Source organism: Stenotrophomonas sp. YJH_SMC_4, assembly GCF_059371575.1.
On the sequence record NZ_JCAFUR010000019.1, the window covers coordinates 1 to 55,868 of the forward strand.

Genomic DNA, 55,868 nt, shown 5'->3' on the forward strand with positions numbered 1-55,868 from the left:
AGTTGCTTGATCAAACGTCTGCAAGATGGACAATCATCCTTCCTGCAGGCGCCTTCACAAGATACCTGCGCATACTTTCAAAGATCGAGGGAAGTGGCCTCAGCGCCGTTCCCGTGTGCTGCGAAGTTTCCTTCGTAGCGAAGCCGCCCATTATAGCCGGCTTTTCCGCTTCGTCAACACCTTTTTTCAAGGCCGTCTCACCGGGGTGGACGTTGTTGCCGATGCTGCTTCGGCGTTGGACCCGAAGGCCTTTCGTCGTTGCGAGCCGCCTATTATGCCGGACTTTTCGAGTCCGTCAACACCTTCGTTCGATCATCTCGTTCGTCGGTGGTGGCGTTGCTGTTTGCGTGCCGTTTCCGAAGAAGCGGTGCGCTGCAGCAAGGGAGCGAATTCTAGAGATCCTGCAGATTTCGTCAAGCATTTTTTTGCAGGGTGATGACAGAACCAAGGCAACGTCACGCATGGCATACGCTCGAAGATCACTGTGGCGTTGACCGCGCGTTGCGCGGTCAACGCCACAAGGGCTATCAATGCACGGATGCACAGTGGAGAGACGGCAATGAACATGCAGGTGCGGCAAGCGTGGTGGCGCGACCTTTCAGTACCGGCCCTCGTTGCCGGCTTCATTACTGTGCTGGTCGGCTTCGCCAGTTCGGCCGTCATCGTGTTCCAGGCTGCACAAGCTGTCGGTGCCAACCAGGCGCAGATCGCCTCATGGATGTGGGCACTGGGACTGGGCATGGGTGTCACCTGCATCGGGCTGTCACTGCGCTATCGGGTACCGGTGGTGACCGCATGGTCGACACCGGGCGCGGCGATGCTGGTGGTCGGTGCCGGCGGCGCATCTCTTTCCGAGGCCACCGGTGCATTCCTGCTCGCTGCGGTTCTGGGCATGCTGGCTGGCTTCTCCGGCATCTTCGCCCGGTTGATGCAACGGGTACCGATGGCGCTGGCCGCCGGCATGCTGGCCGGGGTGCTGCTGCGCTTCGGTCTGGACGTGTTCGTGGCCATGAACACCCAGCTGGTACTGGCGCTGGCCATGTTCGCCACGTGGCTGGCCGGACGCCGCCTGTTCCCGCGCTATGCGGTCATCGCCACCCTGTTGGTCGGCATCGCGGTTGCGGCCAGCCGTGGCCTGCTGCACGCACAGCAGGTGCAGCTGCAACTGGCGGTACCGCAATGGGTGACCCCATCCCTGTCCTGGACCGCGGTGGCCGGCATCGCCCTGCCCCTGTTCGTGGTCACCATGGCCTCGCAGAACATTCCGGGCGTGGCGGTGATGCGGGCATCCGGATACGACGCCCCGGTGTCGCCGCTGATCGGCTGGATCGGTGTGGTCAATACACTACTGGCGCCGTTCGGTGCGTACGCGCTGAACCTGGCGGCAATCACCGCCGCGATCTGCATGGGCCGTGATGCCCATGAGGACCCGGCACGACGCTATACCGCCGCCATGGCGGCAGGTGCCTTCTACATCGTCATCGGACTGTTCGGTGCCACCGTGGCCGCACTGTTCGCTGCCTTCCCCAAGGAGCTGGTGGCCTGCGTGGCCGGTATCGCGCTGTTCGGCACCATCGCCAACAGCCTGGCCAGTGCGCTGGCGGTAGAGCGGGACCGCGAGGCGGCACTGGTCACCTTCCTGGTCACCGCCTCGGGCGTCTCACTGGCCGGCATCGGCTCGGCGTTCTGGGGCCTGGTGGCCGGTGCGCTGTGCCTGCTGGTGCTGCGGCCCCGTCAGGACCGCTGACCCACCCTACCCGGCCAATGCGGCGCCGACGATGCTCAGCGCCACCGCGATGACGATGGCGATCAGTGTGGCGACCACGCTGGTGCCGCCACGCGCGGTCAGCTCGCTGCGCAGCCGTGCATCATCGTCGCCGGTGACGGCACGGGCCTGGGCGATCAGGCGCTGGCAGTGCGCCAGGTACCAGCTGTTGCCAAAGATGCCGGTGGTGATGCTCAGCGCGAAGGTGATGACCAGCGACAGGCCATCCGGCACATCCAGCCAGGTCTCCACCACGCTGATCAGCAGCAGCAGGCCAGCCCACATCGCCGCCAGGCGGTACATCCTGCGGTACATCATCCAGATCAGCCCGAGCAGGAAGGCCGGCCAATGCCAGGTGCCACTGCCCGTCGCAACGCCCTGATCCAGCCGCCAGCGCTGGCGATAGATCGGGAAGTTGCCGCCGACCACGCTGGCGTACAAGGCCATCTCGCCCTCCAGCCCGGCAGCCGCAGCCCTGTCCGGTGCGGCGGCCGGCGCACGATAGGGATCGGACGGATCGCCGACATCCGGCGCGATGCCCTCAACCGCAGGGGCTGCGTCGATATCCAGGGCCGGAGCCACCTCGACGGGGGTGGAAGCCTGCTCCAGTTCCGCCAACGGCCGCCATGAGGGCATGCCTTCGCACCAGAGCAGGGTGCGCGCCGTAACCGTCCCTTCCTGCTGCAGCTGGCGAAGACCGGCCAGATCCACCGGCCCACTGCTCTGCCTGCCATTGGCGTACCACCATTGTGCTTCCTGCATGTTTTTCCGTCCTTGCTACCTGCATCGACAAACTGAAATCGCTGCCCGCGCCTACAGCGCGGTACTGCCCAGGGTCTGCACCAGTTGATGGCGCGCACCCGCCGCAAGCGTAATCTGCTCAGGGCCTGCGTTGGCCACTTCCAGGCATACGTAATCGCGCCAGCCCTCGCCGACATCGGCCATCCTGGCTGCCGCCTCGGCGCCCGGATTCCAGACCACCAGCGTCTGGCTGCCTTCGCTGCGGATCTCGATCCGCCGCTGCAGTACGGGATCATGCAGCACGTAATGGCCGCCGGCACCGGTGTAGATGCGATCGCTGCGACCGGGATCACGTGGATCGCGCAATGACCACGGTCCCTGTTGCAGGCGCAGCTGCGCATAGTCCTCGTACTTGTCCAGGTACTGCAGGCCGTCAAGGCCCTCGACCTCGACCCGCTTGGCATCGCCCACCCGGAAATAGCTGTGCAGGGCCTGGGTGAAGGTCACCGGCGAGGTTCCGGTGTTCTCGGTGACCAGCTGCTGGCGCAGCTGGCGGCCGATGCGCAGCTGCATCTGCAGGCGCAGGCCGTGATCGGCGCCGGGCGCAGGCGCCAACTGCAGCTCGACCTCGCCATCATCACGCTGGCTGGCCTGCAGAAGCTCCCAGCGCGCGGTACGTACCAGGCCATGCGCCGGTACATCGGCACTCTGGCCCTGGCGACCGAACCACGGCCAGCACACCGGGACGCCACCGCGGATGGGCGTGGGCAGCTCGGCGCGCGTGGGCGAAAGCCACAGCAGATCGGGCTGCCCATCAGGAATGAACGACAGCAGCTGGCCGCCGAACACGCTGACGACCGCCGTGGCGTTGGCGGTTCGCACCTGCCAGGCCTCCAGGCCGTGATACAGGCCGGTGCTGATGTCCGGATTCGACTGCATGCGATGACGCTCCTTGAAGACCGCGGCGATGATGTCGCGGTCAACGTGCCGCCGGCAAGGCTTTCTGCCCAGCGGGTGCGATGGCGGCCGCCTCTTCCTGCAGCGTGCGCAGGATGCGCTGGCCTGCGCGGCCATCCACCTCGCTCCAGCCCAGGCGCTGCTGTTCTACCTGGATCGCGCGGCGCGTGGCGGTACCGATCATGCCGTCGGCGGCACCGATATCGTGGCCGCGGGCCAGCAGCAGGGTCTGCAGCTGGCGGCGCTCATCGCGGCCCAGGCCCGGGTCATCGGTCGGCCAGGCGGTGGCCAACCCGTTGCCACCACGCAATTGGTCAGCCAGCGTCGCGATCGCCAGCGCATAGCTTTCGGCGGCGTTGTAGCTGTAGATCGCGTCGTAGTTGCGGAACACCAGCAATGCCGGGCCCTTGTTGCCGGCCGGCAGCAGCAGCGCGGCGCGCGCATCCGCCGGCAGGTTGGCTGGAGCCAACACGCTGCCATCCAGCGCAGTCACGCCCTGCGCACGCCAGTCGGCCAGGGCGCGACGCTGGGTGCGGCCGGCCTGGCTGGCGTTGAAGCCCGCAGGAACGCGGACTTCCATGCCCCACGGCTCGCCGCTGCGCCAGCCGGCGCGCTTGAGGTAGTTGGCGGTGGAGGCCAGTGCATCGGGAATGCTGCCGACCAGATCGCGGCGGCCATCGCCATCACCGTCCACGGCGATGCGTGCATAGGTGCTGGGCATGAACTGCGTATGCCCGAAGGCACCGGCCCAAGAGCCGGTGAGCCCCTGGGCCTGCAGGTCGCCGCGGTTGATCAGCTTGAGCAGCGCCAGCAGTTCACCGCGGAAGAAGGGTTGGCGACGGCCGGCGCAGGACAGCGTGGCCAATGACTGCAGCAGCGGGCGCTTGCCGAACACGCGGCCGTAGTCGCTCTCCACGCCCCAGACCGCGACGATAGTGGCCGGATCGACGCCGTACTGCGCCGACACGCGATCGAGCAGGTCGCGGTGCTGCTGCAGCAGGGCGCGGCCATCAGCCACGCGCTGGCGATCGACCAGCGCGGCCAGGTAGTCCCAGATCGGCGTGGTGAATTCCGGCTGCGCATCAAGCAGGCCGAGCACGCTGGGGTCCGGGGTGAGGCCGGCGGTGATCGCGTTGAAACGGTCGGGACTGATGCCTTGTGTCACAGCGGTGGCCTGCAGGCCCGACAGGCAGCGGCTGAACGCCGGATCGATGTCGCCGGCAGGAGCGGCGGGCGCTGTCGGCGCCGAGGCAAGAGCGGCCGCCAGGCCGAGCGTGGTCAGAATGGGCATGGCGTCCTCCGTGTTGCCGTTGCACGGCCATCTTAGGGGTAGCGGTGCTGCTGAACCTGAAGCGGTACCGGCTGGCCGTCCGCCCTAGATGGCACGCAACAGGCGCAGGCCATAGGCCGGGCCTTCAGCATCCCAGCGCTGCATGACCTGCAGGCCAGCCGGCTGCAGCAGCGCTTCGAAGCTCTCGTCGGTGTACTTATGGCTGTATTCGACGCGGATCGGTTCGTCGGCCTCGAAATGGAAGGTCCGGCCATCCAGATGGACGTCCTGTGCCCGCTGGCTGACCAGATCGGTCTCGATGCGCAGCCGCGCGGTGCTGTAACGGGCGCGGTGACGGAATCCGTCGAGATCGAAGTCGCTGCCGATCTCGCGATTGAGCCGGGCCAGCAGGTTGAGGGTGAATGCGGCGGTGACGCCCTGCGCATCGTTGTAGGCTGCTTCGATAAGCGCCGGATTCTTGTGCAGGTCGATGCCGACCAGAGCCAGGCCGTCGCGGCCCATCGTCTGGCGCATCGCGCGCAGCAGCGCGACCGCGTCTTCGCCTTCAAAGTTGCCCAGCGTGGAACCGGGGAAGAACAGCAGCCGTCGCGCGGGTTCGCGTTCGGGCATGGGTACGGCGACGGGACGGGTAAAGTCGGCACAGACCGGCAGCATCTCCACCTCGGGCAGCGCCGGGGCCAGGTGGTCGATGCTGGACAGCAGCGCGGCACGCGAGATTTCAATGGGCGTGTAGGCCACCGGGTCGTGCAGGGCGGCCAGCAGCAACGCGGTCTTGCGGCCACTGCCGCTGCCCAGTTCCACCACGTGCAGGTGCGGCCCGACGCTTCGGGCGATGTCCGGCAGTACCCGTGAAAGCAGGGCCAGCTCGGTGCGCGTGGGGTAGTACTCGGCGGTCTGCGTGATCTGCTCGAACAGGCGCGAGCCGCGCGCATCGTAGAAGTACTTGGACGGCAGCTGGCGCGGCGTGCGCGACAACCCGGCCACCACGTCGGTGAGGATCTGCTGGCGGCTGGGGGTGAGATCGGTCAGCGCCTGCAGTGCGTCGTGCACCGTACTCATGCGAGGTCCCTGGCCAGGCGCAGCCCGGAGAACTGCCAACGCGCCGGGGGCATGAAGAAGTTGCGGTAGCTGGCACGCACGTGGCCACGCGGCGTGGCGCAGCTGCCACCGCGCAGCACCCATTGCCCGCACATGAACTTGCCGTTGTATTCACCGAGGTTGCCGGCGAAAGGGCGGAAGCCCGGGTAGGCGCCATACGCGCTGTGGGTCCATTCCCATACATCGCCGAACAGCTGACGTAGTCCACTGCCCCCTGCAGCCTGCGGGTGCAGCCGATCGTCATCGGCAAAATGACCGCGAGGCGGCAGCGTTGCGGCGGCAGCCTCCCACTCGAACTCGCTGGGCAGGCGCGCACCGGCCCAGCGGGCGCAGGCATCGGCCTCGTAGTAGCTGAGGTGGCAGACCGGCGCATGCGGATCCAGTTCGCGCCAACCGCCCAGGGTGTACTCGCGCTGCAGGGCGTCATCCCAGTACAGCGGGTGCTGCCAGCCCTCGGCTTCGCGCAGCGCCCAGCCTTCGCTGAGCCACCAGCGCGGTTCGCGGTAGCCACCGGCGTCGATGAAGGCGCGGTACTCGGCATTGCTGACGGGGCGCTCGGCCAGTGCGTGCGCGGGGAGCAGCACGCGATGCGCCGGCGATTCGTTGTCGTAGGCGAAGGCGGTGTGCTGCGGCCAGGCTGCGGCGCCGATGGTGACGATGCGCTCGGGCGACTCGATCCAGCCCTGCGCACTGGCAGCGCTGGTTGCAGGCTGCAGGTCCTCGCGGTAGGCCGGCTGCAACGGATTGCACCAGAACGCGTGCTTGATGTCGGTGAGCAGCAGTTCCTGGTGCTGCTGTTCGTGCTGCAGGCCCAACTGCAGGTGCTGCAGTGCCTGCTCATCAAGGTCGCCTGCCGCCAGCCGCGATTGCACCTGTGCATCGACCTGCTGGCGGTAGTCGCGCACCTGCTGCAGCGATGGCCGCGACAGCAGCCCACGCTGCGGCCGGGCATGCGCCGGGCCGAGGCTCTTGTAGTAGCTGTTGAACAGGTAGTCCCAGGCAGGGTCATGCGCCGGTGCAGGTGGGAAGCCGGCCAGCACGAAGCGTTCGAAGAACCAGGTGGTGTGGGCCAGGTGCCATTTGCTCGGGCTGGCATCGGCCATGCTCTGCAGCATGGCATCTTCGGCGCTGAGGGGGGCTGCCAGGTGCATGCTGCGGTTCCGCACACATGCGTACTGGCGGGCGAGATCGCGCTGCGGGGCAGCGACGGCGGTGGCTACGCTGTCCATCCGGGCAGCATCTGCGCAAGAGGGTGAGTGCGATGTCATCGTTCGACGTCAACGCGTTCACATGCGTGACCATCCCGCATTCAAGAAGCCGGTGCGAACGCCGCTAACGGCAATGCTGCGGCCGCGTCGTCACCGCGCTGGAATTCCTGCTTGCCCCTGCATCCGCTCCGCCAGCCTGCGCATTACCTGTTCGTGCTGCCCGCCGTGCTGGTTGCCGTGGTGCTGTGGGCAGCACTGGGCAACGAAGACGTTGCCAGCCCGGCCCAACGCATCCTGCCCTGGCTGCTGGCCTGCCTCGGCGCCGGCCTTGCCCTGCTCTACCACCAGGTGCGTACGCTCTGCCTGCTGCTGGTGGTGGCGGTCGTGTTCGCGCTGCTGCACCAGGACGTGGGCGGCTACCTGCACAGCGGCCATGTCACGGCGCTGACACCGCTGCGCTTCCATGCCATTTCGGCCTGGTTGCCCTTGCTGTTCGCGGGCCTGGCATTGTGGCCCGAGCGCGGCCGCCGCCGCCGCGACCTGCTGCTGCGGGGTGTTGCCAGTGGCGCCGCGCTGATGATCTTCCTGCTGCTGGCCACGCAGCAACCCCGGGGCATGCACGATCTGCTGTCCAACCGCCACTGGAGCTGGATTCCGGCCGACTGGAACGCGCTGGCACAGCTGCCAGCGCTGCTGTTCCTGCTGGCAACCGCCGCGCTGGGCTGGCAGGCCTGGCGGCATCCGCGCCCGTTGCACACGGCGATGCTGCTGGCCCTGCTGTGCCTGTGGTGGATGCTGCCACGGGTGTTCCTGCAGCCGGTGCTGCTGCCGGCACTGGCCAGTGCGGCCCTGCTGCTGATGCTGGGCGCGATGCTGCAGGAGTCCTTCCATATGGCCTTCCGCGATGAGCTGACCGGCCTGCCGGGGCGCCGCGCCTTCAATGAGACCCTGCAGCGGGCGCGCGGCACCTACAGCATCGCGATGGTGGACGTGGACCACTTCAAGTCGTTCAACGACACCCACGGCCACGACACCGGCGACGATGTGCTGCGCCTGGTGGCCTCGCGCCTGGGCCGGGTGGGCGATGGTGGCCGGGCGTTCCGCTATGGCGGCGAGGAGTTCGCGGTGGTGTTCCTGGATCGTCCCGCAGCGGCCTGCGTGGATGCAGTCGAGGCGCTGCGGCAGACCATCGAGGACACCCGCATGCAGCTGCGCGACCGGAGCACACGCAGCCGCGACGATGAAACGGGGCGCCGGCAGCGCGGACGCGGCGGAAGCGGGCAGACAGTGCAGGTGACGGTGAGCATCGGGCTGGCAGACAGCCGCGTGGATGAGCGGCCAGCGGCAGTGATCAAGGCCGCCGACCAGGCGCTGTACGCAGCCAAGGACGGTGGCCGTAACCAGGTCCGCGCGCATGCCGGCCAGCGCGTGCTGGCGGCACGCGGCGGCTGAGGCTCACACCGCGTCGAGGTAGTACCAGCGGCCGTCGACGCGCAGGAAGCGGCTGTGCTCGGCCATCTTCACCGCGCTGCCGCCGCCCACGCGGTAGCGGGCGGTGAAGCGCACCTCGGCGCTGTCGGCGCCGGTGACGGTGTGCTCGTGCACGGTCAGGCCCAGCCAATGCGTACGCTGGCCGGGCGCATCATCCAGCGACAACTCGGCCGGACGGGTATCCGGATGCCAGCTCTGGCGCAGATAGTCCGCCAGCCCCCGCACATAGGCGCTGTAACGTGATCGCATCAGGCGCTCGGCATCGGGGGCGGCCTCACCGGCATGGAAACGGCCACAGCAGGCGGCGTACTCGGCGGGAAGGCCGCAGGGGCAGGGATCGGTGGGTTTTCGGCTCATGCGGACATTGTCGCCGGGTTGTGCGGATGGATCCACGCGGGGCACCGGTCAACCAGTGCAGGACAGGCGTATGCTGTCGCGCCCCCATATCGATTGATCGCCGTGCTGGAACTGGTTCCCCCTGAGTTGTGGTGGCTGGTGGTCATCGCCTTCATCGCCGGGCTGGTCGATGCCGCCGTCGGTGGCGGTGGGCTGGTGCAGCTGCCTGGCCTGTTCACGGTGCTGCCGCAGCAGACGCCGGCGATGCTGTTTGGTACCAACAAGTTCAGTTCGATGTTCGGTACCGGTGCGGCCGCCTGGCGCTATGCGCGCAACGTGCGCTTCCCGTGGAAGCCGGTGTTGTTCGCGGCCGGCACGGCCTTCATCTTCTCCTTCGCCGGCGCCACCGCGGTAAGCCTGCTGCCCAAGGACGCGGTGCGCCCACTGGTGCTGGTGCTGCTGGTCGCGATGCTGGCCTACACACTGTGGAAGAAGGACTTCGGCGCGCTGCACCGTCCGCAGGAGATCGGTCGCCGCGAACTGGTGATCGCGCTGGCGATCGGTGCGGCGATCGGCTTCTACGACGGCTTCTTCGGGCCGGGCACCGGCAGCTTCCTGATCTTCCTGTTCGTGCGCTTCTTCGGGCTGGATTTCCTGCGCGCCTCGGCGGCATCAAAGGTGGTGAACCTGGCGACGAATGTGGCGGCGATCTCGTTCTTCGTGCCGACCGGCAACATCCTGTGGCTGTTCGCGCTGCCGATGGCGGCGGCCAACATCATCGGTTCGGTGGTGGGCACGCGCCTGGCGCTGAAGGGCGGCACGCCGTTCATCCGCAAGCTGTTCGTGGGGCTGGTGGTGGTGCTGATCGCGCGGATGGCGTGGGATACGTTCCGCGCTGCGTGAACGCGGTTGCCGGCCAGCGGCCGGCACTACCGGGTCATGAACCCCGCCCATGGGTAGTGCCGGCCGCTGGCCGGCATCCCCATCCGATCAGGTCATGAACCCCGCCCATGAGCAGTGCCGGCCGCTGGCCGGCATTCCCCATCCGATCGGGTCATGAACCCCGCCCATGAGCAGTGCCGGCCGCTGGCCGGCATTCCCCATCCGATCGGGTCATGAACCCCGCCCATGTAGTGCCGGCCGCTGGCCGGCATCCCCCTTCAATCGGCCAGGTCAGACCTCGGCTTCTTCCGGTTCGTTGGCCTGCTGGCGGCTGCGCTCGGGCAGCTTCAGGCGCTTGCCTTCCTCGTCGTACTCGATCAACAGCACGCCGGAGTCGTGGCGACCGCTGATTTCGACGAAGCAGGCGCCGCCGATGAACGGTTCCAGCGTCATCACCGACTTCAGCGGGGTGGCAACCACCATCTGGAAGCCGAAGTTGTCGAAGATGTTCATTGCCAGCGCGGTGAACTCGTTGTCGGCCTTGTCGAAGGCTTCGTCGAGCACGACCGCGGCGTAGCTGGGCAGCTGGCTGTCAGCACCGCCGAGCTGGTAGCGCAGCGCCGCGGCCAGGCAGGTGGTAGCCAGTTTCTGGCGCTGGCCACCGGACTTGCCGGCGCCGCTGCGGTAGATCTCGACCTGCTGGCGCGTTTCCGCATCCAGCTCGACGCCGATGAACTCCACGTGCATGCGCACGTCCAGCACCAGCTCCCGCCAACGCTTGTCCTCGCCTTCCTGCGAGCCCAGGCGGTTGACCAGCTGGCGCAGCACGGTGAACTGCGATTCGGCCAGCTCGCGCTGCTCGGTCTGCTGCTGCGACAGCACTTCGCGCAGCTGCAGCTGGAACTCGCCCACTTCCGGCAGACGACGGTCGCTCAGTTCGATGGTCAGCAACGTACCGCGGTTGAACGGCACCTGTTCCAGGCTGGCGTTCACTTCGTCCAGGCGCTGGCCGATCGACTTGCGGGCCTCGGCGCTGTGGCGCTGCAGGGCCAGCAGGTTGTTCTTGCTCTGGTTCTGCAGCAGATCGAAGAAGCGCTCTTCGTGCTGCGGCAGGCCATCGCGCTCCAGTCGTTCGAGGCGTGCGAGGAAGTCCTCGGCCGAGGCCACCGACACGGTGAAGTCGCCCGATTCCTCCGGCCATTGCTGGATGAAGCGACGGAAGCAGCCGATCAGCTGGTTCTCGATGCGGTTGAGGTCCTGCTGCGAGGACGACAGCTGCTCGTTCAGCGCGTTGCTGACCTGGCGCATGTGCGCTTCCAGCGTTTCCAGGCTGAGCGGACCCTGCTCCTGCAGGCGCTCGGCAAGGCCGGCTTCCTGCTCCTGGGCCAGGCTCGGCAGCACCAGCGCACGGCTCTGCTGGCGCGCGCGGTCCAGGCGGTCGCGTTCCTTGACCAGCTGCCCGCGCTCGACGCGGACGTCTTCATAGGTGCGGCGGGCCTGCTCGATGTCGGCGCGCACGGCGTCAATCTGCTTGGCCAGCTTGGCGAGGTCGGCATTGCCTTCGCGCAGGTCGCGCAGCGTGGCCTCGATGTCGCTCAGGCGCTGCTGCGGGGCGGCGATGTCGATCTCGTTCCAGCTGATGCTGACCAGCTCGTGGCAGGCCAGGCGGCGTTCGTTGTCGCGGTCACGCTGTCCACGCAGGCGCGCGATGTCGGTCTCGCAGCTGGCGATGCGCTTGGCCAGTTCCTGAGCTTCGCGCTCGAAGGCGCCCACCTTGTCGTGGTTGTTGAAACCGAGGATCCAGCGACGGCGGTCGCCCACCGCACTGCGGTCATCCTTCTCGAAACGGTCGCCCGGATGCTTGACCTGGCCTTCGCGGGTGATGCCGCGGTCGACGTTGCGCAGCTGCTTGGCATCCACGCACTCGTAGTCGAATCGCTTGCCGAGCTCGCGGCGCAGCCAGCTTTCGAACACGTGTTCGCGCAGTTCCAGCTTGTGCAGCAGCGACTTCGCCGACGGCTCACGGGCGAACGCATCATCGTTGCGGCGCACGCGGTAGTAGGTGAAGCGCATGCCCAGGTGGGTACGGTTCACCCACTCGGCGACGTCGTTGTAATGCTTGTCGTCGACCAGCAGCGACAGCGCGAAGCCACCCAGCACGCGCTCGATGGCACCCTGCCAGCCCTGCTCTTCCGAGCGGACCTGGATCAGTTCACCGACGAACGGCAGCGCCGCTTCAGCGATGCCGGTTTCCTCGGCCAGGCGCGCGCGCAGCTTCTGCATCGGCGCCGGGATGTTGGAGGGCGTGCGCTGCATCGCTTCGAGTTCCGCACGGACTTCGCCGAAGCGGCGCTCGTCATCGCGCTTGCCACCCAGGCGATCGCTGATCGCATCGTCCAGCGCCGAAGAGGCGCGCTGGCGGTCCTGCAGCTCGTTCTGTGCGCGCTCGACCAGTTCGGCGAAGCCGTGTGCGTCGTCCGGCAGTTCGGCCCCCAGCTGCTGCGCGGCCAGGCTTGCCTGCTCGCGCTTGGCCTGGCGGCGGTCGCGCTCGGCTTCGGCGCGGCCCTGTTCGCGTTCCAGTTCTTCGATGCGCTCACCGCCCTGCTGGCGGCGCTGCAGTTCCAGTTCGGCCAGGCGCTCGGTGTGATTGTCCAGTGCGGCACGGCGCTGGGCTTCTTCGCCAAGCAGGCCGCGGTCACGCACGTCCATCTCGCGCAGGCGCGCTTCGATCAGCGCCTGGCGGCGGCTTTCACGGAAGCTGTCGACGCCGAGCTTGAGGGCTTCGTCGTCGCCGCGCCGGCGGTGCATTTCCTTCAGGTCGTTGTAGTAGGCGCGTGCCGGCAGCAGGGTCTCCACCTGGCGACGGGCGGTGACCACCGCCTGGTGCGCGCCATCGAGCTCGGCGAAGTCGCTGACCAGGCGCTCGGCGGCGTCGAAGGTCTTCGGCGTGTCGAGCATGAAGTCGCGCAGGAAGACGTTGAGATCGCCCAGGTTCTTCGCCGACTGCGTCTTGTGCAGCAGGCGCAGCGCCATCTCGTTGTCGATGCCGAGCAGGTCGCGGAAGCGCTCGGCGTAGCCGGAGAAGGTGTCGAAGTGGTGCAGGTCGGACAGCTTCTGCTTGAGCTTGCGCAGGTCCAGGTCGAACCCACCAAGATCCTTGGCGATGTCGAACGGGCGCTCGGCAATCATGTAGTGCTTGCGCACGTCACCGGCCGAGGTGCCGTTGCCGGAGATCCACAGCAGGCGCACCAGGCTGACCACGCGGCCGTCGCCGGCGCGGTATTCCAGCACCAGTGCGGTCCAGGTGGCGCCCTTGCGCAGGTACTGGGTGGCGATTTCGCCGGTGCCGCTGTCCTGCTGGTCAGCCCACGCGCCACGCACGTAGGACACCAGGTTGCGGTCGCGGCCGCTGCGCTCGGCTTCACGCGCGGCAGCGTTGAAGTCGACGATGGCCGGCGGCGTCAGCAGCGCGGACATGGCATCGAGCAGTGTCGACTTGCCCGAGCCGGAACGTCCGACGAACAGGAAGCCGCGCTCGGCGATCGGCACTTCGGTCAGGCCGTTGAAGGTGCCCCAGTTGTGTACCTGCAGGCGGCGCATGCGGAACTGCTGCAGGCGCGGGTCCGGCAGGCCTTCGTTGAACAGGGCGGGAGTGTGCTTGGAGATAGCCATGCGATGGTCGGGTCTCTCAGGCCTCGGCGGCCGGGGTTTCGCGCAGCTGGCGGTAGACCGCCGAGAGCTGGGACACGTCTTCGGCGGAGAACAGCAGCTTCAGCGCCGGCGAGACTTCGTGGCGGTCTTCCTGGCCGCTGAGGCGGGTCAGGATGTGGTTGTCCTTCATCTTCTGCACCGCCGAGGCGACGCGGCGGTTGAAGCCGGCGCGGTCGGTGGACAGGTTCTTTTCGTAGATGGCCAGTGCTTCGGCCATTTCGGCATCGGCGACCACCGCGCGGTTGCCGCGCGCATCGGCTTCGGCCAGCTGCTGGCGCAGGTACAGCAACAGCACCGAGTCGATGAAGGTCAGCGGCGAGGTGCGCAGCAGCACCGGCGCGTCGACGTCTTCGGTATCGGCCTGGCGGGTGAACGCCACGCCGCTGTCACGGTCGAGCACCAGTTCCAGGAACAGGTCCGCCAGCGACGAGCGGATGGCCGCTTCGCTGCGGATCAGTGCCGGCCACAGCTTGGCGTGGCGCAGCTGGTCGATGCTGGGGCCGATCAGCAGCTGGCACAGCGCGCGGCGCGCATCCAGCGGCAGGCGCCCGGTGTCGCCGAGGTAATAGACGTCGTTGCCACGGCGGGGCTGCGCCACGGCCGCCACCGGTTCGGCCTCGTAGGCGTCTTCCGCCACGTCGGCCTGCGCTGCGTCGATGGGATCTTCATGCCAGCTCATGGCGTCTCTCCTGGGTGAACCAAACCAGCGGGATGCGGGCGCGACGGACCTGGCCGTCGCCACCACGCCATTGCGCAAGCTCCTGCTCGCCGGCGACCACGTTGCCGAAGCGCGTGCCCAGCGACAGATAGCCGATGACGCTGCCAAGACCCTGCGGCGCCTCGCGCTGCGACAGGGCCTGGGCGATGCTGAGCCGCGGCTGTGCATCGAGCAGGTCGTGCAGGTCGCGGCGCAGGGTGCGGAAGTCGATTTCGGACGAAGCGACCAGGTCGCCGACGCTCTCCAGGCTGATCGCGGCCGCGTCGTTGTACTCGACATTGCCGTCGACCTGGGCGCTGCGCGGATCATGCAGCTTCCACTGCGACCACGAGCGCAGGCGGCTGGTGGTCAGCTGCAGGTCGCGGCCGATGCCGCGCTGTGCGGGGAATTCGTCGCGCAGGGCCAGCGCTTCGGACTGCGCCTGCTTCAACAACTGGTTGAGGCGGCGCTGTTCCAGGTAGCCACGGCTCTGCACGAAGCCGCGCAGGCTGCGCGCGAAGTTCTGCAGCACGTCGTGCACCTGGCCACCGCGCTCGAGCATGGTGCTGGTGAAGCTGCGCAGGAAGTTGCGTTCGTTGCGGTCCAGGCGGCGGGCGAAGCCGCGCGCCAGCACCGCTTCCAGCGCGGCATCGAGCTGGGCACTCTGTTCGGCGTCGTTGAGCAGGCGCCAGAAGGCCTGGAAACTGCGCCCGGCGTCACTTTCGCCAATGACATCCACACCTTCGAACAGCTGCGACAGCACATCGCCGCGCTCGCCCTCGTCGTCGATGATGCGTTCGCGGAAATCGCGGTTGAGCTGCTCGAAGTCATCGCGCACGCGGCGGAAGTCCTCGGTCAGCTCGTCGGCCAGGCCGATGATCTGGCGGGTGCGTTCCAGCGCGCGCTTGCCGTCCAGCGCAACCACGCGGCCGGTGCCGACCCGGGCGATTTCGGCATCGATGCGGTCGCGCTCGTCGTGCAGCGCGGACAGGCGCGCATCGGGATCGGCTTCGGTCTGCGCAGCCAGCGCCGAGAGCTGCTCAATGACCAGCGCCAGGCGGCTTTCGGTGGCGGCCACGCGGGCCTGCTCGAGGCCGTCGGCGAAGCGGATCGCCTGCAGTGCCGCGGTCGCCAGCTCGTACTGCTCCTGGTCGGCGCCTTCGGGCAGACGGCGTTCCAGCCAGCCCTGGGCCAGCCAGTGCGCGATGTAGGCCTGCGCGGTGCGCGGCAGCTCGCGCGAGAGTTCATCGCCGGCCAGCTGGTCCAGCGCGCGCTGCAGTCGCTCGTTCAGTACCGAGGACGGCAGCGTGCGCTCGCCGTCCATCAGCAGGCCCTGCAGCAGGCCGATGATTTCCGGAGCGTGGTCGGCGGCAAGCAGCTTCCACTGGGGCTGTTCGCGCAGGTGGCGGTAACGGGCAATGCGTTCGCGATGCTTCATGCAGCGAAAGAAGTCTGTAGGGCTGACAGGGACAAACCGCCATGCACAGCTGCCGCGTGGACAGCCGTGGGCATGCCGGCCTGCAGGAGCCGGCGTGGTGCGGGCAAGCGGCTCAGCGCTTGCCGCCCACTTCGATGAAGCGCAGGAACTCGGCGCGGGTACGCGCGTCGTCGCGGAAGCTGCCCAGCATCTTGGAGGTGACCATGCTGACGCCGCGCTTGTGGATGCCGCGGGTGGTCATGCACTCGTGGGCGCCTTCGACGACCACGCCGACGCCGATCGGCTGCAGCACATCCTGGATGCACTGGGCGATCTGCGCGGTCATCTTCTCCTGCACCTGGAAACGGCGGGCGTAGGCTTCGACGACACGGGCCAGCTTGCTGATGCCCACCACCTTGCCGGCCGGCAGGTAGCCGACGTGCACGCGGCCGATGATCGGGGCCATGTGGTGCTCGCAGTGGCTTTCGTACTCGATGTCGCGCAGGACGATCAGCTCGTCGTAGCCGGCCACTTCCTCGAAGGTCCGCTCCATGTAGGCGCGCGGGTCGTCGCGGTAACCGCTGAACCAGTCGCCATAGGCTTCGGCGACACGGCGGGGGGTATCCAGCAGGCCTTCACGGGACGGGTCCTCACCGGCCCAGCGCAGCAGGGTGCGCACGGCATCCTCGGCCTGGTCCTGGGTCACGTCGCCCTGCGGGGCGGCCTTTTCGTTGTTCTTGCTCATTGCGTACAGCGTCCCGAACGGGGGGCGAGCATCGTACCCGACCGGGGGGTGGGTCGTCCTGTTGGGACGGTTCATCGGGGGTCGTTGTTGGCGCGTCGTTGCTATCGGTTTGGAGTGGGAGAGGGGGCAGCGCAGGACACGCCGTAAACCCGTCCATGGGGGCTCGATGGCGCCATCCATGGCGCCAACGGTCCTGCGCAGCCCCCTCTCCCACTCCCTGGCGGTGTCCCGCGGGCGCGGCCTGCCCCCCGAAAGCGGGGGCAAAAGCGGGGGTTCATGGCTTCGGAATCGGCGCGCCGCTGCTGTGGTGTTTTGTGCTTTGGTGGGTGCGGACCGTTGGTCCGCACTGCTTCTGCTCTTGCTTCCAAGAGCCAACCCACCGCGCTCGCGGGGGATGGGAAGGCAGCGGGGCCGGGCGGGGCAGGACCGTCCGCGGCATGGATGCCGCGGCCGAGCCCCCAAGGGTGAGGGCGCTTGCTTGCGAGGCATGCCTCGCAAGCGCCCGAACGCACAGCCGCCAGCGGCTGGGCCGGACCCCGGAGGGGGGTTCACGGCGTGTCCTGCACCGTCCGGCGCCCGCTGCCCCACCCGACACCAGGCAGGCGCAACGCTTTCCTCACTACACCCACCCATTCAGAAAAACCTATTGATAGGAATGAAATTAGTAGTATCCTATCTATCTCTTATGGACCGACCCCTCGACGAGCGCACCGTGCTGCAGATGCAGCTCAGCTCCGGCCTGCTGTACGCAGGGCGGCAGTGGCAGCGCCTGGCCGACAGCCGGCTCGGCAGCTACGGCATCTCCACCGCCTGCACCATGCCGCTGCTGATGATCGGCCGCTCCGGCGGTGGCATCCGTCAGGTGGCGCTGGCGCAGCAGCTGGGCATGGAAGGACCCTCCCTGGTGCGCCTGCTGGACAAGTTGTGCGCCAGCGACCTGGTCCGCCGCGAGAGCGACGCCAGCGACCGCCGCGCCAACCTGCTGTGGCTGACCGACGCGGGCCACGCGCTGGTCAGCGAGCTGGAAGACCAGTTGATCGGCCTGCGCCAGGACGTGTTCGGCGAGCTTTCCATGGATGAACTGCACGCCGTGCTGAAGGCATGGCGCCTGCTGGCCGAGGCCGCCGACCGCATCACGTAAGACCGCTGCCCCTGAACACCGCCGCTGCCGTGCACACGCCAGCGGCTTTTGCCCGTTGCCGTTGTTTCGCTGTTCCTCCCCTCCCCTTCCCCCCACCTCGCCCCCCGCCCCTACCGATGCCCGGTGAATTCAGTCTCCACGGAGTGTTCGTCCCGACCCTGCTCGGGTTGATGTTGTTGGCCTACCTGGTCAACAGCGGCCTGCATGCGCTGCTGCAGCGTGCCGGTGCCTATCGCCATATATGGCACCCGCCACTGTTCAACCTGGCGCTGTACGGGATCGTGCTTGGCCTGCTGTTCCACCTCCTGCGTTGGATGCAATCGTGAACAAGATCGTGAAGAAGACCCTGCCGGTGCTGCTCACCAGCGCAGCCGTGATCATCGCCCTGCTGGTGCTGCGCCAGCTCTGGGTCTATTACATGGATGAGCCATGGACCCGCGATGCCCATGTCGGTGCCGACGTGGTGCAGGTGGCGCCGGACGTGTCCGGGCTGGTGGAAACGGTGCAGGTGGCCGACAACCAGGCGGTGAAGAAGGGTGACCTGCTGTTCGTGGTCGATCGCGCCCGCTACCGCATCGCGCTGGAGCAGGCCCGCGCCAACCTGGCCGAGCGCCAGGCATCGGTGGCGCAGCTGCGCCGCGAGATCGGCCGTGACCGCAGCCTGCAGGACCTGGTCGCCGCCGAGGACGCCGAAGTGCGCCGCGCCAAGCTGCAGGCCGCACAGGCGGCGCTGGCCACCGCACAGGCGGCGGTCGACCTGGCCGAGCTCAACCTGGGCCGCACCGAGGTGCGCGCGCCGGCCGATGGCCGGGTCAACGACCGCACCCTGCGCGTGGGCGACTACGTGGTGGCCGGCAAGCCGGTGCTGGCGCTGCTGGATACCGGCTCGTTCCGCATCGATGGCTACTTCGAGGAAACCCGCCTGCGCGGCGTGGCCCCGGGGCAGAGCGTGGACATCCGCCTGATGGGCGAGTCGGCCCCGCTGCGTGGCCACGTGGAAAGCATCGCCGCCGGCATCGAGGACCGCTACCGCAGCAACGGCAGCACCCTGCTGCCGAACGTGACCCCGGCCTTCGACTGGGTGCGGCTGGCACAGCGCATTCCGGTGCGCATCGCCATCGACGAAGTACCCAAGGGCGTGGAACTGATCGCCGGCCGCACCGCCACGGTGACCGTGGACACCGGCCGCCATCCGCACAACGACAAGGCCGGCACTGCGCCGACACAGGCGGGCCTGTGAACGCCGCCCTGCCCCGTCTCGGTCTGATCGTTGCGCTGGCCAGCTTGGCGGCCTGCAGGACCGTCGGCCCGGATTACGCCCTGCCGGAAGGGTCGGCGTTCAAGCGCCCGGAGGCCAATACAGCCTTCATCGATACGCAGAACCCGCAGGTGGCCGCCAACCAGGCGCTGCCCGACCGCTGGTGGTCGCTGTACAACGACCCGGTGCTGGACGGCCTGATCACCCAGGCGCTGCGTGACAACGTGGAACTGAAGGCCGCCGATGCACACCTGCGTCGTGCCGCGGCGATGTACGAACAAGCGCTGGACGCCGGTGGCTTTGAGTACGAGGCCGAGGCCGGTGTCAGCCGCGCGCAGCTGTCGGCCGAATCGTTCCTGCAGGAGCACGAGCTGCCGGTGATCAACCTGGCCGATGGCAAGTTCGCGGTCAGCTACCAGTTCGACCTGTTCGGCAAGCTCAAGCGCGGCGCCGAGGCAGCGCGTGCCGACGAGCAGTCGGTCGCTGCGGCGCGCGACCTGGCCCAGGTCAGCGTGGTCGCGCAGGTCGCCGACAGCTACCTGGAAATCTGCCACGCCAACCACGAACTGCACGTGGCCGAGCATTCGCTGCAGCTGCAGCAGCGCAGCCGCACGGTCACCGAGCGCCTGATCGCGGCCGGCCGCGGCACGCCGCCGGAACTGGCCCGCGCCAATGCGCAGGTAGCGTTGCTGGAGGCGGCACTGCCGCCGCTACGCGCGCAGCGTTCGGCGGCCGCCTATTCGCTGGCCGCGCTGCTTGGGAAAACCCCGGGCCAGCTGCCAGCCGGCGTGATCGACTGTGCGCACGCCCCCGGCCTGGCGCAGCCGCTGCCGGTCGGTGATGGCCGGGCGCTGCTGCAGCGCCGCCCGGACGTGCGCCAGGCCGAGCGCAAGCTGGCCTCGGCCACGGCGCGGATTGGGGTCGCCACCGCCGAGCTGTACCCGGACATCCGCCTGGGTGCCTCGGTGGGTGCCGCCGGCCTGCTGGAAGACTTCGGCACGCCGATGACCCAGCAGTGGTCGATCGGCCCGCTGATCTCGTGGACGCTGCCGTCGTCCGGCACGCACGCACGCATCCACGCCGCCGAGGCGGGTGCCGATGCCGCGCTGGCCGAGTTCGACCACACCGTGCTGCAGGCGCTGCGCGAGACCCAGACCGCGCTGGACCGCTATGCGCAGGACCTGCGCCGGCTGCAGTCGCTGCGCATCGCGCAGGAGCAGGCCGCACTGGCCGCCGAGCAGAACCGCCGGCTGTACCAGGGTGGCCGTACGCCGTACCTTTCCAGCCTGGATGCCGACCGCAGCCTGGCCACCAGCGACGCCACCCTGGCCGCCGCCGAAGCGCAGGTCTCGCGCGACCAGATCCATCTGTTCCTGGTGCTGGGTGGCGGCTGGCAGGCATCGGTTGCCCCGCCCGCGCCGTCCACCGCACAGGCCTCGGCGAAGTAAGCCATGAACGCGCTGACCGATCGCCAGGCCTGGCTGTTCTCGATCAAGACCTACCTGGCCGCGGTGGCCGCGCTGTACATCGCCATGGCCGGCAACCTGTCGCGCCCGTACTGGGCGATGGGCACGGTGTACATCGTCAGCCAGCCGCTGCTGGGCCCAACCCGCGCCAAGGGCGTGTACCGCATCGTTGGCACCCTGGTGGCCGGCCTGGCCACCCTGCTGGTGCTGCCGGCGCTGGTGGAAACGCCGCTGGTGCTGAGCGCGGCGATGTCGATCTGGCTGGCCGGCTGCCTGTTCATGGCCCTGCTCAACCGCGGCCCGCGCGGTTACGCGTTCCTGCTGGCCGGCTACACCACCGCCTTCATCGGCTTCCCGGCCGTGACCTCGCCGGAGACCATCTTCGACACCGTGGTGGCGCGCAGCGAGGAGATCATCCTCGGCACCGTGGTGGCAGTGCTGTTTGCTTCGCTGCTGTTCCCGGCCTCGGTACGCCCGATGCTGCGCGCCCGCATCGGCAACTGGATGGAGGACGCGGCGCAGTGGTGCCGGCAGATCCTCGAACGCGGCCGCGCGCACGCGCCGCGCAACCGGCTCGCCGCCGACCTGGTGCAGTTCGAGGCGCTGATCGAGTTCCTGCGCCGCGACGACCCGCGCCATGCCGGTTCGGCCGTGTCGATGGAGCGGCTGCGCGAGCGCATGCTGCTGCTGTTGCCGGTGCTGTCCTCGATTGCCGATCGCTTGAGCGCACTGCGCAGCGATGGCCAGGCCCTGCCGGAAGGCCTGCCGGCGCTGGTCGACGACATCCATGACTGGCTGGACGGGCCCACCAACGCCAGCGAGTACGCGCGCCTGCGCGCGCGCATCAGTGCGTTGAAGCCGCAGGTGGACCGCGACCTGCAGCACCTGCAGCTGGCCAGCCTGCTGCTGCGCCTGGAGGAACTGGTGGACCTGTGGCAGGACTGCCGCACCCTGCAGCACGCGATCGACCAGGGCACCGCGCCGCTGGACCGTGCGCACTACCGCATCCGCACCGAACGCGTGGCCGCCGACAAGCACGTCGACTACGGCATGGCGCTGTTCTCCGCGCTCAGTGCCGGCGCGGCGCTGATGAGCTACTGCGTGCTGTGGATCGCGCTGGGGTGGGAAGGCGGCGGCAACGGCGCGATGATGGCCGCGGTGACCGCCGCATTTTTCGCCGCGCAGGACGATCCGGCACCGAGCATGGTGTCGTTCCTGGTGTGGGCGATGGTCGCCTCGGTGGTGGCCGGCGTGTACCTGTTCGGCGTGTTCCCGGCCGTGCACGACTTCGGCCTGCTGGCGCTGGTGCTGGCGGTGGCGTTCCTGCCGCTGGGGCTGATGCTGCACCACCCCAAGAGCGCGCTGTTCGCGCTGCCGCTGACGGTGAACCTGGCCGCGCTGCTGAGCCTGCAGAACACCTACAGCGCCAACATCCAGACCTTCCTCAACTCGTCCATCGCGATGTTCATCGGCATTGGCTTTGCGGTGGTGATGACCCGCCTGTTCCGTTCGGTGGGCGCCGAGTGGACCGCGCGCCGGCTGGTGCGGCAGGGCTGGACCACGCTGGCCGAAGCCGCCGAAGGGCGTGGCCAGCAGGACCGCCAGCGCTTCGCCGCGCGCATGCTTGACCTGCTCGGCCTGCTCGCGCCGCGCCTGGCGGCGACGCCGGAAGGCAGCGACATCGCCTCGGTGGACATGCTCAATGAAGCACGCATCGGCCTGAACATCCTGCAGCTGCGCCGCGCCCGGCTGGAACTGCCCGAGCGCAGTCGCGAGGCGGTCGAGCACATTCTGGAAGAGGTCGCCGTGCACTACCGACGGCAGATCGCCGCGCGCAAGCCGATTGTGGCGGCCGACGCGTTGCGCGAGCGGCTGGATACTTCGCTGGCCCGGGTCGGTAGCGTGGCCGCCTGCAAGGCCCGCGATGAAGCCCTGATGGGCCTGATCGGCCTGCGCTTCGCGCTGTTCCCGGAGGCGAAGGCGCTGGCGCCGGGGTGGGCGATGAGTGCAGCCGGACAGCCGTAGCGCGATACCCTGCGCAGCCACAGACCCCGCGCAGGGGTCAGAGCCCTCGCCTGCGGAGAGGGATCCGACCCTGGCGCTGCAACAGGACGGTTCAATGAGTTACGACATGATGGTGTTCGAGGCCAGCGCCGCGCCACGTGAGGCGGCGGCCTTCATCGCCTGGTTCGAGAAGCAGACGCAGTGGAACGAACGCCACGAGTACGACGACCCGGCAGTCAGCAGCCCGTCGCTGCAGGCGTGGTTCGCGGAGATGGCGCAGGACTTCCCGCCGATGAACGGCCCATTGAGCAACGACGATGACGACCGTGCTGAGGTGACCGAGTACAGCATCGGCCGCGAGGTGATCTACGGCGCGTTTGCCTATTCGGTGGCCGAGCGCGCGCACGGCCGCGTGCAGGACCTGGCCGAGAAGCACGGCGTGGGTTTCTTCGATGTGAGTGCCGATGAAGCGGCGATCGTGTTCCCGGATGGGCTGGTGTTGATCGCGGAATAGGTGTGGCGGGAGGGCTGCGCCCTGCACCTGCCGAATCAACTTCAACGGCAACGTCAAAGGCTGGCATTCCGCGGGATGGCGGGGTAGGTCCGGTTGAGGGGGACGCCGTCAACCCATCCATGGGGGCTTGGTCGCCGCTTGCTCGTGTGCGCTGTCCTGCGCACACGGCAAGACCGGGGTTGGGCGTCCTGCCCAACCCGCCCGAGGCATGCCTCGGGCCCATGCGGCTCACGCCCCCGCACCCGGACCCACCCCGCCTTCGACAGTTTCCTGCGATCTGCCGGCACGGCGTTCTGCTCTGGTGGGTGTCGACCTTGGTCGACACGGTAGATCCCGGCATGCGTGGATGAACGTCGGAATGATCGAAGTACGCTGTTGTAAAGTCGAGCCATGCTCGACTGCTTCTGCCTGGCGATCAGGTGAAGGGGTCAGAGCCCGTTCCCGATGGGAACGGGATCCGACCCCGATTCAGAACAACCGGCCCTGCACCGTGGGCTGTCCGACGCGCAGCGGTGCTGCGGCCACCGCTTCCGCACCCAGCCGCCAGGCCAGGCCACCCAATCGGCTGGCGTGGCGTTTCAACGCGGCCTGCAGCACCTCTGCGCTGCCCGCCACATGCAGCACCTGGCGGGCGCGGGTCAGGCCGGTGTAGACCAGCTCGCGCGACAGCACGCGGCTGTCCTGGCGCGGCAGCTGCAACCACACTTCATCGAACTCCGAGCCCTGCGCCTTGTGCACGGTCATCGCAAAGGCGCTTTCGTGCGCGGGCAGTGCGGCCGGGTGGAAGGCGCGCGGCTGGTCGACGCTGTCGCCAGGGAACCAGGCCACCATCGCGCCGCTGCCATCGCGCAGGCAGATGCCGATATCGCCGTTGAACAGGCGGTGCCGGTAGCTGTTCTCGGTGACCAGCAGCAGGCGGCCCTGGAAGTAGCCCGGGGTGTTGCCAGCCAGCAGCTGTTCGATGCGGCTGTTGAGCCCGCGCGCACCCTGCGGGCCTTCGCGCAGCGCGGTCAGCACGCGCAGTCGCCCGGCCTGCTGCAGGGCAAGCACCGGATCGGCGGCGTCGGCCAACGCACGCCAATGGCCCAGCAGGTGCTCGCGCTGGCCGCGCAGTGGATCGGCTTCGCCTTCGTGGAAATGCACGCCGGCCAGTTCACCACTGCGCAGCAGCTGCAGCGCGGTACCGCTGTCGCCCTCGCGCACGGCATGGGCCAGCGGTGCCAGGTCCAGCGCATCGCTCTGCCGGTAACCGCGCTGCAACTGCACGCGGCGGCCAGCGAAGGCGCGCGGTGCGGCCTGTGGTTGCAGCGTGGCCGGAAGCAGCAGACCCTGCAGCGCCTGCGCGTCGTCGGCGCGGGTGCCGATGCCATCACCGCTGGCACGCAGGATCGCACTGAGTACGTCGCCGGCCTCCACCGACGGCAGCTGGTCGGGATCGCCGAGCAGGATCAGCCGCGTGCCGCTGGCGATCGCATCGACCAGCTTGGCCATCATCGGCAGATCGATCATCGAGGCTTCGTCGACCACCACCACGTCCACCGGCAGCGGGTTGTCGGCGTGGTGGCGGAAGCGTGGCGAATCCGGGATCACGCCGAGCAGGCGATGCAGGGTGGTGCCGGTACTGGGCAATGCCGCGCATAGCGCCGGGTCCACGCCGTTCTCCTGCAGGCGCTGCACGGCCAGACGCAGGCTCTCGGCCATGCGCTCGGCGGCGCGTCCGGTAGGCGCGGCCAGCGCCACTTCGGGCAGCGGCTGGCCGGCATGCCGGGCCTGCGCCGCCAGCAGCAGCAACAGGCGCGCGATGGTGGTGGTCTTGCCGGTGCCGGGGCCGCCAGTCACCAGCGCCAGCGGATGGCGCAGGGTCACGCCGGCGGCACGGGCCTGGTGATCCTCGCTGCCCGATGCCTGCGGGAACAGCTGCGCGAACAAGGGTGCCAGCGCTGCCATGTCCGGTGCCGGCAGCGGATGCCGGCCGATGCGCTGCAGCCCGGCGGCCAACTGCCGTTCGTACTCGCGGTAGCGGCGCAGGTAGAGCAGGCCGTTCTCCAGCACCAGCGGCGCATCCTCGGCGATGGCGTCGGCCTGCTCGGGTATAGCCACCCAAGGCGATGCGCGCAGTTGTGCCAGCCACTCCTGCGCGGCGGGCCACTCGGGCACCCCTTCCAGCAGGCGCTGCGGCTGCGCCGGATCGAAGCCGGCGTGGCCCTGCGCCACCGCCAGCGAGGCCAGCGCCGCCGCCAGCGCCACGCTCTCCGGCGTGTCGCCGCGCAGCCGCATCAGGCTGGTCGCCAACGCGTGGTCGAGGGTGCGCAGCAGGCCCTTCTGGTGCAGTTCCTTCAGCAGGCTCATGCGCTGGCCCCACGGGCACGTGCGGCCAGTTCGGCTTGGGCCTGTTCGCCACCGGCGAACAACGCATCCAGTGCATCTACCAGCGCCAGCGGGAAACGGTCCACATGCACACCGTTGCCGGTGCCATCGAGGCCGCGGCAGAACAGGTAGCGGATGCCGCCCATGTCACGCTCGTAGTCGTAGGCCGCGCCCAGGCGGAAGCGCAGCCAGCGATGCAGGGCCACGGTATAGATCAGCGCCTGCAGGTCGTACTCGCTGTGGCGCATGGCGATGGCCAGCAGGTCCGGGCTGTAGCCGGGCAGACGATTGGATTTGTAGTCGAGCACGTACCAGCGCCCGTCGCGCACGTAGGTCAGGTCGATCATGCCGGTCATCAGCCCTTCCAGGCGGCGGCGCTGGCCGAAGCCTCGACGACCACTGGAAACACCGTGGGCATGCAGCACCTGCAGCAGCGCCGGCACCGTGGTCGGCTCGATGGCGAAATGGAAGTCGATTTCCGCGCGCCGCTCGCCTTCGCCCAGGCTGTAAAGGGCGCCGCCTTCGGGCAGCGGCACGGTGAGCGTGTGGCCGACCAGCGGCACCAGCACGGCCACGCCATCGTCCAGGTCGACGTCGGCATAGCCTTCGTCGTGCAGCGCCTTGCGTAGCACCTCGGCTTGCCCCTCGGGCGCTTCCCTGCCCGGCTGCCAGTCACCCCAGGCAACGAAGTCGACGTTCTCCATCGCCTCGTGCAGCACATTGCCGAAGCGGCTGCCCATGAAGCGCGGGTCGATCGGCACGCTGTCTTCGACGGCCGCGGCGGGTTCCGGCAGCGCCGGTTCCAGCGGCAGCTCCGGGCCGGCCGGTTCGTCGGCGGCCGGTGCCGGCAGCTCGGTGGCGGCCGCTTCAATATCACTGCCAGCGCCCGCATCGGCATGCGCCAGCTGGGTGAAGCTGTACACCCACCAGTCATGCGGCACGCGCCGGGTCAGTGCACGTACCGCCGGCAGGTCACCTTCCACTTCGGCCGCCAGCTGCGGCAGCGCGGCCGGTGCCTCGCTGTCATCAATATGCACATCGGCGTGCGCGCGCAGCGCCTGCAGGTCACCCAGCAGTGGCGCCAGACGCGTCCTGCCGAGCCCGGCCAGATCACCCACGGCGATCCACAGCGCATGCTCGGCGCGGGTCAGTCCCACATAGAGCAGGCGCGCATCCTCGGCACGCTGCTCGCGCTCACGCTGCGCGTTGGCCGCTTCCCAGGCCTCGTCCTTGTCCAGCTTCCAGTGCAGCTGGCGCTGGCCCCCAAAGTGCACGGTGCAGTGCGGGGCGGTGTTCGGCGCGCCGCCGTCGATGCCGACGAAGGGCAGGAACACCAGCGGATACTCCAGGCCCTTGCTCTTGTGCAGGGTGATGATCTGCACGCGGCGCGCATCCGACTCCAGGCGCAGGAGCTGCTGCTCGTCATCCTGGTCGGCACTGGCCATCTGCCCCTGCAGCCAGTCCAGCAGGCCATGCATGCCCAGCGCCTGCGCCGAAGCCTCCTGCAGCAGTTCACCCAGCTGCAGGTAATTGGTCAGGCGGCGCTCGCCATCGATCAGCGCCAGCAGGCGTTCACCCTGTGCGGCACAGACATCGGCAATCACTGCGAACGGTCCGCCGCGCTGCCAGCGCTCGCGCCAATGCAGCAGCTGTGCCTGGAACCCGCGTTGCAGGTCACCTTCGCGTTCCATTGCCGCGATCGCGCTGGCCCGCTGGCCAAGCAGCACGGTGGCCAGCGCTGCACGCAGGCGGCCTTCGTCGGCCGGTTGCAGCAGTGCCAGCAGCAGCGCACGAAGATCGCGGGCTTCAGCAGTGGCGAACAGGCTCTGCTTGCCGGCCGCCACCGCGGGAATGCCGACCGCGGCCAGCGCACGCTGTACCAGGGTGGCCTCGCGATGCGAGCGCACCAGCACCGCGATATCACCGGGCTGCACCGGTCGCCCACGCAACACGGCATTTCCCGCGCGCGCATCGACCAGGATCTGGTGAATCGCGGCCACGCAGGCCTGGGTCGCCGCATCGCGCGAGGCATCGGCGCTCATCGCCTTGTCACCGCCACTGCGCAGCACGCGCAGGGTGAGTGCCTTGGCGGCCTGGCCGTCGCGCAGGTAGTCCGCATCGCTGCGCACGCCACCGGGCCGCACCGGCTCGAACCGGATGTCGCGTTCGAGGAAGGCGTCTTCGCCACCGTTGTCGTACAGCGCCTGCAACGCGCGCAACACAGACGGTCGCGAGCGGAAGTTCTGGTCCAGCACCGGCGCCTGCTGCGCCACCTGCTTGGCCTTCAGGTAGGTGTGGATGTCGCCACCGCGGAAACCGTAGATCGCCTGCTTGGGGTCGCCGATCAGGAACAGCGCCGGCGCCAGGCCGAGTTCGCGCACCTCCGGCGAATCGCCGAACACGGTGTGGAAGATGCCCCACTGGCGATCGTCGGTGTCCTGGAACTCATCGACCAGCGCGATGCGGTACTGCGCACGCAGTTGCCTGACCAGCGTCAGCCGCTGCGGGCCTTCCAGTGCGAGCGCTACGCCATCAATCAGATCGTCGTAGGTCTGTACCCGGCGCGTACGCTTCATCGCCTGCAGGCGCTGCGTGGCTTCGGCGCGAAGCGTGTGCAGGAAATCCAGCGCGGTACCACGCAGCCAGGCATCGCGTTCGGCCAGCAGCGCGACATAGCGCGCCAACGGCGCCTGCAATGGCGACGACGGCGTGCGATCAGGGAATTTCTTGTTGGTCTTGTCGGCCAGCACCTCCGGCAGCAGTGCCGGCAGGCGATCGCTGGCCAGCAGCTCGCGCGGGTCGGCGCGCTCGGCCCAGGCCAGCAGCTGCCGGCCCAGCGCGTGCAGCCAGCCCAGCTTGTACGACACGCCGTTGAGCCACTTGTTGTCGACGGCATCGCAGAGGTCGATGAAGAACTGCTCGCCATGCTCGCGCACGCTTGCGGACAGGGCTTCCGCCGCGCTCTGCAATGCCGGGCGTGGATCGGCCAGCGCCGTCGGCCGTGGCAGCGGATGCAGCGGCGGTGTGCCCAGCAGCGCGCGCAGATCGGCGGCCAGCGCGTCGGGGCTGGACCACAGCCAGGTCAGCGGCTCCAGCGTGGCCGGGTCGTTGGCATGCACGCGCCACAGATCGGCCGCGAGCTCCTCCAGCAGTTCACGGTCGCTGGCCAGCAGTTCCGGCGGATCAAAGGTGTGGCCGCTTTCCAGCGCATGCTCGCGCAGCACGCGGGTACAGAAACCATGAATGGTGAAGATGGACGCCAGGTCGATCTCGTCTGCGGCCACCTGCAGGCGGCGTTTCAGTGCGGCGGCGCTCTCGGTGCCGCCCCGCAGATGGCGCTGCAGCACGTCGCGCGTCAATCGTACCTCCGGTGCTTCACCGTCGGCCGCTTCCAGGTCGACCAGGCGCGCGGCCAGCGCCAGGCGCTCGCGGATGCGCTTGCGCAGTTCCTGGGTGGCGGCATCGGTGAAGGTCACCGCCAGGATCTGGCCGATGCGCAGGCCCTGCTCCACCACCAGGCGGGTGAACAACGTGGCCAGGGTGAAGGTCTTGCCGGTGCCGGCGCTGGCTTCGATCAGCCGGATGCCCTCCAGCGACAGCGCCAGATAGGGATCGCGGCTGAGGGATGCGAGGCCGTCTTCGGCGATGGCGATGTTCATGCGTTGCCCTCCTGGCGTGCTTCGGTGCCGAGAGCGCGGCCTTCGCGCACCGCGCTGAAGACCAGCTGGCTGTTGTGCAGCAGGTCAGCGTAGCTGGCCTCAGTAGCGAACGGGTCGGCCCCCCGCAGCAGCAGCTGCCAGGCGTCGCTGCTGGATTCACCCCAGCTGCGGTCGCTGCCGTGCCACTGCTTCCAGCCTTCGCTGCGCTGCTTTTCTGCTGGCGCGTTGTACAGCACCCAGCCGGTGTACGGGGCAAAGCGCAGCGGCTCGCGCAGGCCACGCTGGCGCAACTGCAGCAGCGCACGCAGCGCCGCACGTGCAGCGGGAACGCTCAGTGCCGGCAGTACATGCGGGCCGGGACCGGCGTCGCCACCATCATGGAACTGCACAAGCGGCAGCGCATCGCCCGCAGCGTTCGCCAGCAGCCAGTCCAGGCCGTGGCGGATCACTGCATTGCCATTGAGCGTGCCGGCACGCAGGCGCACCAGCCCTTCGGGATGCCGATCGGCCACGCGGCCATGCAGGCGCACGCCATCGATGTCCACTTCGTAGCGACGGCTTTCCAGTGGTTCGCCCTGCATCCAGCCCAGCAGCGCACTGGCATATGGGCGTGTCTTCAACTGCTCCACCTCGAACTGACGCTCGCCCAATGGACCCGACGGCAGCAGGCCACGCGCGCGCAGGCGTGGGTACAACGGCTCGGTATCGCCGCTGAGCGTGGCGCGCACTACCGCCGCCTGCACGCTGCGCTTTTCCGGCCCGCGCGAAGACAGCACCAGCGGTTCCAGGTCATCCACCTCCTCGACCTCGTCGGCCAGGCGCAGGCCCAGCGACTGTGCGAGGAACTGCCCGGCCGGGTCGCACAGGAAGCGGCGCAGGGTATCGAGCGCGACCTCGTTTTCCACCGCATCGTCGGCCGGCGGCGGCAACGGTGCATCGAACCACGGCTGCAGGCCACCGCGCTGGCCGGTGAGGCGACCGGCGGCCGGATGCCACTGGCGGCGATAGCTGAAGCGACGCGGATCGCCATCGCCGAACGCCGCCGGTGAGAACGGCTGCAGTGCGTGGCGCACGGTGAAGTCGCGGACCGCCGCAGGCGGATCGAGGTGATACGCGGCGGCGGCATCGATCAGTTCGCTGACCAGCACCGACGGCTCGCGCACGCTGCCATCGCGCGGATCGGCGCCGAGATAGCTGAGATAGAACACCTCCTGCGCCGCGGCGAACAGCTGCAGGAACAGGAAGCGGTCATCCTCGCGGGTGGAGCGGTCGCCCGGACGGCGGCGCGGCGTATCCAGCTCGGCAGTGAGTTGGTTGAGACCGGCAGCGGGGTCACGGCGCGGGAAATCGCCATCATTGAGGCCGAGCACGCAGATCACCCGGAACGGCAGCAGGCGCATCGGCACCATGCGGCCGAAACTGATGCCACCGGTCAGCAGCGGTGCGCGCGTATCGGCCTCGCCCAGCGCGCCGGCGAAGTGCGCGCGCACCACCTCCGGCGGCACGCCTTCCTCGAAGCCGGCCTTGGCGGCATCTTCGGCGAACTGGTTGAGCAGCTTGCGCAGGCGCTCCAGCGCGCGCTGGCTGTTGGGGGAACTGGGCGCGGTGGGCAGCAGTGCATCCAGCAGCGACAGCAGGCGTTGCCGCCACTGCGCCGGGGTCAGCAGCTCGCCCAGTCGGCGCTGGTAGATGGCCAGCACGCGCAGCAGGCGCAGCAGCCGGTCCAGCGCGTCCAGCGCACCGCCTTCCAGTTCGATCCACGGCGCCACGCCGGCCAGGTCGGCCTCGCTGCCGGTGGCGTGGCCGAGTACCAGGCGATCCAGCGCGAACTGCCAGGTGTAGGCGTCGTCGGCCGGTGCCTGGTGCTGGTTGCGGTGTTTCGCATCCAGGCCCCAGCGTGCACCGGCCTGTTGCAGCCAGCCATGCAGGCGGTCGAAGTCCACCGCTTCCAGCCCGGCCGCCTCGGCCAGCGGCGCGCTGGCCAGCAGGTCCAGCACTTCGTTCAAGCCAAAGCGCGAGACCGGCAGGCCCAGCAGGTGCACGAACACATCGGCCAACGGCTCGCCGGCCAGCGGACTGCTGTCGGCCAGCGCATACGGAATGTGTTCCTCCTCGCCGCCGCGACCGCCGAACACCGCTTCCAGGTACGGCACATAGGGATCGATGTCCGGCGCCAGCACCGCGATCTCGCGCGCCTGCAGCGGCGGGTCGAAGCGCGGGTCCTGCAGCAGGCTGCGCAGCTGGTCGTGCAGCACCTGCAGCTCGCGCAGGCGGGTATGGCAGGCATGCACCTGCAGGCTGGGGTCGTCGCTGCGCAGGCCGTCGCGCAGCTCGCCCGAGGGCAGCGCGCGGCGGTGGAACAGGTCACGCTGCAGGCGATGCAGCAGGCTGTCGGACAGGCCGCCTTCGTCCAGGGTCGGGCGGGTGTCCTCCTCCGGATCGGAATAGGCAGCGATTTCGCCGGCCGGATGCACCACCTCGTAACTGCCCAGCACCGCCATGAAGTCGCGCCCGGCCGCACCCCAGGCTTCCAGCAGGCGGTTCTCGCCGGCCGCTTCGCCGAAGGGGTCCGGTGCGCCGCTGCGCAGGCGCTCGGCCAGCGTCTGCAGGTCACCCCAGTACGACTGCACCGGGGTAGGCATATAGAAATGCAGCTCGCCCACCCGCGCCTGGGTGGCCATCACCCGCAGCACGTCGGGCGAGATGTTGAGCGTTGCGAACGCAGACATGCGCGGTGGCAAGCCCTTCGGCAGCGGTTGGCCGGCACCTTCGAAACGGTCAAGGTACTCCTGGATGCGGCGCGCGCGGTAGTCGTGGCCCTGGGTGATGGTGCGCCACAGGATCGCCTGCGGGTCGGCAGGATCGGCACCGGCTGCCCAGCGCAGCAGCCAGTCACGGCGCCACGCCTGGTACTTTTCAAATACCGAGGCCAGCTCGCCGGCCAGCGCCCAGGGTTTCAATGCGTCACCGCCGGCAAGATAGGACTGCAGCGCACGCATCGGTGGCTGCGCCAGCAATGTCGGGTCGCGCAGGGCCTGGTACAGCTTCCAGTGCAGGCCGGCCGCGTCCAGATCGTCCTGCTCGCCGCTGACGTTGGCCTTCAGCGCGCGGGCCACGAACTCGCCCGGGGTGAGGAATTCGAGGTTGGCGGCGACACCGAATTCGGCGGCCAGTGTCGCTTGCAGCCAGCGGCGCATCGCCACCTGCGGGATCAACACCACTTCCGGCGCCAGCAACGGCTGGCCTGGCACCGGCGCACGCACGTTGCGCGCCAGCAGCGCGGCCAGCACGTCCAGCGAGTTGGAATGGTAGAGGCGGAAATCGCTGCCTGGGTCACTCATCATGCACAGTGTGCAGGACGGCAGGCAGTATTCAATGGTCGGCCCATCGACGGTACGGATTGTTCCGGGCTGCCGGCCGATTGTCCCGGCCTGCGCCACGCCCTGCCGTGCAACAATACTGCACCGTCCAGTCTGCTTATGTTCAGCCGGCTGGCCCGATCCTTCGATGTCTAAAAAACGTTAATGGTGCCCATGTCGGCTTCCACCTCCAGTCTGGTGCAGTTGTCCAACGTCCGCATCGACCGGAGCGGACGCACGATCCTGCGTGACGTGTCGCTGCAGGTGCCGCAGGGCAGCATCACCGCCGTGCTCGGACCCTCCGGCAGCGGCAAGTCGACCCTGCTGGCGGCGCTGACCGGCGAACTGCGACCGGTGGCCGGCGAGGTCACCCTGTTCGGCAAGCCGATCCCGCATGACAGCAGCGCGCTGCTGGAGATGCGCAAGAGCGTGGGCGTGCTGCTGCAGGGCAATGGTCTGCTGACCGACCTCACCGTGGCCGAGAACGTCGCCCTGCCGCTGCGTACGCATACCCGCCTGCCGGCCGCCGTGCTGCGCCGGCTGGTGGAGATGAAGCTGCATGCGGTGGGCCTGCTGGCCGCCGCCGACGCCTGGCCGCGCGAGCTGTCCGGCGGCATGGCGCGCCGTGTGGCGCTGGCCCGTGCGCTGGCGCTGGACCCGCCGCTGATGATCTACGACGAGCCGCTGACCGGGCTGGACCCGATCGCCTCCGGGGTGATCATGAGCCTGATCCAGCGCCTCAACCACAGCCTGGGCCTGACCAGCATCATCGTCAGCCACCACGTGCACGAGACCCTGCCGATCTGCGACCAGGTGATCGCCATCGCCAATGGCGGCGTCGTGTTCCAGGGGACGCCCGAGGCACTGCAGTCCAGCCAGGATCCGCTGCTGCGGCAGTTCCTGCATGGCCAGCCGGATGGCCCGATTCCGTTCGATGCCGCGCCACGCGCGAGGGTTGCCTGATGCCGTTCGTCCAAGCCACCCGCTCGCTGGGCCGCGCCGGGCTGTTCTCGCTGACCGTGCTGCGCGGTTCCCTGCCGACCCGTGATTTCCTGGCCGAGCTGACCCGCGAGATCTACAAGATCGGCGCGCGCTCGCTGCCGATCATCGCCGTCGGTGGCGCCTTCGTCGGCCTGGTGCTGACCCTGCAGGGCTACCGCACGCTGACCACCTTCGGCGCGGCCGACGCGTTGTCGACCCTGCTTGGCCTGTCGCTGTACCGCGAACTGGCGCCGGTGCTGACCGCGCTGCTGTTCATCGGCCGCGCCGGCAGTTCGATCGCCGCCGAGCTGGGCCTGATGCGCGCCACCGACCAGATCAAGGCGCTGGAGCTGATGGCGATCGACCCGGTGGCCAAGGCCGTGGCGCCACGCTTCTGGGCGGCGGTGCTGACCGTGCCGCTGCTGACCGGCATCTTCTGCTCGCTGGCGATCAGTGCCAGCTACTTCGAGGCCGTGCACGTGCTGGGCCTGGACAATGGCGTGTTCTGGTCGGCGCTGCGCAACAGCGTCGATTTCTGGGATGACTTCGGCGTGGCGATGCTGAAGTCGGCGATCTTCGGCGGCACCGCCGCGCTGGTCGCCGCCTATGTTGGTTTCCATGCCGAGCCGACCATTGAAGGCACGTCGGTGGCGACCACCCGTGCAGTGGTCAACGCTTCGCTGCTGGTGCTGATGTTCAACTTCGTTCTGTCGGCAATGTTGTTCACCTAACCCCTCCACCGGCGGTGCGCAGGCGCGCGCGGCCACCACGACTCGATCAGGTAATCCACATGGCCATCCGCGGTCCCAGACTCGAATTCTCCGTCGGCGCTTTCCTGCTGCTGGCCCTGGCCTCGCTGATGGTGCTGGCGGTGGCCTCGACCAACCAGCGCTGGAGCTGGGGCAGCCAGGGCTACGAGCTGAAGGCGCGCTTCTCCCAGGTCGGCCAGCTGCGCAAGCAGGCGCCGGTGAAGATCGGCGGCGTCACCGTCGGCCAGGTCGCCTCCATCGACCTGGACCCGGTGAAGTTCGAATCGATCGTGACCCTGCGCATGGACAGCAAGGTCAAGGACCTGCCGGCGGACACCTCGGCCGGCATCTTCACCAGTGGTTTGCTCGGCGAGAGCTATATCGGACTGCAGCCGGGCGGTGATCCGGACGTGCTGAAGGCCGGCGACGAAATTGTCTTCACCCAGCCGGCGGTTGACCTGATCCAGCTGGTCGGCAAGTACATGTTCAGTGGCGGCGCCGGTGGCGGCGCTGCTCAGAAGCCCAACGATGGCGCGCAGGCGCCTGCAACGGAACCGCAACCATGAAGATGAAACTGATCCCGGCCCTGCTCGCCTCGGCGCTGCTGGCGGCCACTCCGTTCCTCGCCCAGGCCCAGGCCGCCGCCCCCGCCGCTGCCGCGGCGCAGGGCCAGGCCGGCAAGGTGGTGATCGATGCCAGCACGCGCATCCTCACCACCCTGCAGCAGCGCAGGAGCGAATTCGGCAGCAACCCGGCCAGCCTGCGCAACTACATCGACAGCGAACTGAACCGCACCTTCGACCGCGACTATGCCGCGCGCCTGGTGCTGGGCCCGCACGCCCGTGGTGCCTCGGATGCCGACATCAAGCTGTTCGCCGATGCCATGGCCGACAGCCTCATGCAGCGCTACGGTTCGACCCTGCTCAACATCCAGGGCAAGCCGAGCTTCCGCCTGAAGGGTGAAAGCCCGCTGCCGGGCAACCGCGGCGTGCGCGTGAGCACCGAGCTGGTGCGTGCCGGCAGCGAGCCGACCCCTGTCGAGTACTGGATGCGCAACGTGAACGGCCAGTGGAAGATCTTCGACGTCAACATCGAAGGCATCTCCTACGTGCAGACGTTCCGCAACCAGTTCGACACCCCGCTGCGCCAGAAGGGCATCAAGCAGGTGGCCAGCGAGCTGCACAGCGGCAGCATGCAGGCCGGGCCCGCGGGCAATGGCAAGTAACGCACTGGCGCTGCTGGAAGGCGACACCCTGCGCCTGCGCGGGGTGCTCGACCGCGCTGCGGTGATCGCGCTATGGCCGCAGCTGCAGGCCCTGCCGGCAAAGCTGGCACGGCTGGATCTGGCTGAGGTCGAACGCGTGGACAGCGCCGGCCTGGCCCTGCTGGCCGAGCTGGCGGCACGTGCGCGCAAGGCCGGCCATCCGCTGGTGATCACCGGCGCGCCGGCTGGCTACAACGAACTGAGCGCGGCCTACCGGCTGTCGCCCAACCTGGATTTCAACGCTACTTCTGCTGCGAGCTGACATGAACGTCGTGCGCACTCTCCCCCTGATCGTCCTGGCCACCGCCCTCACGGCCTGTGCCGGCAAGCCCGCGCGCAGCGATGCACCGGCAGCCAGCACCGTGGTCCCGGCCAGTTCTTCCACCTCGCCCGCCGTCGCGGCCACCGATGCCGGCACGGCTGACGCTGCTCCGGTCGCGCCGGTGGCCAATCCGCCGGCTGCTGCCGCATCGTCGCCGGCTGCTCCCACCGACAGCGGCGACGGCAGCGCGGCGAAGACCTCAGCCGCCACCGCGCCCGGTGGCGATGACGACTTCGATGCCCTCTATGGCGGTGCCGGCAACACCACCAACGCAGCGGCCTACGATCCGTGGGAACCGTTCAACCGCAAGGTGCACAAGTTCAACAACGCGGTCGACCGCGGCGTCGCGCGTCCGCTGGCCACCGCCTATACCCACGTGGTGCCGCGCTTCGCCCGCACCGGCGTCAGCAACTTCTTCAGCAACCTGCGCGCGCCGGTGACCATCACCAACCAGCTGCTGCAGGGCCGCGGTGCCGATGCATGGGACAGCCTCGGCCGCTTCCTGATGAACAGCACGCTGGGCATCGGTGGCCTGTTCGATCCGGCCAGCAAGGCGATGGTGCCGCGCCGCAATGAGGACTTCGGCCAGACCCTGGGTGCCTGGGGCTGGCGTCGTTCGCGCTACGTGGAACTGCCGTTCTTCGGCCCGCGTACCGTGCGCGACGTGTTCGGCCTGGCCGGCGACATTCCGCTGTCGCCGATCCGCCGTATCGAAGAGGACAAGGTCCGCATCGGCCTGCAGGGCCTGCAGCTGGTCGATACCCGCGCGCAGCTGCTGGCGATCGACGACCTGCGTGACACTGCCGTGGACGAGTACTCGCTGGTGCGCGATGCATGGATGCAGCGTCGCAACTACCAGATCGAGAACGATCTGCGCAGCAAGCGCGAGCGTGGCCACGACGACGCCAATTCGCCGATCCCGGTCGATGCGATGCCGATGCCGCAGTGGACGCACTGAGTCCTTTCAGCGACGCATGAAAAACCCCGCCTCGGCGGGGTTTTTCTTTGGCGCCGTGGGTGGGGTCGGAGCCCTTTCCCGTGGAAAGGGATCCGACCCCGGCCGATCAGGCAGCCAGCGCGGCTTCAATGGCTTCGCGCAGGCGCGCGTCGTCAGCCGCCACGTCCGGGGCGAAGCGGGCGATGACCTTGCCGTCGCGGCCGACCAGGAACTTCTCGAAGTTCCACAGCACCGCCGGCGCGGCGTGGATCGGAATCTCCTTGCTGGCCAGGCGCTCGCGCAGCGGGCCTTCGCCGATCGACTGCGGTTGCGCAGCGGTCAGCTGCTGGTACAGCGGGTGGGTGTCGTCACCGGCCACGCTGATCTTGGAGAACATCGGGAAACTGACATCGTAGGTGAGCTGGCAGAACTGCTGGATCTCCGCTTCGCTGCCCGGCTCCTGGCCGAGGAAGTTGTTGGCCGGGAAGCCCAGCACTTCCAGGCCCTGCGCGTGCTTTTCCGCATACAGCGCCTGCAGGCCTTCGTACTGCGGGGTCAGGCCGCACTTGGAGGCGACGTTGACCAGCAGCAGTACCTTGCCCTGGTAGTCGGCAAGCGAGGACGGCTGGCCGTCGATGGTGGTGAGGGAAATGTCCTGGATCGAAGTGCTCACGCGGGGGCTCCGGCAACAGCGGGGAATGGCCCACCAGCATAGCGCCGCGCGATGTCGGTCGTGCCGGCCGCTGGCCGGCAATCGTGCGATCGTTCGCAAGGGTTCATGAGGCTGCCGGCCAGCAGCCGGCACTACGATCAGTCCACGCAGATCATGCCCTGCGCCTTGCCCTCATCAATGCGCTGGCGGCAGCCGAAGTTCTGGCGGGCATCGCGCTGGCAGGTGCCGGTGGCGGGGCTGCCAACCGCCACTTCGCCGCCGGCAAGGCACTGGCCCGTGCAGTCGCTCTTGCGGCTGCAGGCCTTGCCCGCATCGGCGTAGGGAATCACGCACTGTTCGCGCTGCAGCCGGCCCAGCCGCTGCAGGGTGCCGCCAGCGGCCTGGCAGTCCACATCGCGCGCTTCGCGGTAGGCCTCGGCTGCTTCGGGGCTGGTGGCTGCGGCGGGTGCCGCCGCCGGATTGGCAGCCGGCGGTGCGCTGCTGCAGGCGGCAAGCAGCGCGGTCAGGATGAGACTGGTGCAGAGGCGCAGGCGCATGGCGTTACCTGATCCAGTAGGACAGGCCGCCAGCATACGCATCGACCATGCAGGCGGCGTGTCGACGTAGCTCAGGCTTCGTCGCCTTCGTCGCCTTCGTCCTCGGCCGTGGCATCAGCATCGGCCAGGCCGCCCAGCAGGGATTGCGCCTGCTCTGACGCCAGCGACTCCACGCCGCGCAGACGCCGTTCGATGGTGCGCGTCTTGCGGCTGGCTTCGCCGATGCTGCGGCCGACCGTGGTGATCTGCTTCTCGGCCTTCTCGAGAATGCCGGCGAACTTGCCGAACTCACTCTTCACCGCACCCAGCAGGCTCCACACCTCGCTGGAACGCTGCTCGATGGCCAGCGTGCGGAAGCCCATCTGCAGGCTGTTGAGCAGCGCGGTGACCGTGGTCGGTCCAGCCACCACCACGCGGTGCTCGCGCTGCAACAGGTCGACCAGGCCCGGGCGCCGGATCACTTCGGCATACAGGCCTTCGGTTGGCAGGAACATCACCGCGAAGTCGGTGGTGTGCGGCGGCGCGATGTACTTGTCGCAGATCGACTTGGCCTGCACGCGCACCGCGCGTTCAAGCTGGATGCCCTGCAGGCGCACGCCCTCGGCGTCACCCTGTTCCTGCGCGTCGAGCAGGCGCTCGTAGTCCTCGCGCGGGAACTTGGAGTCGATCGGCAGCCACACCGGCGTGTCGTCGCTGCTGCGACCCGGCAGGCGCACCGCGATATCGACCATCTCGCCACTGTCCGGGCGTACCTTCACTGCCCGCGCGTACTGTTCCTGGGTGAGCGTCTGTTCGAGGATGTTCTCCAGCTGTACTTCGCCCCAGCTGCCACGGTTCTTGACGTTGGTCAGCACACGCTTGAGATCGCCAACGCCGGTGGCCAGCTGCTGCATCTCGCCAAGACCGCGCTGCACCTGTTCCAGGCGCTCGGAAACCAGCTTGAAGGAGTTGCCCAGGCGTGTTTCCAGCGTCGACTGCAGCTTTTCGTCCACGGTGTGGCGCATCTGCTCCAGCTTCTGCGCATTGTCGTTCTGCAGCGCGCGCAGCTGCTCTTCCAGCGTGGCGCGCATCTCGGCGATGCGCTGTTCGTTGCGCTGGGTCAGTTCCTGCAGGCGCAGGCCAAGGCTTTCGGTCAGGCGCTGCTGCGACTGCGCACCTTCCTCACGACCCTTGCGCGCATCGTCCACCAGGGTCTGGCGCAGCGCGCCCAGCTGGGTATCGGTCCGCCCGGTGAGTTCCTGCAGCTGCTGGCCGAAGGCGTGGATGCGCGCTTCCTGCTGCTGCCCGAAGGTTTCCAGCTGGACGCGCAGTTCCTGCAGGCGCTGCCCCATGAGCGCGGCGCCACGCTGCTGGCTCTCCGCCGCCTCGGCACGCGCCTTGCGGGCGTCCTCGCCCAGCGCCTCGCGCAGCAGGTCCAGGCGCTGGTCGGTGCGGGTGGACAGATCGGTCAGCGCGCGGGCAAAGCCATCGAGCTGTTCGCGCAGCTCGCTGCGCCCGGCGCGCGCCTCCTCACGCACCGCCTGTTCGAGGCGGTCGTGCGGCGGGCGGCGCAGCAGGGCGACAAGCTGCAGGATGAGCACGGCCAATAGAAGGCCGCCAATGAGCAGATATTCGGTTTGCATGGGGCAAGTGTAGGCTGGCGGAGTCTCAGCTGCTGCGCCAGAACCATGCTCGCTCTGTACGGAAAGCCCACCTCCATCAACGTGCGCAAGGTGCTGTGGCTGTGCGCGGGGCTGGATCTGCCCCTGCGCCACGAGCCTGCGCCACCCGCGGACCTGCTGGCCGCACTGAATCCGAACCGGCAGGTACCGGTGCTGCGCGATGGCGACTTCGTGCTGTGGGAGTCCAACAGCATCTGCCGCTACCTGGCCGCCCGCGCCGGCCGTGACGACCTGCTGCCCGCAGCAGCGCAGGCCCGGGCCCGGGTGGAGCAGTGGATGGACTGGCAGGCCAGCGACCTCAACAGCGCCTGGCGCCATGTGTTCATGGCGCGCGTGCGCCAGCATCCGGACTACCCGGACGATGCCCGTGCCGAGGCCAGCCTGGCGCAGTGGAACCGGCTGATGGGTGTGCTTGAAGCCCAGCTGGCCGCCACCGATGCCTACGTGGCGGGCGACACCTTTACCCTCGCCGATATCGTGCTGGGGCTGTCGACCCAGCGCTGGCGCAGCACACCCGGCCACAAGCCCGCACTGCCACACCTCGCGGCGTGGTTCGAACGCCTGCGCCAGCAGCCCGGTTTCGCCGAACACGTCGACAACGGCGTGGCCTGAGGCAGGGGTCAGATCCCTTTCCCAACGGGAAAGGGATCTGACCCCGAGGACGCGGGAACAACCAGCGTTACCAGCCTTCCAGCACGATCTTGCCCTTGGCGCGGTGACTCTCCAGCAGCGCATGCGCGCGCCGCAGGTTGGCCGCGTCGATGCGCCCGAAATGCTCGCCCAGCGTTGTCTGCAGCACGCCGGCATCGATCAGCTCGGCCACCCGGTTCAGCAGGTCGTGCTGGCGCTGCATGTCCGCGGTCTTGTACAGCGGGCGGGTGAACATCGACTCCCAGTGCAGCGACAGTGCCTTGCGCTTGAGCGCCATCACGTCCACCTGGCCCGGATCGTCGATCAGGCCGAACTGGCCCTGCGGCGCCAGCAGCTCCACGATCTGCGCGTAGTGCTGGTCGGAGTGGGTCAGGCTGGCCACGTGCTGCACCTCGCTGATGCCCAGCCGTGCCAGTCCCTCGGCCAGCGGCAGGCGGTGGTCGATCACGTGGTGTGCGCCCATCGCATACACCCAGTCCTGGGTGTCCGGGCGCGATGCGGTGCCGATCACCGTCAGTTTCGTCAGCTTCCGCGCCAGCTGCACCAGGATCGAACCGACACCGCCAGCAGCACCGATCACCAGCAGGGTCTGGCCTTCACCGCCGCCCTCCGGAATGCGCAGGCGGTCGAACAGCAGCTCCCAGGCCGTGATCGCGGTCAGTGGCAGCGCGGCGGCGGCCGCATCGTCGAGACTGGCCGGCTTGCGGCCGACGCTGCGCTCGTCCACCAGCTGGTACTCGGCATTGCTGCCCGGGCGGTCGATCACGCCGGCGTAGTAGACCGCGTCGCCAGGCTGGAACAGGGTGACCTCGCTGCCCACCGCGTCGACGATGCCGACCGCGTCCCAGCCCAGCACGCGCGGGCCGTCGGTGGCCACGCCGCGGCGGACCTTGGTGTCGACCGGGTTCACCGCCACCGCGCGCACCGCCACCCGCAGGTCGCGTGGGCCGGGCTGCGGCAGTTCCAGTTCGATATCGATCAGGGCCCGGGTGTCGTCGATCGGCAGGCCGGCGTGGGTGTAGGCAATGGCGCGCATGGCAGCGGTCCAGTGGGGAAGGAGTGCACAGGTTGCGCCGCGCACGGTCGCTCAGAAAGGCGCAGAATCGGGCAGCACTTTCACTCCGGCAATGAAGATGATCCGCTTCGACGACCTGCAGTTGTTCGTCCGCACGGCCGCACTGGGCAGCTTCTCCCAGGCGGCCCGCGAGGCCGATCTGTTACCCGGACAGGTCGCTGCAGCCGTGGCGCGGCTGGAACGCGAACTGGACCTGCGCCTGTTCGTGCGTACCACCCGCAGCCTGCGCCTGACCGGCGAGGGCGCGCTGTACCTGCCGTATGCGCAGGAGGTGCTGGCTACCCTGCGCGAAGGGCGGGCCCGCGTGCAGGGCGAGGACGCCGAACTGCATGGCACGCTGCAGCTGTCGGCGCCGTCGGACTTTGGTCGCAACCTGCTGCTGCCGTGGCTGACCGCGTTCCGAGCCGCGCATCCACGGCTGCGCCTGCACCTGCGGCTGTCCGATGAAGTGGCCGACGTGTTCCGCGATCCGGTCGATGTGGCGATCCGCATCGGCCACTTCGACGACGCCAGCTACGTGGCCCTGCCCCTGCTCGAAGGCAACCGTCGTGTGCTCGCGGCTTCGCCCGATTACCTGCAGCGACGGGGCACGCCGGTGCGCCTGGACGAACTGCGCGAGCACGATTGCCTGGTCTACCAGCTCAGTGGCCGCGCCTACGATCGCTGGTCGTTCGAGGTCGAAGGGCGCCGCACCGTGATCCCGGTGCGCGGCCCGCTGGTCTGCGACGACGCCGACGTGGTGCGGCGCTGGGCGGTGGCCGGCGAAGGCATCACCTACAAATCCTGGCTGGACCTGCGCGAAGACGTGCTGGCCGGACGCCTGCAGCTGCTGCTCGACGGCGTCGGCAGCCACATTCCGCTGCAGCTGGTGTGCCCGCACCGCAAGCAGTTCTCGCCGGCGGTGCGGCAGCTGCATGCGCAGCTGCGCCAGCACCTGCAACCGCTGCTGTCTGGCATGCCCGATGGACTCCCCCACCCCCTGTCGCCCACCCCGGTGCTGGCCGACAATGGCAGCCCCCCGTAAGAGAGAACACCGCCATGCCGTGGATGGGCATCCAGGACCTGTGGACGTTTCTGGTCGCTGTGCTGGTGTTTCTCGCCCTGCCCGGCCCCGGCACCTTCACCCTGCTGACCGCCACCGGCCGTGGCGGCGTGCGCGGCGGCTACACCGCACTGGCCGGCCTGCTGGTCGGTGACCAGATCCTGATGTGGCTGGCGCTGGCCGGTGTCGCCGCACTGCTGAAGGCCAACCCCTTGGTCTTCCACGCTGTGCAGTACCTGGGTGCGGCCTACCTGGTATGGGTGGGCATCAGCCTGCTGCGCACGCCGAAGCACGAGGGCGGTGACGCCGGCCCGATCCGCATGCAGCCGGGCCGCTACTTCCAGCAGGCGATCCTGGTCAGCCTGCTCAACCCGAAGGCGATCCTGTTCTACATGGCCTTCCTGCCGCTGTTCATCGATCCGAAGGCGCACCAGGGCATCGCCACCTTCGCGGCCCTGGCCGGCATCATCCTGGTGGTCAGCATCGCCTACTGCTCGATGCTGATCGGTGTGGGCAACCTGGCCCGCCGCCGGTTGATCCAGCATCCGCGCATCAGCGATGCGCTGCGCCGGGTGGCCGGCCTGTTCCTTGTCGGGTTCGGCATCCGGTTGGGGTTGAACGGATGAAGGCCTGGCTGGCAACCGCGGTCGCACTACTGCTCGCCGGCACCGCCTCTGGCACCACCGTGCAGGACCATCGCTGCCTGAGCGGCGGTCGCAATGACAGCATCCACCTGGAATGGCGCTGGCTGAAAGACGGCCGGGCCGATGTGCGCTACGCCGGGCAGCGCGAGCGCCTGCCCCTGCACCGGATCTCGATGGAGACCACGGTGCTGGCCGAAGATCGCCCGTACCAGTTCGACAGCGTCTGGGAAGAACGCATCGACGGACGCCTCAACGGCCGCTACCTGCTGAGCACGCAGGGTGCCCTGGTGCTGGATCTGCGTTACGAACGCGCCCGCGATGGCCGCAGCACCACCTTCCACGACGACCCCGAAGCCTGGCAGGAAGACGGCTGCCGCTGGCCCGGCAGGGTGGCTGAGTGAGCACCATCGACGACGACACCCTGCTGGAGCGCAGCTGGGAGTATCGGGAGGAGACGCTGTACCGGCGGTTGTTCGGCGATACCGGACCGGGGATCTACCCCCTCGACATGGATCTGCTGCGCAACGTCTTCAAGCAGGAGCAGATCGACCCGCGCTGGCTGCATGTCGGCGTCAATGCGTGCCCTCCGCACGGTGATCGACGGCACTGGATCTATGTCAGCACCGGCCTGTCCAACCCCTGGGAAGGGCGGCACGAAGATGGAGATTCGGGGTGGGGCATCGAACTGATGCTTGAGACGCAGGATGAAGCGACGTGGGCGCTGACCACCTTGCGCTGGTTCACCGCGTACCACCTGCTGCTGTGCCACTCGCGCATGCCCGGCAATCCGTTGGCGCCATGGGACAGGCTGAAGCTGGGGGGGCCGGTGGATCACGCAGGGAGCATGCTGCAGGCGGCCGTCTTCGTTCCGTCATTGCACTTTCCGGGACCCCAGCAACTGCCATCGGGACGATTCGACTTCCTGCAGCTGCTGCCGTTGACCCTGGACGAGCACGCGTTCGGCCGCGCGCATGGCTTCGAAGTGCTGGTGGCCCAGTTGAGAACCCAAGGTGCGGCGCCGGTGATCGATCCGCAGCGGGTCAGCATCGATCTGGCCCCTGCTCTCGTACTTCAATCGCCTCCGGGCTCGCCTTGAGGGATCGAATCATTTCGAACCCTGCCAGCATTTGTGCCGATTCCGGCAGCGTGGCCGGGGTGCAGCGCGCGCCCCGCCATGCATGACCCCCGTCAGTGGTAATGCTGCGCTGCGTTCGGTCACACTCGGGAACTTGTCGTTCTTAGTCACCCCTTCCGAGGCCTGCATGTCCCTGTTCCGGCGCAAGTCCCTAGATTCCGTCACCGTCCACGAGGCCGGCAGGCGTCTGATCCCGACGCTCAGCTGGCCGCACCTGATCGCGCTGGGTATTGGCGCCATCGTCGGTACCGGCATCTACACACTGATCGGCGTCGGTGCCAACCTGGCCGGCCCGGCCGTGCTGATCTCCTTCGCCATCGCCGGTGCGGTCTGCGCCTGTGCGGCGCTGTCCTACGCCGAGCTGTCGACGATGATGCCGGCCGCCGGCAGTGCCTACACCTACAGCTACAGTGCGCTGGGCGAGGTGTTTGCCTGGGTGGTGGGCTGGAGTCTGATCCTGGAGTACTCGCTGGTGGTGAGTACGGTGGCGGTGGGCTGGTCCGGCTACTTCGTCGGCTTCCTCGAATGGGTCCACACCCAGTTCGGCTGGAACGTGCACCTGCCGGCCTGGCTGGCGGCCGGCCCGCACGTGGAAGGCGGCATGATCAACCTGCCGGCGATCATCATCACCTGGCTGGTGGCCGGCATGCTGATGGCCGGCACCAAGGAAAGCGCCACCCTCAACGCCATCCTGGTGGTGTTCAAGCTGATCGCGCTGGCTATCTTCGTGGCCGTGGCCCTGCCCGCCTTCGACAGCGCCAACCTGCAGCCGTTCATGCCGTATGGCTTCGCCAAGTCGATGGGCCCCGATGGCGTCGAGCACGGCGTGATGGCAGCGGCGGCGATCATCTTCTTCGCCTTCTACGGCTTCGATGCGATCTCCACCGCCGCCGAGGAAACCAAGAACCCGGGCCGCGACCTGTCGATCGGCATCATCGGTTCGATGATCGGCTGCACCATCGTCTACGTGCTGGTGGCGCTGGCCGCCGTGGGTGCGATGAGCTACGCCGTGTTTGGCCACAGCGCCGAGCCGCTGGCGCTGATCATGCGCCAGCTGGGCCATCCGACCGCGGCGATGGTGATCGGCGTGATCGCGATCATCGCCCTGCCGACCGTGCTGCTGGCCTTCCTGTACGGCCAGAGCCGCATCTTCTTCGTGATGAGCCGTGATGGCCTGCTGCCGCGTGGCCTGTCCAAGGTCAACGCGCGCACCGGCACGCCGGTGGCGACCACGCTGTTCACCGCAGTGGTGGTGTCGGCGCTGGCCGGTGTGGCGCGCCTGGACGAGATTGCCGCGCTGGCCAACGCCGGTACCCTGGCCGCGTTCACCGCCGTCGGCATCTGCCTGGTGGTGCTGCGCCTGCGCGAGCCGAACCGCGAGCGCACGTTCCGCACGCCGCTGGCCTTCGTGGTCGGCCCGCTGGCCGCACTGGGCTGCATCTACCTGTTCCTCAGCCTGCCGCACACCACCCAGCTGTATTTCCTGCTGTGGAACGTGGCCGGCCTGGTGCTGTACTTCCTGTACAGCCGTCGCCACGCGCTGATCGCGAAATAACCGGATCACCGGTAGTGCCGGCCGCTGGCCGGCACCTCTCATCCTGTTGATACGGGCAATGCCGGCCAGCGGCCGGCACTACCACAGGGCGGTCAACCGCCCTGCTTTGCCGCATAGTCCTGCGCCTGGCGCATCACCCGCAGCAGGTTGCCGCCCCAGATGCCGGCAATCTGCTGCTCGGTGTAACCCTTGCGCAGCAGCCACGCGGTGATCTTCGGCAGCTGGCTGACATCGGGCAGGTCGCTCAGGCCACCGCCGCCATCCCAGTCCAGGCCGATGCCCACGTGCTCGGGGCCGACCACCTTGAGGATGTGCTCGAAGTGGGCGAAGAAGTCGTCGAGGCTGGCATGGCGCACCGGGTGTTCGTGGTCCAGCGCCTGCTCGGCCTTCAGCAGGGCGACGCCCTGCTCGATGCCCATGCCTTCCCAGCCACCCAGCTGCTTGCTCAGCGCTTCCTCGGCCTGCTTGCGCTCGGGCGTCTTTGCGGTGTCGATCAGGTAGCCACCATAGGCGTTCACCTGGATCACGCCGCCGGCCTTGGCCAGCTTGCGCAGGCGCGCATCATCAAGATTGCGCGGGTGGTCGTAGACCGCCTTGGCTGAGCTGTGCGACAGCACGAACGGCACCGGCATCATTGCCAGCAGGTCATCGAACACCGCGTCGGACGCATGCGACTGGTCGATCACGATGCCCAGCTTCACCGCCTGCTGCACCAGGACCTTGCCGGCCGGGCTCAGGCCTTTCCATTCCGCTCCCTTGGGGTCGGTGGCCGAATCGGCGAACTCGTTGTTGGCGAAGTGCACGGTACTGAGCAGGCGCAGGCCGGCACGGTGGTAGAACGAGAGCAGGCTGGGGTCTTCCACCAGCGGGCTGGCGTTTTCCATGCTGATGTAGACCACGCGCTTGCCGGCGGCCTTGATCCGTGCCGCGTCATCGGCGGTCAATGCCAGCGCGAAACGCTCGGGATTGGCGGCCAGCATTTCGCGGATCTCCAGCAGCCGCTGCAGGCCATGGTCACGCTCGGCGAGGTGCGCGGCTGGGCTGCGGTCGCCCTGATCGGTGTAGATCGCCCAGAAGCCACCGTCCAGCGCGCCCTCGACCATGCGCGGGTAGTCCACTTGCGAGAGTGCGTTGCGGTCGTGGCGCTGCTCGATGTCGAAGCCGGTCCGGCCGAAATTGGCCGGCGTATCCAGGTGGCTGTCGAGCGTGACCAGGCGCTGCTGCAGCGCCTTGGCGCGGGCCAGTTCCTGTGCGCTGAACTCGATGGCATGAGCCGACAGCGGCGCACACAGCGCCAGGGCAAGCACGACGGACAGGTGGCGCAACGATGGCATGGGCTCTCACCGGCAATGGGAAGAGCCCGACCATAGCGCTGCAGCCAGCAGATTTGTAGAGTCGAGCTCACGCTCGGCTGCCAGGCACCGCGAGTCGAGCATGAATCGTATTCACGGCCCAGCGGCCAGCTTCCCGCGCATTGCGATGCGTTCGAAACAATGGCGCCCCCAGGATCAGGTGGCGCGGCTCGCCTCTACATCGTCCCGCGGTCAGTCGACCACGCGGCAGAACACGGCCTTCAGGTAACGCGATTCCTGCACGTGGGCCATGAACGGATGGTCCGGACCGGCGCCAGCGACCTTCAGGATCTGGATCGTGCGGCCGGAGAAATACGCCGCGCGGCGCAGCATGTCGAGGAACTGGTCCTCGGCCACCAGGCCGGTGCAGGAGAACGTGGCGAACAGGCCGCCCGGCTTGACCACGCCCAGCGCCAGCTTGTTCATGTCCAGGTATTTCTTCAGCGCGGTGATGACCTGGTCGCGGTCGCGGGTCATCTTCGCTGGATCCAGGATCACCACGTCGTACTGCTCGCCGCGGTTGGCGGCGTCGCGCAGCCACGGGAAGATGTCGGACTGGATGAACTTCGGGCGCACGTTGTTCAGGCGCGAATTGCCCTTGGCGATCTGGATGACGTCCTCATCGATGTCGATGCCGACCACTTCCGAAGCGCCACGCGCAGCGGCATACACGGCGAAACCGCCGGTATTGCAGCACAGGTCCAGCACGCTCTTGCCTTCCACCTGCTGGCTCAGCCACTCGCGGTTCTCGCGCTGGTCGGCGAAGAAGCCGGTCTTGTGCGCGCCGGCCGGGTCGGCGCGGAACTTGATGCCGTACTCGGTGATCACCGACGCCTCGGTGGTGGTGTTGCCGTGGAAGTCGAAGCTCTCCTGCTTCTGCACGTGTTCGTCGGCGAAGCTGTGGAAACGGCAGCCCGGGAACTGCTCGCGCAGGGCGTCGTAGATCCATTCGCGGTGGCGGAACATGCCGGCGGCGAAGAACTCGACCACCACCAGGTCGCCGTAGCGATCCACCACCAGGCCGGACAGGCCGTCGCCTTCGCTGTGCACCACGCGCCAGGCGTCGGAGACCGCGTCGAGCTTCAGCACCTCACGGCGCAGCGACACCGCCTGGGCGATCTTGCGCGAGAACCAGCCGGCATCGACCGGCACGTTCTGGTCGTTTTCGAGGATGCGCACGGCGATGCGCGAGTGCCCGTTGTAGAACCCGCGGCCAATGAACTCGCCATCGATGCCGACCACGTCGACGATGGAACCGGGCTTGGGCCGGACGGTCGGTTTCTCGACCAGTTTCTGGAAGATCCACGGGTGGCTGGAACGCCACGCATTCTTGAGGCGGACAATCGGAAGGGGGGTATTCATCCACCCATTGTAAACCGGGCGCCGGGGGTCGGATCCCCGCAGGGGCTCTGACCGCAGTGTGGCGACAATGGGGTCGGAGCCCCTTTGAGGATCCGCCCCCTGGCCCCCCCATTTGACGGCGGCGGGGCCAGACGGCAGAATCGGCGCCAGAAGGGGAGTAGCTCCCAGACGTTGTCGCCGTCATTTCGAGCCCGCAGGCTCCGGTGCAACGGCAGTTCCAGCCGACTGGAACTGCGAGCGAGACCTTCGCCGTACTGGCGAAGCTCTGTCCCTGGATCCCCCTCCCGATCCTCCGTTGCAGATCCTCGCCGTCCGGCCTGGCATTCATCTTTCCAACGGACATTCCCAATGCAGACGATCGGTAACGTGTGGTTGTGGGGCGGCTTCGCAGCGGTGGTGGTCATCGCCCTGCTGGTCGACCTCGTGTTGATGCGCCATGGTGGACCGCACAAGGTCACCTTCAAGGAGGCCCTGTGGTGGTCCATCGGCTGGGTCGCGCTGGCCCTGCTGTTCAATGCGGGCCTCTGGTACTACCTGAATGAGACCGCCGGCCAGGTGGTGGCCAACAAGGTCGGCCTCGAGTTCCTGACCGGCTACCTGGTCGAGAAGGCGCTGGCGGTCGACAACATCTTTGTGTTCCTGATGATCATGAGCTACTTCGCGGTGCCGGAGGAGCAGCGCCAGAAGGTGCTGATCATCGGCATCCTGGGCGCGATCGTGCTGCGTACGATCATGATCTTCGCCGGCAGCGTGCTGATCAGCCAGTTCCATTGGCTGCTTTACGTGTTCGGTGCCTTCCTGCTGTTCACCGGCTGGAAGATGTGGTTCGCCGCCGGCCAGGAGCCGGACCTGGAGACCAATCCCGCCCTGCGCTGGATGCGCAAGCACCTGCGCCTGCTGCCGGACTATGCCGGCAACGCACTGAGCGTGAAGCGCGACGGCGTGCGCTGGTTCACCCCGCTGTTCGCGGTGCTGATCCTGATCGCGGTCACCGACGTGATCTTCGCCGTGGACAGCATCCCGGCGATTTTCGCGATCACCACCGACCCGTTCATCGTGCTCACCTCCAACGTATTCGCGGTACTGGGCCTGCGCGCGATGTTCTTCCTGCTGGCCGGCATGGCCGACCGCTTCCACCTGCTGCCGTATGGCCTGGCGCTGGTGCTGGGCTTCATCGGCATCAAGATGATGATCATCGACCTGTTCAAGATCCCGACCCCGGTGTCGCTGGGCGTGGTCGCGGTGATCATCGCCGCCACCGTGGTACTGAGCCTGAAGTACCCGCCGAAGGAAGGCTCCGGCCACACCTGATCATGGCCGGCCGGCGGGATTGTCCCGCCGGCCGCACCCACTCTCCCGTTGCGGTGGCCTTGGTTTCGCGCCAGTCACCGCCATTGCTGAGGTATGGACAACAACGCGCCCCTGCCCGCTGGCGACCTGCCGGCCCCCCGCAATGACCGCTCGCGCATCCTGCGGGCGTTCAATGTCAGCCTGGCCGCCGTGCTGGTGCTGGTGGCCGTGTTCGCCCTGCAGGGCACCTTCGACTGGCGGCCGTGGGCGGTCGCGCCGCTGGAAGCCAAGGGCCTGCTTGGCCTGATCGGCGGCCCGATGCTGCATGCCTCGGTCGAGCACATCGCCGCCAACAGCATCGCGATCCTGATCCTGGGCACGCTGGCCGGCAGCGTCTACCCGAAAGCCACCGTGCGCGCCCTGCCCCTGCTGTGGCTGGGCTCGGGCATCGGTGCGTGGATGCTGGGCAATCCGGGCAGCGTGCACCTGGGCGCCAGCGGCGTCACCCATGGCCTGATGTTCCTGCTGGCGAGCCTGGGCCTGCTGCGCCGCGACCGTGCAGCGATTGCCACCGGCCTGATCGGCATGCTGTTCTACGGCGGCATGCTGATGACCATCCTGCCGCACGCCGACGGCGTGTCCTGGCAGTCGCACATGGGCGGCGCCTTCGCCGGCATCATCGCCGCGCTGCTGTTCCGCAACGCCGACCCGCTGCCGCCGCGCCCGCGCTACAGCTGGGAAGACGAAGAAGACGAGGCCGAACCGCTGGCCGACGACGAGCTGGAACCGCCGTCACCGCAGCGCGTGCCGGTGCTGTGGCAGCCGCGCGAAGGTCAGGACTACGTGGTGATTCCATTCCGCCGGCCAGACGAGCCGCGCGGCTGAAAATGCCCCGGTAGTGCCGGCCGCTGGCCGGCACCCTCATGATCCGGTAGTGGCCGACCTTGGTCGGCGGTTGTTGTGTGCCAACCAAGGTTGGCATCTACCAGAGTCCGTCAGTTCGCCGCATTCCCCGCTGCGCCCATGCCATCCACCGCCTGTCGGCCCAGTGCCGGGTCATCGGTGAAGAACGCATCGATGCCGGTGGCCAGATAGGCACGCATCTCGGCAATCGAACCCTCGGCATTGCGCGCATTGTCGGCGCCCTTGCGCAGGTTGCTGGCCTGGAAGTGGTTCTCCGGACGGAAGGTGTACGGAATCACCATCAGGCCCACCGCATGTGCGTCCTGTACCAGCGTGGTCGGAGTGCTCAGCGCGCCCTTGGCGTCCAGCGGAATGATCGAGCGCAGTTCCGGGCCGATGCTGTCGGCGTAGCTGGCGATGTCCTTCAGTCCTGCCGGCGTCATCATCTGGGCGTAGGTCAGCTTGCCACCGGCCTTGGCGATGTCGGCCGGCTGGGTGTCGCCCTTCCACAGCAGTTGCAGCAGGCGGATGTTGCTGCCACGCGGGATCTTGCCGCGCAGGTAGCGCAGGTTGGCGGTCTCGAACGACTGGATGGTGACCGGGCCGACGTTGGTATAGGCATTGCCACGCAGCGCGGTCAGGAGCTTGTCTTCCATCGGCAGGCCGATCGACTGGAAGTAGGTCGGGTGCTTGATCTCCGGTACCAGGCCGATGCCACGGTTGGCACGCCCGGCCTGCTGGACAAGGAATGCGAGGATCTCGTCCAGGCTGGCGATGCGGAACTGGCCGTCATAGGCGGTGCTGCGCAGTTCCGGCAGGCGCTCGCGCGCGTACAGGGTCTTCAGCTCGGCCAGGGTGAAGTCTTCGGTGAACCAGCCGTCCACCTTCTGCCCGTCGATGACCTTGCTGGTGCGGCGGCTGGCGAATTCGGGATGCGAGGCCACATCAGTGGTGCCGCTGATCTCGTTCTCGTGGCGGGCCACCATCACCCCGTCCCTGGTCATCACCAGGTCCGGCTCGATGTAGTCGGCGCCATCGGCGATCGCCTGCGCATAGGCGGCCAGGGTGTGCTCGGGCAGCAACGCGCTCGCCCCGCGATGACCATAGACCGACACCTTGTGCGCGGCCGGGGTGGAGGATTCAGCACTCATGGCCACCGATGGTGCCACGGCCAGCGACAACAGCAACGCACAACCCCACGACTTCACTGCGACTTCCCCAAGCGGTATGTGATGGGCGTCAGTATGCGGCGGCAATGTGACAGGTGGGGGACCTGGGGTCGGATCCCCGGAGGGGATCCGACCCCGTAGCGATCCCGGGGAGCTCGTTCGGCTGGGTTGCCGGCCAGCGGCCGGCACTACCAAGGCTTACTTGCCGATGCAGAAGCTGGAGAAGATCCTTCCCAGCAGATCATCGGCACTCATCTGCCCAGTGATCTCACCCAGCGCGTCATGCGCCAGCCGCAGTTCCTCGGCGGCCAGCTCCAGGTGCTCGTGCGCCAGCTCGCCGTCGGCGCGCTGCGCGTGCTCCTGCGCACGCTCGATTGCATCCACATGGCGCGTGCGCGCGGAGAACTCGCCATCCACCTGCTCCCCTGCCCCGGCCGAAGCGATCGAACGCAGACGCGCGTGCAGATCGTCGAGCCCGGCGCCGGTCGCAGCCGAGACGAACACGCGGTCCGGATCGTCCAGTGCTGGCAACGCCTCCAGCAGGTCCGACTTGTTGTGGATGTAGACCTTGTGCGGCACCGCCGCCACGGCCTCGCCCAGCGCTGCTTCGCCGGCCGCCGGATCGCGCGCATCCAGCACGATCAGCGCCAGGTCGGTGCGCTCGATTTCCACGCGGGCGCGGCGCATGCCTTCGCGTTCGATGGCGTCACCGCCGTCGCGCAGGCCGGCGGTGTCGACCAGGGTCAGCTCCAGGCCGTCCAGGCGAATGGTTTCGTGCAGGGTGTCGCGGGTGGTACCGGCGATGTCGGTGACGATGGCGCGTTCGCTGCCGGCCAGCGCGTTGAGCAGTGAACTCTTGCCGGCGTTCGGCGGACCGATCAGCACCGCGTGCAGGCCATCGCGCAGGCGACGGCCGCGTTCGGCATCGCGGCGCAGCAGGGCCAGATCGCTGCGCGCCTGTTCCAGCCCACGCCGCACCTGAGCGCCACCGAGCGTATCCAGCGGTTCGTCGGCAAAATCGATGGCCGCTTCCACGTGGATGCGCAGCAGCACCAGCTGCTCGACCACGGCGTCGATGCGGCGCGAGAACACGCCATCCAGCGAGCGACGTGCCGCGCGCGCGGCGCGGTTGTCGCCCGCGGCGATCAGGTCGGCGATGGCCTCGGCCTGAGCCAGGTCGAGCTTGCCGTTGAGGAATGCCCGTTCACTGAACTCACCCGGCCGCGCCTGGCGCGCGCCGAGCGCGATGCAGCGCGCGACCAGCTGCTGCAGCAGCACCGGGCTGCCATGGCCCTGTAGTTCCACCACTTCCTCGCCGGTGAAGCTGTTCGGTGCCGGGAACCACAGCACGATGCCATCGTCGATGACCTCGCCGTCGGCATCACGCAGGCGCGCGTAGTGCGCGTGGCGCGGACGCAGTGCAGGTGCGCCCAGTGCATTGGCGATGGCCGCAGCACGCGGGCCGGACAGGCGCAGCAGGCCGACACCGCCGGCGCCAGGGGCGCTGGCGATGGCGACGATGGTGTCGGTGCGGATCGCGTCGTTCATGGCTCAGAGCTTCTCCAGCTGTGCGCGCGCCTGTGCCGCGCCACTGCCCTGCGGCTGCAAGGCCAGGTAGGTGGTGTAGGCCTGCTTGGCCTTGGCCTTGTCGCCGGCGTTGAAGTAGGCATCACCCAGGTTGAGATAGGCCACTGCACGCGAGGGGTCGATCTTCAGCGTGTTCTCCAGCCAGCGCGCCGCTTCGGCATAGCGCTGCTGGCGGTAGTAGACGAAGCCGAGGTTGTTGGCGGCCTGGGCGAAGTCCGGACGCAGCTTCAGTGCCTCGGTGAACTGCGCCACCGCCTCGTCGTACTGCTTCTCGCGGTACAGCTGCAGGCCGCGGTCATTGGCCTGCTGCGCGCGCTGGCGATCCGACGCCGGGCCCGCAGTGGGCACCACCAGCTTGGCCTTGCCGCCCTGCAGGTCGGCCACCGTCACCGGCGCCTGGCTGCCCTTGGCTTCGCTGGCGGCTTCAACCTTGTTGTTCAGTGCGATCGCATCGGCGGTCAACTGGCGCGTATCGGCATTGAGGAACTCCTGGCTGTCCGGCACCTGGAACACGAACTCGCCGCCCTGCGAACCGGGCAGGCTGCCGAAGGCCGGGGTCTGGTGTGAAACGGCTGAGACGGCCGGCGCAACGTAGGCGGCCAGTTCGGTACCGGTGATCAGCCCATCGCCGTTGAGGTCGCCCTTGCCGGCCAATGCCTGCAGCAGCACCCAGGTGAACACCGAGTGGCCGTTCGGACCGGCGTCGGCCACCTGCTGGTCGGCACCGCCGGCGGTCAGCATCTGCCGCGCGCTGCGCCGCGCGTTCTCGCGCAGGAACGACGACGACGATGGACCGCCACGGGTAAGGCCCAGGCCGCTATAGCAGGCATCCATCACGAACATCACGTGCTTGGCCTGCATGCTCTCGGCGATGTTCTGGATGTCGGTCATCGCGATGGCGTCGGTAGCGAATTCCTTCGGGTCCGAATCGACCGGGATGATGTAGCCGAGGTCGCGCCCGGAGGCGAGCTGGCGGGTCGCGCCATGGCCGGCGAAGAACACGAACACGCGATCGTTCTTGCCAGTGCGGTCATCGGCCAGGCGGTCGTGGAAGGCAGCCAGGATGTTGTTGCGCGTGGCCTGCTCGTTCTTCAGCACGATCACCTGCGAGGACGGGAAGCCGAACTGCCCGGTCAGGGTATCGGCCACCGCCTGCGCATCGTGGCTGGCGTACTCCAGCTTCGGCCACTTGGCGTAGTTGTCGATGCCGACCACGATCGCCCAGGACTTCTCGTAGCCGGTGGTGACGGTGGCGGCACCGGTATCGCCCTTGCGCGCACGGGCGACCGTGAAGTCGCGGCCGTTCCAGCCAGCGAACTGGTAGCCATCGGCGATCAGCCGGTCGAGGATCTGCGGCAGCGCCTTCACCGCACGATCGTGAATGTCGTGGAACAGGATGATGCCGCGCTGTTCCTTGTTCACCTGGTCGAGCACGCGCTGGACGATCGATTCCGGCACCGGGTCGGCCCAGTCCATCGAGTCGATGTTCCACATGATCGACTTCAGCCCGGCTTCGTTGAGCAGCTGCAGGCCTTCGGCATTGCGTGCGCCATAGGGGAAGCGGAACAGCGGCGCGCGCTTGCTGTCGACATCCTTCAGCAGCGTGTCGGTGTCCAGCACCTGCTGGCGCAGCGCGTCACCGGTGGTCCGCGACAGCTGGGCGTGGGTCAGGCTGTGATTGCCGACCGCATAGCCCTCTTCCATCAGGTTGCGGCTGATCTTCGCCATCGGGCCGAGGCTGACCTTGCCGTCGGCCTCGACCTTGCCCAGGTTGCGGCCCACTTCGAAGAACACGCCCGGCACGTCGTAGCGCTTGAGGATGGCCACCACTTCATCGGTATAGGCCTTGTGCGGGCCATCGTCGAAGGTGAGCACAACGGTCTTGGCCGGCAGGTCGCGGCCGAAGATCTCGCGGTCGCTGTCCTTCATCGACATCGGGTACGGCTCGATCACGCCATAGTCGCGCAGGATCGCTTCGCGGCTGTAGTCCTTGTGCAGGTGGGCGATGTAGTCGTCCCACTTCTCACGCTTCAGTTCGATGGCGCGGGTGCGCTCGAAACGGCTGAAGATGCGGGTCAGTTCCTGGTTGTAGTTGCGCTCGATCTCATCAAGCGCCTCCAGGTCCTCACCGATGCGCTGGTGCAGCTTCACCGCCGGCAGCGACGAATCGGTGCCGACCCGTTCATGCAGGTCACGCAGCACTTCGCGGAAGGCCAGGCGGTCGGCGTCGAACAGTTCCGGCGCCGACTCGATGTAGTCCAGCACGGTGCCGAGGGTGGCGAAGCGCTGCGGACTGGAGCCGCGCAGCAGCGTGTCTAACTGCGCGGCGATGGCCGTGCGCTGTTCCAGGCCATCGTGGAACAGCTGCTGGCCCACGCGCGTGGAGGTACCGCGGTCGGCAGCCGACTGCTGTTCCTCGTCGGCCAGCAGCACGATGATGCGGCGGTAGCCGTCGAGCTGCTTCTGCAGCGCGGCCAGCAACGGTGCAGCGGCGGGATCGGCGGCGGCCGCGGCCTGCGCGCTGGGCTGGGTGACCGTGGTCGCCGGCGCCTTCGCGTCCTTGTCGCCACAGCCGGCAACGACCAGGGTCAACAACAGCGACGGCAGGAACAGGCGGAACGACGACGCACGCTGCATGGTGGACTCGAAGGTGGGAGGAACGGTGTGCGGCGATTCTAACGCCGCATGCGAAAAGCCCGCCTTGCGGCGGGCTTCTCATCGACCGGGGCGGTAGTAGAGTCGACTGTTAGTTGTGTAAACCCACCACGTTGTTCAGCAGGACTCTGGAAATAGGTGGCTGGCCACCGATCCCCATGTGAGGGCGGTGCCAGTTGTAGTGGTGCAGCCATTGGGTCAGCACGGAATTGCGCTGG

Annotated in this window: 46 protein-coding genes; 23 read left to right on the plus strand and 23 right to left on the minus strand. The window is 68.2% G+C overall.

All coding sequences use genetic code 11. The features are described 5' to 3' along the window. The first annotated feature begins 559 nt into the window (after positions 1 to 559). Positions 560 to 1,747: a benzoate/H(+) symporter BenE family transporter gene (locus AC5P9F_RS17715; RefSeq protein WP_005414935.1), complete on the plus strand. Its 1,188-nt coding sequence runs from the start codon at positions 560 to 562 to the stop codon at positions 1,745 to 1,747. A gap of 6 nt (positions 1,748 to 1,753) precedes the next feature. On the opposite strand, the gene AC5P9F_RS17720 is transcribed toward AC5P9F_RS17715, so the two are convergent. From AC5P9F_RS17720 to egtB, 5 genes are all read right to left on the minus strand, one after another. Continuing rightward, on the minus strand, positions 1,754 to 2,527 hold the full coding sequence (locus tag AC5P9F_RS17720; RefSeq protein ID WP_005411683.1) for a DUF2628 domain-containing protein: 774 nt from the start codon (positions 2,525 to 2,527) through the stop codon (positions 1,754 to 1,756). 51 nt (positions 2,528 to 2,578) lie between these two features. Further along, a complete protein-coding gene (locus tag AC5P9F_RS17725) occupies positions 2,579 to 3,445 on the minus strand; it encodes a D-hexose-6-phosphate mutarotase (protein ID WP_012481658.1) in 867 nt (288 codons plus the stop codon). A gap of 40 nt (positions 3,446 to 3,485) precedes the next feature. Next, positions 3,486 to 4,754 carry a lytic murein transglycosylase gene (locus tag AC5P9F_RS17730; protein WP_100438169.1) on the minus strand — a complete coding sequence of 423 codons (1,269 nt, stop codon included), beginning with the start codon at positions 4,752 to 4,754 and terminating at the stop codon, positions 3,486 to 3,488. Between the two features lie 84 nt (positions 4,755 to 4,838). Continuing rightward, positions 4,839 to 5,813: an L-histidine N(alpha)-methyltransferase gene (gene egtD / locus AC5P9F_RS17735; protein WP_099531117.1), complete on the minus strand. Its 975-nt coding sequence runs from the start codon at positions 5,811 to 5,813 to the stop codon at positions 4,839 to 4,841. Next, on the minus strand, positions 5,810 to 7,081 hold the full coding sequence (gene egtB, locus AC5P9F_RS17740) for an ergothioneine biosynthesis protein EgtB (protein WP_049395802.1): 1,272 nt from the start codon (positions 7,079 to 7,081) through the stop codon (positions 5,810 to 5,812). Before egtB ends, egtD begins: the two co-directional genes overlap by 4 nt. A 150-nt stretch (positions 7,082 to 7,231) precedes the next feature. On the opposite strand from egtB, the gene AC5P9F_RS17745 reads away from it, so the two are divergent. Beyond that, positions 7,232 to 8,512, plus strand: a complete 1,281-nt coding sequence (locus AC5P9F_RS17745) for a GGDEF domain-containing protein (protein WP_111174472.1) — start codon at positions 7,232 to 7,234, stop codon at positions 8,510 to 8,512. Positions 8,513 to 8,515: 3 nt separating this feature from the next. Here the strand turns inward: AC5P9F_RS17745 and AC5P9F_RS17750 are convergent, their stop codons facing one another. Then, on the minus strand, positions 8,516 to 8,908 hold the full coding sequence (locus AC5P9F_RS17750) for a YchJ family protein (RefSeq protein WP_005414942.1): 393 nt from the start codon (positions 8,906 to 8,908) through the stop codon (positions 8,516 to 8,518). Between the two features lie 102 nt (positions 8,909 to 9,010). Between AC5P9F_RS17750 and AC5P9F_RS17755 the strand changes: the two genes are divergently transcribed. Beyond that, a complete protein-coding gene (locus tag AC5P9F_RS17755; RefSeq protein ID WP_005411690.1) occupies positions 9,011 to 9,790 on the plus strand; it encodes a sulfite exporter TauE/SafE family protein in 780 nt (259 codons plus the stop codon). A gap of 270 nt (positions 9,791 to 10,060) precedes the next feature. Here the strand turns inward: AC5P9F_RS17755 and AC5P9F_RS17760 are convergent, their stop codons facing one another. The 4 genes from AC5P9F_RS17760 to folE all read right to left on the minus strand — a co-directional run bounded on the left by AC5P9F_RS17760 (position 10,061) and on the right by folE (position 16,339). Further along, on the minus strand, positions 10,061 to 13,441 hold the full coding sequence (locus tag AC5P9F_RS17760) for an ATP-binding protein (protein WP_111173658.1): 3,381 nt from the start codon (positions 13,439 to 13,441) through the stop codon (positions 10,061 to 10,063). 16 nt (positions 13,442 to 13,457) lie between these two features. Continuing rightward, a complete protein-coding gene (locus tag AC5P9F_RS17765; RefSeq protein WP_005411692.1) occupies positions 13,458 to 14,159 on the minus strand; it encodes a DUF4194 domain-containing protein in 702 nt (233 codons plus the stop codon). After that, entirely contained in the window at positions 14,146 to 15,615 is a 1,470-nt protein-coding gene (locus AC5P9F_RS17770; RefSeq protein ID WP_005411693.1) for a DUF3375 domain-containing protein, read from the minus strand. Before AC5P9F_RS17770 ends, AC5P9F_RS17765 begins: the two co-directional genes overlap by 14 nt. Positions 15,616 to 15,727: 112 nt before the next feature. Continuing rightward, a complete protein-coding gene (gene folE, locus AC5P9F_RS17775) occupies positions 15,728 to 16,339 on the minus strand; it encodes a GTP cyclohydrolase I FolE (RefSeq protein WP_004141296.1) in 612 nt (203 codons plus the stop codon). A gap of 685 nt (positions 16,340 to 17,024) precedes the next feature. Here folE and AC5P9F_RS17780 point away from each other — a divergent pair. The 6 genes from AC5P9F_RS17780 to AC5P9F_RS17805 all read left to right on the plus strand — a co-directional run bounded on the left by AC5P9F_RS17780 (position 17,025) and on the right by AC5P9F_RS17805 (position 22,722). Continuing rightward, on the plus strand, positions 17,025 to 17,480 hold the full coding sequence (locus AC5P9F_RS17780; RefSeq protein ID WP_012481667.1) for a MarR family winged helix-turn-helix transcriptional regulator: 456 nt from the start codon (positions 17,025 to 17,027) through the stop codon (positions 17,478 to 17,480). A gap of 116 nt (positions 17,481 to 17,596) precedes the next feature. Then, positions 17,597 to 17,806, plus strand: a complete 210-nt coding sequence (locus AC5P9F_RS17785; RefSeq protein WP_005411696.1) for a DUF1656 domain-containing protein — start codon at positions 17,597 to 17,599, stop codon at positions 17,804 to 17,806. Continuing rightward, the gene (locus AC5P9F_RS17790; RefSeq protein WP_005411697.1) at positions 17,803 to 18,720 is read left to right on the plus strand and encodes an efflux RND transporter periplasmic adaptor subunit; all 918 of its coding nucleotides are present in this window, start codon (positions 17,803 to 17,805) and stop codon (positions 18,718 to 18,720) included. The genes AC5P9F_RS17785 and AC5P9F_RS17790 overlap by 4 nt, the downstream gene beginning before the upstream one ends. Then, positions 18,717 to 20,186 carry an efflux transporter outer membrane subunit gene (locus AC5P9F_RS17795; RefSeq protein ID WP_043035327.1) on the plus strand — a complete coding sequence of 490 codons (1,470 nt, stop codon included), beginning with the start codon at positions 18,717 to 18,719 and terminating at the stop codon, positions 20,184 to 20,186. The genes AC5P9F_RS17790 and AC5P9F_RS17795 overlap by 4 nt, the downstream gene beginning before the upstream one ends. Positions 20,187 to 20,189: 3 nt before the next feature. Then, positions 20,190 to 22,229, plus strand: coding sequence for an FUSC family protein (locus AC5P9F_RS17800; protein WP_099484831.1), 2,040 nt, complete (start codon positions 20,190 to 20,192; stop codon positions 22,227 to 22,229). Between the two features lie 94 nt (positions 22,230 to 22,323). Then, positions 22,324 to 22,722 (plus strand): hypothetical protein, encoded by a 399-nt coding sequence (locus AC5P9F_RS17805; protein WP_043035325.1) that lies wholly within the window; start codon positions 22,324 to 22,326, stop codon positions 22,720 to 22,722. Between the two features lie 468 nt (positions 22,723 to 23,190). On the opposite strand, the gene recD is transcribed toward AC5P9F_RS17805, so the two are convergent. The 3 genes from recD to recC are packed head-to-tail and all read right to left on the minus strand — an operon-like array spanning position 23,191 to position 32,092. Then, complete coding sequence (recD, locus tag AC5P9F_RS17810) at positions 23,191 to 25,071, minus strand: exodeoxyribonuclease V subunit alpha (protein WP_308679520.1); 1,881 nt, start codon at positions 25,069 to 25,071, stop codon at positions 23,191 to 23,193. Next, entirely contained in the window at positions 25,068 to 28,748 is a 3,681-nt protein-coding gene (recB, locus tag AC5P9F_RS17815; protein WP_274849979.1) for an exodeoxyribonuclease V subunit beta, read from the minus strand. Before recB ends, recD begins: the two co-directional genes overlap by 4 nt. Continuing rightward, on the minus strand, positions 28,745 to 32,092 hold the full coding sequence (gene recC, locus AC5P9F_RS17820; RefSeq protein ID WP_049395265.1) for an exodeoxyribonuclease V subunit gamma: 3,348 nt from the start codon (positions 32,090 to 32,092) through the stop codon (positions 28,745 to 28,747). Before recC ends, recB begins: the two co-directional genes overlap by 4 nt. Positions 32,093 to 32,281: 189 nt before the next feature. On the opposite strand from recC, the gene AC5P9F_RS17825 reads away from it, so the two are divergent. The 6 genes from AC5P9F_RS17825 to AC5P9F_RS17850 are packed head-to-tail and all read left to right on the plus strand — an operon-like array spanning position 32,282 to position 36,381. Continuing rightward, a complete protein-coding gene (locus AC5P9F_RS17825; RefSeq protein ID WP_164225665.1) occupies positions 32,282 to 33,070 on the plus strand; it encodes an ABC transporter ATP-binding protein in 789 nt (262 codons plus the stop codon). Beyond that, on the plus strand, positions 33,070 to 33,819 hold the full coding sequence (locus tag AC5P9F_RS17830) for an MlaE family lipid ABC transporter permease subunit (RefSeq protein ID WP_005414955.1): 750 nt from the start codon (positions 33,070 to 33,072) through the stop codon (positions 33,817 to 33,819). Before AC5P9F_RS17825 ends, AC5P9F_RS17830 begins: the two co-directional genes overlap by 1 nt. A gap of 59 nt (positions 33,820 to 33,878) precedes the next feature. Then, complete coding sequence (gene mlaD, locus AC5P9F_RS17835) at positions 33,879 to 34,403, plus strand: outer membrane lipid asymmetry maintenance protein MlaD (protein WP_005411706.1); 525 nt, start codon at positions 33,879 to 33,881, stop codon at positions 34,401 to 34,403. Then, positions 34,400 to 35,062 carry an MlaC/ttg2D family ABC transporter substrate-binding protein gene (locus AC5P9F_RS17840; RefSeq protein WP_005411707.1) on the plus strand — a complete coding sequence of 221 codons (663 nt, stop codon included), beginning with the start codon at positions 34,400 to 34,402 and terminating at the stop codon, positions 35,060 to 35,062. Before mlaD ends, AC5P9F_RS17840 begins: the two co-directional genes overlap by 4 nt. Further along, the gene (locus AC5P9F_RS17845; protein WP_005414956.1) at positions 35,052 to 35,363 is read left to right on the plus strand and encodes an STAS domain-containing protein; all 312 of its coding nucleotides are present in this window, start codon (positions 35,052 to 35,054) and stop codon (positions 35,361 to 35,363) included. The genes AC5P9F_RS17840 and AC5P9F_RS17845 overlap by 11 nt, the downstream gene beginning before the upstream one ends. 1 nt (position 35,364) lies before the next feature. Then, the gene (locus AC5P9F_RS17850; RefSeq protein ID WP_005414957.1) at positions 35,365 to 36,381 is read left to right on the plus strand and encodes an MlaA family lipoprotein; all 1,017 of its coding nucleotides are present in this window, start codon (positions 35,365 to 35,367) and stop codon (positions 36,379 to 36,381) included. 106 nt (positions 36,382 to 36,487) lie between these two features. On the opposite strand, the gene AC5P9F_RS17855 is transcribed toward AC5P9F_RS17850, so the two are convergent. From AC5P9F_RS17855 to AC5P9F_RS17865, 3 genes are all read right to left on the minus strand, one after another. After that, positions 36,488 to 37,033, minus strand: a complete 546-nt coding sequence (locus AC5P9F_RS17855) for a glutathione peroxidase (protein ID WP_005411710.1) — start codon at positions 37,031 to 37,033, stop codon at positions 36,488 to 36,490. A gap of 137 nt (positions 37,034 to 37,170) precedes the next feature. Beyond that, positions 37,171 to 37,569: a hypothetical protein gene (locus AC5P9F_RS17860; protein WP_088431868.1), complete on the minus strand. Its 399-nt coding sequence runs from the start codon at positions 37,567 to 37,569 to the stop codon at positions 37,171 to 37,173. A gap of 71 nt (positions 37,570 to 37,640) precedes the next feature. Next, entirely contained in the window at positions 37,641 to 39,191 is a 1,551-nt protein-coding gene (locus tag AC5P9F_RS17865) for a DNA recombination protein RmuC (protein WP_274849980.1), read from the minus strand. A gap of 45 nt (positions 39,192 to 39,236) precedes the next feature. Here AC5P9F_RS17865 and AC5P9F_RS17870 point away from each other — a divergent pair, with 45 nt between their 5' ends. Continuing rightward, the gene (locus AC5P9F_RS17870) at positions 39,237 to 39,842 is read left to right on the plus strand and encodes a glutathione S-transferase family protein (RefSeq protein ID WP_049395266.1); all 606 of its coding nucleotides are present in this window, start codon (positions 39,237 to 39,239) and stop codon (positions 39,840 to 39,842) included. Between the two features lie 67 nt (positions 39,843 to 39,909). Here AC5P9F_RS17870 and AC5P9F_RS17875 read toward each other — a convergent pair whose 3' ends face one another. Beyond that, positions 39,910 to 40,917: a zinc-binding alcohol dehydrogenase family protein gene (locus AC5P9F_RS17875; RefSeq protein ID WP_049395267.1), complete on the minus strand. Its 1,008-nt coding sequence runs from the start codon at positions 40,915 to 40,917 to the stop codon at positions 39,910 to 39,912. A gap of 91 nt (positions 40,918 to 41,008) precedes the next feature. Here AC5P9F_RS17875 and AC5P9F_RS17880 point away from each other — a divergent pair, with 91 nt between their 5' ends. From AC5P9F_RS17880 to AC5P9F_RS17900, 5 genes are all read left to right on the plus strand, one after another. Continuing rightward, positions 41,009 to 41,980: a LysR family transcriptional regulator gene (locus AC5P9F_RS17880; RefSeq protein WP_049395268.1), complete on the plus strand. Its 972-nt coding sequence runs from the start codon at positions 41,009 to 41,011 to the stop codon at positions 41,978 to 41,980. 14 nt (positions 41,981 to 41,994) lie between these two features. Then, positions 41,995 to 42,624 carry a leucine efflux protein LeuE gene (leuE, locus tag AC5P9F_RS17885; RefSeq protein WP_005411716.1) on the plus strand — a complete coding sequence of 210 codons (630 nt, stop codon included), beginning with the start codon at positions 41,995 to 41,997 and terminating at the stop codon, positions 42,622 to 42,624. Then, on the plus strand, positions 42,621 to 43,043 hold the full coding sequence (locus AC5P9F_RS17890; protein ID WP_005411717.1) for a hypothetical protein: 423 nt from the start codon (positions 42,621 to 42,623) through the stop codon (positions 43,041 to 43,043). The genes leuE and AC5P9F_RS17890 overlap by 4 nt, the downstream gene beginning before the upstream one ends. Continuing rightward, positions 43,040 to 43,738 carry a suppressor of fused domain protein gene (locus AC5P9F_RS17895; RefSeq protein ID WP_005411718.1) on the plus strand — a complete coding sequence of 233 codons (699 nt, stop codon included), beginning with the start codon at positions 43,040 to 43,042 and terminating at the stop codon, positions 43,736 to 43,738. Before AC5P9F_RS17890 ends, AC5P9F_RS17895 begins: the two co-directional genes overlap by 4 nt. A gap of 166 nt (positions 43,739 to 43,904) precedes the next feature. Continuing rightward, positions 43,905 to 45,332, plus strand: a complete 1,428-nt coding sequence (locus AC5P9F_RS17900; protein WP_005411719.1) for an amino acid permease — start codon at positions 43,905 to 43,907, stop codon at positions 45,330 to 45,332. A gap of 92 nt (positions 45,333 to 45,424) precedes the next feature. On the opposite strand, the gene AC5P9F_RS17905 is transcribed toward AC5P9F_RS17900, so the two are convergent. After that, a complete protein-coding gene (locus AC5P9F_RS17905) occupies positions 45,425 to 46,666 on the minus strand; it encodes a dipeptidase (protein ID WP_099529642.1) in 1,242 nt (413 codons plus the stop codon). 210 nt (positions 46,667 to 46,876) lie between these two features. Further along, positions 46,877 to 48,046, minus strand: coding sequence for a class I SAM-dependent rRNA methyltransferase (locus AC5P9F_RS17910; protein ID WP_005414966.1), 1,170 nt, complete (start codon positions 48,044 to 48,046; stop codon positions 46,877 to 46,879). Between the two features lie 348 nt (positions 48,047 to 48,394). Here AC5P9F_RS17910 and AC5P9F_RS17915 point away from each other — a divergent pair, with 348 nt between their 5' ends. Together AC5P9F_RS17915 and AC5P9F_RS17920 are read left to right on the plus strand one after the other, a co-directional pair. Further along, positions 48,395 to 49,357, plus strand: coding sequence for a TerC family protein (locus tag AC5P9F_RS17915; RefSeq protein ID WP_062606442.1), 963 nt, complete (start codon positions 48,395 to 48,397; stop codon positions 49,355 to 49,357). A gap of 93 nt (positions 49,358 to 49,450) precedes the next feature. Further along, on the plus strand, positions 49,451 to 50,221 hold the full coding sequence (locus AC5P9F_RS17920) for a rhomboid family intramembrane serine protease (protein ID WP_012481682.1): 771 nt from the start codon (positions 49,451 to 49,453) through the stop codon (positions 50,219 to 50,221). A gap of 110 nt (positions 50,222 to 50,331) precedes the next feature. Here AC5P9F_RS17920 and AC5P9F_RS17925 read toward each other — a convergent pair whose 3' ends face one another. The 4 genes from AC5P9F_RS17925 to AC5P9F_RS17940 all read right to left on the minus strand — a co-directional run. Continuing rightward, positions 50,332 to 51,447: a glycerophosphodiester phosphodiesterase gene (locus AC5P9F_RS17925; RefSeq protein WP_005411724.1), complete on the minus strand. Its 1,116-nt coding sequence runs from the start codon at positions 51,445 to 51,447 to the stop codon at positions 50,332 to 50,334. 159 nt (positions 51,448 to 51,606) lie between these two features. After that, on the minus strand, positions 51,607 to 52,956 hold the full coding sequence (gene mnmE / locus AC5P9F_RS17930; RefSeq protein WP_495232010.1) for a tRNA uridine-5-carboxymethylaminomethyl(34) synthesis GTPase MnmE: 1,350 nt from the start codon (positions 52,954 to 52,956) through the stop codon (positions 51,607 to 51,609). A 3-nt stretch (positions 52,957 to 52,959) separates the two neighbouring features. Then, a complete protein-coding gene (locus AC5P9F_RS17935) occupies positions 52,960 to 55,632 on the minus strand; it encodes a polysaccharide deacetylase family protein (protein ID WP_495232011.1) in 2,673 nt (890 codons plus the stop codon). Between the two features lie 109 nt (positions 55,633 to 55,741). Beyond that, positions 55,742 to 55,868 (minus strand): integrase core domain-containing protein (locus AC5P9F_RS17940; RefSeq protein ID WP_146257439.1); only part of this gene is annotated, 127 nt, incomplete at its 5' end.

Coding starts and splice junctions, on each gene's coding strand:
- AC5P9F_RS17720 (WP_005411683.1), bottom strand. CDS start 2,527: ATGCAGGAAGCACAATGGTGGTACGCCAATGGCAGGCAGAGCAGTGGG.
- mnmE (WP_495232010.1), bottom strand. CDS start 52,956: ATGAACGACGCGATCCGCACCGACACCATCGTCGCCATCGCCAGCGCC.
- AC5P9F_RS17880 (WP_049395268.1), top strand. CDS start 41,009: ATGAAGATGATCCGCTTCGACGACCTGCAGTTGTTCGTCCGCACGGCC.
- mlaD (WP_005411706.1), top strand. CDS start 33,879: ATGGCCATCCGCGGTCCCAGACTCGAATTCTCCGTCGGCGCTTTCCTG.
- AC5P9F_RS17825 (WP_164225665.1), top strand. CDS start 32,282: ATGTCGGCTTCCACCTCCAGTCTGGTGCAGTTGTCCAACGTCCGCATC.
- AC5P9F_RS17800 (WP_099484831.1), top strand. CDS start 20,190: ATGAACGCGCTGACCGATCGCCAGGCCTGGCTGTTCTCGATCAAGACC.
- AC5P9F_RS17860 (WP_088431868.1), bottom strand. CDS start 37,569: ATGCGCCTGCGCCTCTGCACCAGTCTCATCCTGACCGCGCTGCTTGCC.
- AC5P9F_RS17765 (WP_005411692.1), bottom strand. CDS start 14,159: ATGAGCTGGCATGAAGATCCCATCGACGCAGCGCAGGCCGACGTGGCG.
- AC5P9F_RS17890 (WP_005411717.1), top strand. CDS start 42,621: ATGAAGGCCTGGCTGGCAACCGCGGTCGCACTACTGCTCGCCGGCACC.
- AC5P9F_RS17785 (WP_005411696.1), top strand. CDS start 17,597: ATGCCCGGTGAATTCAGTCTCCACGGAGTGTTCGTCCCGACCCTGCTC.
- AC5P9F_RS17725 (WP_012481658.1), bottom strand. CDS start 3,445: ATGCAGTCGAATCCGGACATCAGCACCGGCCTGTATCACGGCCTGGAG.
- AC5P9F_RS17900 (WP_005411719.1), top strand. CDS start 43,905: ATGTCCCTGTTCCGGCGCAAGTCCCTAGATTCCGTCACCGTCCACGAG.
- folE (WP_004141296.1), bottom strand. CDS start 16,339: ATGAGCAAGAACAACGAAAAGGCCGCCCCGCAGGGCGACGTGACCCAG.
- recC (WP_049395265.1), bottom strand. CDS start 32,092: ATGATGAGTGACCCAGGCAGCGATTTCCGCCTCTACCATTCCAACTCG.
- egtB (WP_049395802.1), bottom strand. CDS start 7,081: ATGGACAGCGTAGCCACCGCCGTCGCTGCCCCGCAGCGCGATCTCGCC.
- AC5P9F_RS17865 (WP_274849980.1), bottom strand. CDS start 39,191: ATGCAAACCGAATATCTGCTCATTGGCGGCCTTCTATTGGCCGTGCTC.
- recB (WP_274849979.1), bottom strand. CDS start 28,748: ATGAACATCGCCATCGCCGAAGACGGCCTCGCATCCCTCAGCCGCGAT.
- AC5P9F_RS17915 (WP_062606442.1), top strand. CDS start 48,395: ATGCAGACGATCGGTAACGTGTGGTTGTGGGGCGGCTTCGCAGCGGTG.
- AC5P9F_RS17870 (WP_049395266.1), top strand. CDS start 39,237: ATGCTCGCTCTGTACGGAAAGCCCACCTCCATCAACGTGCGCAAGGTG.
- AC5P9F_RS17715 (WP_005414935.1), top strand. CDS start 560: ATGAACATGCAGGTGCGGCAAGCGTGGTGGCGCGACCTTTCAGTACCG.
- AC5P9F_RS17910 (WP_005414966.1), bottom strand. CDS start 48,046: ATGAATACCCCCCTTCCGATTGTCCGCCTCAAGAATGCGTGGCGTTCC.
- egtD (WP_099531117.1), bottom strand. CDS start 5,813: ATGAGTACGGTGCACGACGCACTGCAGGCGCTGACCGATCTCACCCCC.
- AC5P9F_RS17830 (WP_005414955.1), top strand. CDS start 33,070: ATGCCGTTCGTCCAAGCCACCCGCTCGCTGGGCCGCGCCGGGCTGTTC.
- AC5P9F_RS17750 (WP_005414942.1), bottom strand. CDS start 8,908: ATGAGCCGAAAACCCACCGATCCCTGCCCCTGCGGCCTTCCCGCCGAG.
- recD (WP_308679520.1), bottom strand. CDS start 25,071: ATGAGCCTGCTGAAGGAACTGCACCAGAAGGGCCTGCTGCGCACCCTC.
- AC5P9F_RS17920 (WP_012481682.1), top strand. CDS start 49,451: ATGGACAACAACGCGCCCCTGCCCGCTGGCGACCTGCCGGCCCCCCGC.
- AC5P9F_RS17905 (WP_099529642.1), bottom strand. CDS start 46,666: ATGCCATCGTTGCGCCACCTGTCCGTCGTGCTTGCCCTGGCGCTGTGT.
- AC5P9F_RS17850 (WP_005414957.1), top strand. CDS start 35,365: ATGAACGTCGTGCGCACTCTCCCCCTGATCGTCCTGGCCACCGCCCTC.
- leuE (WP_005411716.1), top strand. CDS start 41,995: ATGCCGTGGATGGGCATCCAGGACCTGTGGACGTTTCTGGTCGCTGTG.
- AC5P9F_RS17780 (WP_012481667.1), top strand. CDS start 17,025: ATGGACCGACCCCTCGACGAGCGCACCGTGCTGCAGATGCAGCTCAGC.
- AC5P9F_RS17875 (WP_049395267.1), bottom strand. CDS start 40,917: ATGCGCGCCATTGCCTACACCCACGCCGGCCTGCCGATCGACGACACC.
- AC5P9F_RS17935 (WP_495232011.1), bottom strand. CDS start 55,632: ATGCAGCGTGCGTCGTCGTTCCGCCTGTTCCTGCCGTCGCTGTTGTTG.
- AC5P9F_RS17840 (WP_005411707.1), top strand. CDS start 34,400: ATGAAGATGAAACTGATCCCGGCCCTGCTCGCCTCGGCGCTGCTGGCG.
- AC5P9F_RS17805 (WP_043035325.1), top strand. CDS start 22,324: ATGAGTTACGACATGATGGTGTTCGAGGCCAGCGCCGCGCCACGTGAG.
- AC5P9F_RS17760 (WP_111173658.1), bottom strand. CDS start 13,441: ATGGCTATCTCCAAGCACACTCCCGCCCTGTTCAACGAAGGCCTGCCG.
- AC5P9F_RS17730 (WP_100438169.1), bottom strand. CDS start 4,754: ATGCCCATTCTGACCACGCTCGGCCTGGCGGCCGCTCTTGCCTCGGCG.
- AC5P9F_RS17845 (WP_005414956.1), top strand. CDS start 35,052: ATGGCAAGTAACGCACTGGCGCTGCTGGAAGGCGACACCCTGCGCCTG.
- AC5P9F_RS17770 (WP_005411693.1), bottom strand. CDS start 15,615: ATGAAGCATCGCGAACGCATTGCCCGTTACCGCCACCTGCGCGAACAG.